The sequence below is a fragment of the Clostridium porci genome, assembly GCF_009696375.1.
In the GTDB taxonomy this organism is placed as follows: Bacteria; Bacillota; Clostridia; order Lachnospirales; family Lachnospiraceae; genus Enterocloster; species Enterocloster porci.
Window position 1 is genome coordinate 1 of the sequence record NZ_VUMD01000007.1, and the last position, 54,908, is coordinate 54,908.

General features: G+C 45.7%; 70 protein-coding genes, 2 tRNA genes and 1 rRNA gene (1 of these 73 running past the window's edge). 9 read left to right on the plus strand and 64 right to left on the minus strand.

Features of this window, described 5'->3' with window-relative positions:
* The 11 genes from FYJ39_RS09005 to FYJ39_RS09060 form a co-directional block, all read right to left on the minus strand.
* Window positions 1-128 (minus strand): 16S ribosomal RNA (locus FYJ39_RS09005); the annotation flags it as partial.
* Between the two features lie 251 nt (window positions 129-379).
* Window positions 380-468, minus strand: a tRNA-Ser gene (locus FYJ39_RS09010).
* Between the two features lie 59 nt (window positions 469-527).
* A tRNA-Ser gene (locus FYJ39_RS09015) sits at window positions 528-613 on the minus strand.
* An 844-nt stretch (window positions 614-1,457) separates the two neighbouring features.
* On the minus strand, window positions 1,458-2,237 hold the full coding sequence (gene ispD / locus FYJ39_RS09025) for a 2-C-methyl-D-erythritol 4-phosphate cytidylyltransferase (protein ID WP_154472148.1): 780 nt from the start codon (window positions 2,235-2,237) through the stop codon (window positions 1,458-1,460).
* Window positions 2,238-2,271: 34 nt separating this feature from the next.
* Complete coding sequence (gene tsaD, locus FYJ39_RS09030) at window positions 2,272-3,306, minus strand: tRNA (adenosine(37)-N6)-threonylcarbamoyltransferase complex transferase subunit TsaD (protein WP_154472149.1); 1,035 nt, start codon at window positions 3,304-3,306, stop codon at window positions 2,272-2,274.
* An 11-nt stretch (window positions 3,307-3,317) separates the two neighbouring features.
* A complete protein-coding gene (locus FYJ39_RS09035; protein ID WP_154472150.1) occupies window positions 3,318-4,229 on the minus strand; it encodes a ribonuclease Z in 912 nt (303 codons plus the stop codon).
* A gap of 416 nt (window positions 4,230-4,645) precedes the next feature.
* Window positions 4,646-4,888, minus strand: a complete 243-nt coding sequence (locus FYJ39_RS09040) for a hypothetical protein (RefSeq protein ID WP_154472151.1) — start codon at window positions 4,886-4,888, stop codon at window positions 4,646-4,648.
* 169 nt (window positions 4,889-5,057) lie between these two features.
* On the minus strand, window positions 5,058-5,507 hold the full coding sequence (gene rimI / locus FYJ39_RS09045) for a ribosomal protein S18-alanine N-acetyltransferase (protein WP_154472152.1): 450 nt from the start codon (window positions 5,505-5,507) through the stop codon (window positions 5,058-5,060).
* Window positions 5,508-5,552: 45 nt separating this feature from the next.
* Window positions 5,553-6,386 carry a tRNA (adenosine(37)-N6)-threonylcarbamoyltransferase complex dimerization subunit type 1 TsaB gene (gene tsaB, locus FYJ39_RS09050; protein WP_154472153.1) on the minus strand — a complete coding sequence of 278 codons (834 nt, stop codon included), beginning with the start codon at window positions 6,384-6,386 and terminating at the stop codon, window positions 5,553-5,555.
* Window positions 6,383-6,811: a tRNA (adenosine(37)-N6)-threonylcarbamoyltransferase complex ATPase subunit type 1 TsaE gene (gene tsaE, locus FYJ39_RS09055; protein WP_154472154.1), complete on the minus strand. Its 429-nt coding sequence runs from the start codon at window positions 6,809-6,811 to the stop codon at window positions 6,383-6,385. The genes tsaB and tsaE overlap by 4 nt, the downstream gene beginning before the upstream one ends.
* Window positions 6,812-6,945: 134 nt before the next feature.
* Window positions 6,946-9,090 carry a Tex family protein gene (locus FYJ39_RS09060; protein WP_154472155.1) on the minus strand — a complete coding sequence of 715 codons (2,145 nt, stop codon included), beginning with the start codon at window positions 9,088-9,090 and terminating at the stop codon, window positions 6,946-6,948.
* A 204-nt stretch (window positions 9,091-9,294) separates the two neighbouring features.
* Between FYJ39_RS09060 and FYJ39_RS09065 the strand changes: the two genes are divergently transcribed.
* Window positions 9,295-9,738, plus strand: a complete 444-nt coding sequence (locus FYJ39_RS09065; protein WP_154472156.1) for a DUF4190 domain-containing protein — start codon at window positions 9,295-9,297, stop codon at window positions 9,736-9,738.
* Window positions 9,739-9,749: 11 nt separating this feature from the next.
* Here FYJ39_RS09065 and FYJ39_RS09070 read toward each other — a convergent pair whose 3' ends face one another.
* The 5 genes from FYJ39_RS09070 to secA all read right to left on the minus strand — a co-directional run bounded on the left by FYJ39_RS09070 (window position 9,750) and on the right by secA (window position 15,964).
* The gene (locus FYJ39_RS09070) at window positions 9,750-10,103 is read right to left on the minus strand and encodes a DUF2752 domain-containing protein (RefSeq protein WP_154472157.1); all 354 of its coding nucleotides are present in this window, start codon (window positions 10,101-10,103) and stop codon (window positions 9,750-9,752) included.
* A 114-nt stretch (window positions 10,104-10,217) separates the two neighbouring features.
* Window positions 10,218-11,459 (minus strand): homoserine dehydrogenase, encoded by a 1,242-nt coding sequence (locus tag FYJ39_RS09075; protein WP_154472158.1) that lies wholly within the window; start codon window positions 11,457-11,459, stop codon window positions 10,218-10,220.
* A 63-nt stretch (window positions 11,460-11,522) separates the two neighbouring features.
* Window positions 11,523-11,966, minus strand: coding sequence for an ACT domain-containing protein (locus tag FYJ39_RS09080; RefSeq protein WP_154472159.1), 444 nt, complete (start codon window positions 11,964-11,966; stop codon window positions 11,523-11,525).
* 238 nt (window positions 11,967-12,204) lie between these two features.
* Window positions 12,205-13,342, minus strand: a protein-coding gene (gene prfB, locus FYJ39_RS09085) for a peptide chain release factor 2 (RefSeq protein ID WP_178258470.1) whose coding sequence is annotated in 2 segments (ribosomal slippage) — window positions 12,205-13,266 and window positions 13,268-13,342 — 1,137 coding nt in all. Because the reading frame shifts where the segments join, the coding sequence is not laid out codon by codon here.
* A 48-nt stretch (window positions 13,343-13,390) separates the two neighbouring features.
* On the minus strand, window positions 13,391-15,964 hold the full coding sequence (gene secA, locus FYJ39_RS09090) for a preprotein translocase subunit SecA (RefSeq protein ID WP_154472160.1): 2,574 nt from the start codon (window positions 15,962-15,964) through the stop codon (window positions 13,391-13,393).
* Between the two features lie 348 nt (window positions 15,965-16,312).
* On the opposite strand from secA, the gene FYJ39_RS09095 reads away from it, so the two are divergent.
* Entirely contained in the window at window positions 16,313-16,516 is a 204-nt protein-coding gene (locus tag FYJ39_RS09095) for a hypothetical protein (protein ID WP_154472161.1), read from the plus strand.
* Between the two features lie 690 nt (window positions 16,517-17,206).
* The gene (gene hpf, locus FYJ39_RS09100; protein WP_154472162.1) at window positions 17,207-17,737 is read left to right on the plus strand and encodes a ribosome hibernation-promoting factor, HPF/YfiA family; all 531 of its coding nucleotides are present in this window, start codon (window positions 17,207-17,209) and stop codon (window positions 17,735-17,737) included.
* Window positions 17,738-17,999: 262 nt separating this feature from the next.
* On the opposite strand, the gene FYJ39_RS09105 is transcribed toward hpf, so the two are convergent.
* Window positions 18,000-19,469, minus strand: coding sequence for a C40 family peptidase (locus FYJ39_RS09105; RefSeq protein WP_154472163.1), 1,470 nt, complete (start codon window positions 19,467-19,469; stop codon window positions 18,000-18,002).
* Between the two features lie 15 nt (window positions 19,470-19,484).
* Window positions 19,485-20,408 (minus strand): thioredoxin-disulfide reductase, encoded by a 924-nt coding sequence (trxB, locus tag FYJ39_RS09110; protein ID WP_154472164.1) that lies wholly within the window; start codon window positions 20,406-20,408, stop codon window positions 19,485-19,487.
* Between the two features lie 246 nt (window positions 20,409-20,654).
* Between trxB and ymfI the strand changes: the two genes are divergently transcribed.
* Together ymfI and FYJ39_RS09120 are read left to right on the plus strand one after the other, a co-directional pair.
* A complete protein-coding gene (gene ymfI, locus FYJ39_RS09115) occupies window positions 20,655-21,386 on the plus strand; it encodes an elongation factor P 5-aminopentanone reductase (protein ID WP_154472165.1) in 732 nt (243 codons plus the stop codon).
* A gap of 157 nt (window positions 21,387-21,543) precedes the next feature.
* A complete protein-coding gene (locus FYJ39_RS09120) occupies window positions 21,544-21,996 on the plus strand; it encodes a hypothetical protein (RefSeq protein ID WP_154472166.1) in 453 nt (150 codons plus the stop codon).
* 138 nt (window positions 21,997-22,134) lie between these two features.
* Here the strand turns inward: FYJ39_RS09120 and FYJ39_RS21505 are convergent, their stop codons facing one another.
* The 42 genes from FYJ39_RS21505 to FYJ39_RS09325 form a co-directional block, all read right to left on the minus strand.
* The gene (locus FYJ39_RS21505; protein WP_407923836.1) at window positions 22,135-22,260 is read right to left on the minus strand and encodes a DUF6997 domain-containing protein; all 126 of its coding nucleotides are present in this window, start codon (window positions 22,258-22,260) and stop codon (window positions 22,135-22,137) included.
* Between the two features lie 53 nt (window positions 22,261-22,313).
* Complete coding sequence (locus FYJ39_RS09125) at window positions 22,314-23,165, minus strand: DNA adenine methylase (RefSeq protein WP_154472167.1); 852 nt, start codon at window positions 23,163-23,165, stop codon at window positions 22,314-22,316.
* A 267-nt stretch (window positions 23,166-23,432) separates the two neighbouring features.
* On the minus strand, window positions 23,433-23,825 hold the full coding sequence (rpsI, locus tag FYJ39_RS09130; protein WP_154472168.1) for a 30S ribosomal protein S9: 393 nt from the start codon (window positions 23,823-23,825) through the stop codon (window positions 23,433-23,435).
* Between the two features lie 24 nt (window positions 23,826-23,849).
* The gene (rplM, locus tag FYJ39_RS09135; protein WP_154472169.1) at window positions 23,850-24,278 is read right to left on the minus strand and encodes a 50S ribosomal protein L13; all 429 of its coding nucleotides are present in this window, start codon (window positions 24,276-24,278) and stop codon (window positions 23,850-23,852) included.
* Window positions 24,279-24,600: 322 nt separating this feature from the next.
* Window positions 24,601-25,347 (minus strand): tRNA pseudouridine(38-40) synthase TruA, encoded by a 747-nt coding sequence (gene truA / locus FYJ39_RS09140; RefSeq protein WP_154472170.1) that lies wholly within the window; start codon window positions 25,345-25,347, stop codon window positions 24,601-24,603.
* A gap of 62 nt (window positions 25,348-25,409) precedes the next feature.
* The gene (locus FYJ39_RS09145; protein WP_154472171.1) at window positions 25,410-26,210 is read right to left on the minus strand and encodes an energy-coupling factor transporter transmembrane component T family protein; all 801 of its coding nucleotides are present in this window, start codon (window positions 26,208-26,210) and stop codon (window positions 25,410-25,412) included.
* 2 nt (window positions 26,211-26,212) lie between these two features.
* Complete coding sequence (locus tag FYJ39_RS09150) at window positions 26,213-27,082, minus strand: energy-coupling factor transporter ATPase (RefSeq protein ID WP_154472172.1); 870 nt, start codon at window positions 27,080-27,082, stop codon at window positions 26,213-26,215.
* Between the two features lie 12 nt (window positions 27,083-27,094).
* The gene (locus FYJ39_RS09155) at window positions 27,095-27,967 is read right to left on the minus strand and encodes an energy-coupling factor transporter ATPase (RefSeq protein ID WP_154472173.1); all 873 of its coding nucleotides are present in this window, start codon (window positions 27,965-27,967) and stop codon (window positions 27,095-27,097) included.
* 128 nt (window positions 27,968-28,095) lie between these two features.
* Window positions 28,096-29,328, minus strand: coding sequence for an N-acetylmuramoyl-L-alanine amidase family protein (locus tag FYJ39_RS09160; protein ID WP_154472174.1), 1,233 nt, complete (start codon window positions 29,326-29,328; stop codon window positions 28,096-28,098).
* 220 nt (window positions 29,329-29,548) lie between these two features.
* Window positions 29,549-30,085 carry a bL17 family ribosomal protein gene (locus tag FYJ39_RS09165; protein WP_154472175.1) on the minus strand — a complete coding sequence of 179 codons (537 nt, stop codon included), beginning with the start codon at window positions 30,083-30,085 and terminating at the stop codon, window positions 29,549-29,551.
* Window positions 30,086-30,236: 151 nt separating this feature from the next.
* Complete coding sequence (locus tag FYJ39_RS09170; protein WP_178257737.1) at window positions 30,237-31,199, minus strand: DNA-directed RNA polymerase subunit alpha; 963 nt, start codon at window positions 31,197-31,199, stop codon at window positions 30,237-30,239.
* Between the two features lie 114 nt (window positions 31,200-31,313).
* Window positions 31,314-31,907, minus strand: a complete 594-nt coding sequence (gene rpsD, locus FYJ39_RS09175; RefSeq protein ID WP_178257736.1) for a 30S ribosomal protein S4 — start codon at window positions 31,905-31,907, stop codon at window positions 31,314-31,316.
* 28 nt (window positions 31,908-31,935) lie between these two features.
* A complete protein-coding gene (gene rpsK / locus FYJ39_RS09180) occupies window positions 31,936-32,337 on the minus strand; it encodes a 30S ribosomal protein S11 (RefSeq protein WP_007869284.1) in 402 nt (133 codons plus the stop codon).
* Window positions 32,338-32,508: 171 nt separating this feature from the next.
* The gene (gene rpsM, locus FYJ39_RS09185; protein WP_154472176.1) at window positions 32,509-32,877 is read right to left on the minus strand and encodes a 30S ribosomal protein S13; all 369 of its coding nucleotides are present in this window, start codon (window positions 32,875-32,877) and stop codon (window positions 32,509-32,511) included.
* Between the two features lie 26 nt (window positions 32,878-32,903).
* Window positions 32,904-33,017 carry a 50S ribosomal protein L36 gene (gene rpmJ / locus FYJ39_RS09190; protein WP_003497809.1) on the minus strand — a complete coding sequence of 38 codons (114 nt, stop codon included), beginning with the start codon at window positions 33,015-33,017 and terminating at the stop codon, window positions 32,904-32,906.
* Between the two features lie 227 nt (window positions 33,018-33,244).
* Window positions 33,245-33,463 carry a translation initiation factor IF-1 gene (gene infA / locus FYJ39_RS09195; RefSeq protein ID WP_002604680.1) on the minus strand — a complete coding sequence of 73 codons (219 nt, stop codon included), beginning with the start codon at window positions 33,461-33,463 and terminating at the stop codon, window positions 33,245-33,247.
* Between the two features lie 13 nt (window positions 33,464-33,476).
* On the minus strand, window positions 33,477-33,740 hold the full coding sequence (locus FYJ39_RS09200) for a KOW domain-containing RNA-binding protein (protein WP_154472177.1): 264 nt from the start codon (window positions 33,738-33,740) through the stop codon (window positions 33,477-33,479).
* A 13-nt stretch (window positions 33,741-33,753) separates the two neighbouring features.
* A complete protein-coding gene (gene map / locus FYJ39_RS09205; RefSeq protein WP_154472178.1) occupies window positions 33,754-34,500 on the minus strand; it encodes a type I methionyl aminopeptidase in 747 nt (248 codons plus the stop codon).
* 3 nt (window positions 34,501-34,503) lie between these two features.
* Entirely contained in the window at window positions 34,504-35,148 is a 645-nt protein-coding gene (locus FYJ39_RS09210) for an adenylate kinase (RefSeq protein WP_154472179.1), read from the minus strand.
* 228 nt (window positions 35,149-35,376) lie between these two features.
* Window positions 35,377-36,693 carry a preprotein translocase subunit SecY gene (gene secY, locus FYJ39_RS09215; RefSeq protein WP_154472180.1) on the minus strand — a complete coding sequence of 439 codons (1,317 nt, stop codon included), beginning with the start codon at window positions 36,691-36,693 and terminating at the stop codon, window positions 35,377-35,379.
* Window positions 36,693-37,133 (minus strand): 50S ribosomal protein L15, encoded by a 441-nt coding sequence (gene rplO / locus FYJ39_RS09220; RefSeq protein ID WP_154472181.1) that lies wholly within the window; start codon window positions 37,131-37,133, stop codon window positions 36,693-36,695. Before rplO ends, secY begins: the two co-directional genes overlap by 1 nt.
* 25 nt (window positions 37,134-37,158) lie before the next feature.
* Window positions 37,159-37,341: a 50S ribosomal protein L30 gene (gene rpmD / locus FYJ39_RS09225; RefSeq protein ID WP_154472182.1), complete on the minus strand. Its 183-nt coding sequence runs from the start codon at window positions 37,339-37,341 to the stop codon at window positions 37,159-37,161.
* A gap of 15 nt (window positions 37,342-37,356) precedes the next feature.
* Entirely contained in the window at window positions 37,357-37,866 is a 510-nt protein-coding gene (gene rpsE, locus FYJ39_RS09230; RefSeq protein ID WP_154472183.1) for a 30S ribosomal protein S5, read from the minus strand.
* A gap of 16 nt (window positions 37,867-37,882) precedes the next feature.
* A complete protein-coding gene (gene rplR, locus FYJ39_RS09235) occupies window positions 37,883-38,251 on the minus strand; it encodes a 50S ribosomal protein L18 (protein WP_154472184.1) in 369 nt (122 codons plus the stop codon).
* A gap of 17 nt (window positions 38,252-38,268) precedes the next feature.
* Window positions 38,269-38,811: a 50S ribosomal protein L6 gene (rplF, locus tag FYJ39_RS09240; RefSeq protein ID WP_154472185.1), complete on the minus strand. Its 543-nt coding sequence runs from the start codon at window positions 38,809-38,811 to the stop codon at window positions 38,269-38,271.
* A gap of 234 nt (window positions 38,812-39,045) precedes the next feature.
* Window positions 39,046-39,447, minus strand: coding sequence for a 30S ribosomal protein S8 (gene rpsH, locus FYJ39_RS09245; protein WP_154472186.1), 402 nt, complete (start codon window positions 39,445-39,447; stop codon window positions 39,046-39,048).
* 188 nt (window positions 39,448-39,635) lie between these two features.
* The gene (locus FYJ39_RS09250) at window positions 39,636-39,821 is read right to left on the minus strand and encodes a type Z 30S ribosomal protein S14 (RefSeq protein ID WP_002566501.1); all 186 of its coding nucleotides are present in this window, start codon (window positions 39,819-39,821) and stop codon (window positions 39,636-39,638) included.
* A 16-nt stretch (window positions 39,822-39,837) separates the two neighbouring features.
* Entirely contained in the window at window positions 39,838-40,377 is a 540-nt protein-coding gene (rplE, locus tag FYJ39_RS09255) for a 50S ribosomal protein L5 (RefSeq protein ID WP_154472187.1), read from the minus strand.
* 23 nt (window positions 40,378-40,400) lie between these two features.
* Window positions 40,401-40,706 carry a 50S ribosomal protein L24 gene (gene rplX / locus FYJ39_RS09260; protein ID WP_178257733.1) on the minus strand — a complete coding sequence of 102 codons (306 nt, stop codon included), beginning with the start codon at window positions 40,704-40,706 and terminating at the stop codon, window positions 40,401-40,403.
* Window positions 40,707-40,718: 12 nt separating this feature from the next.
* Entirely contained in the window at window positions 40,719-41,087 is a 369-nt protein-coding gene (rplN, locus tag FYJ39_RS09265; RefSeq protein WP_054347302.1) for a 50S ribosomal protein L14, read from the minus strand.
* A 24-nt stretch (window positions 41,088-41,111) separates the two neighbouring features.
* A complete protein-coding gene (gene rpsQ, locus FYJ39_RS09270) occupies window positions 41,112-41,366 on the minus strand; it encodes a 30S ribosomal protein S17 (protein WP_178257732.1) in 255 nt (84 codons plus the stop codon).
* Between the two features lie 189 nt (window positions 41,367-41,555).
* Window positions 41,556-41,759 (minus strand): 50S ribosomal protein L29, encoded by a 204-nt coding sequence (rpmC, locus tag FYJ39_RS09275; protein WP_178257731.1) that lies wholly within the window; start codon window positions 41,757-41,759, stop codon window positions 41,556-41,558.
* Window positions 41,749-42,186 carry a 50S ribosomal protein L16 gene (gene rplP, locus FYJ39_RS09280; RefSeq protein WP_154472188.1) on the minus strand — a complete coding sequence of 146 codons (438 nt, stop codon included), beginning with the start codon at window positions 42,184-42,186 and terminating at the stop codon, window positions 41,749-41,751. Before rplP ends, rpmC begins: the two co-directional genes overlap by 11 nt.
* On the minus strand, window positions 42,186-42,842 hold the full coding sequence (gene rpsC / locus FYJ39_RS09285; protein ID WP_154472189.1) for a 30S ribosomal protein S3: 657 nt from the start codon (window positions 42,840-42,842) through the stop codon (window positions 42,186-42,188). Before rpsC ends, rplP begins: the two co-directional genes overlap by 1 nt.
* Before the next feature lie 9 nt (window positions 42,843-42,851).
* Complete coding sequence (gene rplV, locus FYJ39_RS09290; protein ID WP_154472190.1) at window positions 42,852-43,238, minus strand: 50S ribosomal protein L22; 387 nt, start codon at window positions 43,236-43,238, stop codon at window positions 42,852-42,854.
* A gap of 29 nt (window positions 43,239-43,267) precedes the next feature.
* Complete coding sequence (gene rpsS, locus FYJ39_RS09295) at window positions 43,268-43,552, minus strand: 30S ribosomal protein S19 (RefSeq protein WP_154472191.1); 285 nt, start codon at window positions 43,550-43,552, stop codon at window positions 43,268-43,270.
* A 19-nt stretch (window positions 43,553-43,571) separates the two neighbouring features.
* Window positions 43,572-44,417, minus strand: coding sequence for a 50S ribosomal protein L2 (gene rplB / locus FYJ39_RS09300; RefSeq protein WP_154472192.1), 846 nt, complete (start codon window positions 44,415-44,417; stop codon window positions 43,572-43,574).
* A gap of 120 nt (window positions 44,418-44,537) precedes the next feature.
* A complete protein-coding gene (rplW, locus tag FYJ39_RS09305; protein WP_154472193.1) occupies window positions 44,538-44,837 on the minus strand; it encodes a 50S ribosomal protein L23 in 300 nt (99 codons plus the stop codon).
* The gene (gene rplD, locus FYJ39_RS09310; RefSeq protein WP_154472194.1) at window positions 44,837-45,457 is read right to left on the minus strand and encodes a 50S ribosomal protein L4; all 621 of its coding nucleotides are present in this window, start codon (window positions 45,455-45,457) and stop codon (window positions 44,837-44,839) included. The genes rplW and rplD overlap by 1 nt, the downstream gene beginning before the upstream one ends.
* 28 nt (window positions 45,458-45,485) lie before the next feature.
* Window positions 45,486-46,121, minus strand: coding sequence for a 50S ribosomal protein L3 (rplC, locus tag FYJ39_RS09315; protein WP_154472195.1), 636 nt, complete (start codon window positions 46,119-46,121; stop codon window positions 45,486-45,488).
* 242 nt (window positions 46,122-46,363) lie between these two features.
* Window positions 46,364-46,681, minus strand: coding sequence for a 30S ribosomal protein S10 (gene rpsJ, locus FYJ39_RS09320; protein ID WP_002566515.1), 318 nt, complete (start codon window positions 46,679-46,681; stop codon window positions 46,364-46,366).
* Window positions 46,682-47,050: 369 nt separating this feature from the next.
* Window positions 47,051-48,409 (minus strand): cell wall-binding protein, encoded by a 1,359-nt coding sequence (locus tag FYJ39_RS09325; RefSeq protein ID WP_154472196.1) that lies wholly within the window; start codon window positions 48,407-48,409, stop codon window positions 47,051-47,053.
* Window positions 48,410-48,656: 247 nt separating this feature from the next.
* On the opposite strand from FYJ39_RS09325, the gene FYJ39_RS09330 reads away from it, so the two are divergent.
* Window positions 48,657-49,517 carry a class I SAM-dependent methyltransferase gene (locus FYJ39_RS09330; protein WP_154472197.1) on the plus strand — a complete coding sequence of 287 codons (861 nt, stop codon included), beginning with the start codon at window positions 48,657-48,659 and terminating at the stop codon, window positions 49,515-49,517.
* Window positions 49,518-49,599: 82 nt separating this feature from the next.
* On the opposite strand, the gene FYJ39_RS09335 is transcribed toward FYJ39_RS09330, so the two are convergent.
* The gene (locus FYJ39_RS09335) at window positions 49,600-50,493 is read right to left on the minus strand and encodes a S8 family peptidase (protein ID WP_178257727.1); all 894 of its coding nucleotides are present in this window, start codon (window positions 50,491-50,493) and stop codon (window positions 49,600-49,602) included.
* Between the two features lie 730 nt (window positions 50,494-51,223).
* On the opposite strand from FYJ39_RS09335, the gene FYJ39_RS09340 reads away from it, so the two are divergent.
* From FYJ39_RS09340 to FYJ39_RS09350, 3 genes are read left to right on the plus strand one after another with little or no spacing between them, the layout of a single operon-like run.
* The gene (locus FYJ39_RS09340) at window positions 51,224-51,988 is read left to right on the plus strand and encodes an EFR1 family ferrodoxin (protein ID WP_154472198.1); all 765 of its coding nucleotides are present in this window, start codon (window positions 51,224-51,226) and stop codon (window positions 51,986-51,988) included.
* 12 nt (window positions 51,989-52,000) lie between these two features.
* A complete protein-coding gene (locus FYJ39_RS09345; protein WP_154472199.1) occupies window positions 52,001-52,495 on the plus strand; it encodes an alpha/beta fold hydrolase in 495 nt (164 codons plus the stop codon).
* Window positions 52,492-52,695 carry a hypothetical protein gene (locus FYJ39_RS09350; protein ID WP_154472200.1) on the plus strand — a complete coding sequence of 68 codons (204 nt, stop codon included), beginning with the start codon at window positions 52,492-52,494 and terminating at the stop codon, window positions 52,693-52,695. Before FYJ39_RS09345 ends, FYJ39_RS09350 begins: the two co-directional genes overlap by 4 nt.
* Window positions 52,696-53,171: 476 nt before the next feature.
* Here the strand turns inward: FYJ39_RS09350 and FYJ39_RS09355 are convergent, their stop codons facing one another.
* The 3 genes from FYJ39_RS09355 to tgt form a co-directional block, all read right to left on the minus strand.
* Window positions 53,172-53,789, minus strand: a complete 618-nt coding sequence (locus FYJ39_RS09355) for an HAD family hydrolase (protein ID WP_154472201.1) — start codon at window positions 53,787-53,789, stop codon at window positions 53,172-53,174.
* Between the two features lie 75 nt (window positions 53,790-53,864).
* The gene (gene yajC, locus FYJ39_RS09360; protein ID WP_154472202.1) at window positions 53,865-54,146 is read right to left on the minus strand and encodes a preprotein translocase subunit YajC; all 282 of its coding nucleotides are present in this window, start codon (window positions 54,144-54,146) and stop codon (window positions 53,865-53,867) included.
* Between the two features lie 56 nt (window positions 54,147-54,202).
* A protein-coding gene (gene tgt / locus FYJ39_RS09365) for a tRNA guanosine(34) transglycosylase Tgt (protein WP_154472203.1) crosses the window boundary here: on the minus strand, window positions 54,203-54,908 show its 3' portion. The gene runs 434 nt beyond the window's last position; only the last 706 of its 1,140 coding nucleotides appear in the window; its start codon lies beyond the right edge, outside the window; the stop codon is at window positions 54,203-54,205.

The following is a 54,908-nucleotide window of genomic DNA, read 5'->3' on the forward strand; positions in this document are numbered from 1 at the left end:
CTCACCCGTCCGCCACTCAGTCATCTTAAATTCCATCCGTAAACTTCCTTTATGATGCTTCGTTCGACTTGCATGTGTTAGGCACGCCGCCAGCGTTCATCCTGAGCCAGGATCAAACTCTCATGTTAAAGTTTCCTCTTCCCAGGCTTCCTTTACGCCCTTGGCTTAAAGGCTTCCCTCAAGAGTGTTTCTTGGTTAAGACTACTTCGCTTGGCTTTTTCGTTCTTTCCCGTCTTACTGTTGGTTCTGTTCTGGATTTCTCTCAATCCAAGGCCCTAACCCAGCCTTTGTTTTCTTAGAATTTTCAGGGTTTTACATACTGTTTAATCTTCAATTTTCAAGGTGCTTTCAACATTGACGCCAAAGCGTTAATGTTCAACGCAGAAGGAGGGATTTGAACCCTCGCGCCGCTACTAACGACCTACTCCCTTTCCAGGGGAGCCCCTTCAACCTCTTGGGTACTTCTGCTGGGTTGGCATAAACATTCCTATTCTATTTCACAGGCAATCTTGCCGCACCGCCTGTAGCGGAGAGGGTGGGATTCGAACCCACGCGCCCTTGCGGACAAACGGTTTTCAAGACCGCCTCGTTATGACCACTTCGATACCTCTCCAAACGTGCTTTTCTATCTTACAGAACTTCTTTATTTTTGTCAAGTACTTTTTAACTTTTTTATAAAAAGTTAAAAAGCAGCCTGGCCGCTTAGGGCCAATTTCAGAGGTAACTCACATAGTTTATCATGTATTTCGACAGTTGTCAACATCTGATCGCTTCCTTAAAGTTTCCCCTCTAGAATACCAAAGTACATCTCACTCTCGTAACGCATAGTAAAATTTAATTTTGCACAAATAGAATTTAATCTTTCATACGAAAGAACGGGTATCCCGGACTGCATCTCCATTCGTTGGTTTTCACGTCCAGCTTTTGGGATGCGGCTCACTTTGTACGATCGATCACCAATACAATTACAATGCTCGGTTCGCAGATAGGCAGTATCGCGAAAGACTCCGGGACTCCGGAGCTGGATATGTCTGTCCATACCATGTATTCCTATCTGGATAAAAGGCTATTTACGGCGCGAAATATTGATTTAATACGGAAAATCAGCTTCAAGCCTAGAAAGCACCACAAGACACAGATCACGAACCGAACTGTTTTCAATAATGGAGCAACGGTTTATATCATTACAACATCAAGACGATTCATTTCTGATTTCAAAAAAAATATGAGCCAAAATGTCATGCACAAAGCGTTACCAGCTGCAATCGTCATGGAGTTCCGCAATGCCATAAGCAAGGATGGAGATGGTATTTTTTCTGGAAGCGGTTCTCTGTACTTTGGCATGGGAAAGATACGCTTCGTATTGTTTTACTTTACCCTTTCTGCGGTTACGCAGTCTTATAGCTTAAGTCCATTTGTTATGATTTCTTTGCTGTCAGGCCAATACTGTTTTGCCTTTATCCTGGCTTCTCTTGTTCAAGATTTTTACAGTCCCTTTTCCGGTTCTGAAGCAGCGCTTCAGCCACTGCCAAGTCCTCAGGTGTTGTAATTTTGATATTTTCATAGCTTCCCCGCACCATATGAACCTTAATTCCAGTCTGGGCCTCCACCACCATAGCATCGTCAGTTATCAAGCTGCAGTCTTCCTGTATCTGCTTTTCATAAGCATTTACAATGAGAGGAACAGAAAACGCCTGGGGAGTCTGGGCCTGCCACACCAGACTGCGCTTAGGGCAGGAAACTACGCAACCGTTCTCATCCACCAGTTTAATGGTATCCTTTACAGGCATACCTACCGCGCAGGCCCCCCATCTACACACAGCCTCGTAGGCCCGCCCAATCATTTCCGGCGTCGCAAATGGACGGGCTCCGTCATGAATAAATACATATCCGTTCTGCCTGGACTCCCATACTTTCTCCGGCTCCCAGCCCCCAAAGCCCGTCAATACACCAAGAGCCTTCCATACACTTTCATACCGTTCACTCCCTCCGACTCCCACATAACTTACCTTGGACAGCCCATAGGCCTGAACAATCTCCCGTTTGCAATATTCTAAATGCTCCTTATCTGTTATAAAAATTATTTCGTCAATCAAAGGGGAATTTTGAAAGGCTTCCAGCCCATAAACTACCATCGGTCTGCCTCCCAGTTCCAGATACTGCTTCGCAGTCTCAGTCCCCATGCGGCTTCCTTTTCCAGCAGCCAGCACGATTGCGCTGCAATATTTCTTTTTCATCTTTCATCTGCTCCCAATCCACCTTCAAACATCTTTAGCGTTCTCCCAACTTCAAATTTGGCACTGCATTCAAATCCCAGCCTGATACATTTCCTCGCATAAATTCGTAGTAGGCAGCTGCTCCAATCATAGCCGCATTATCTGTACAGTATGCAGGCGAAGGATAGTAAAACGAAATTCCCTTCTTTTGGCAAGCTGCTTTCATAGCAGAACGTAAGGCTGTGTTAGAAGCCACTCCTCCTGCAATCGCCAACGTTTTATATCCATATTCTTCACAAGCCAGAGTTGCCCGGCTCACCAAAGATTCTATCACCGAATTTTGGAAAGAGGCGGCCAGATCCGGCACACAGATTTCCTCTCCTGCCATTTTTGCATGGTTAATATGATTCAGAACCGCCGACTTCAGTCCGCTGAAGCTGAAATCATAAGGTGATCCCTCCACTCTACCCCTTGGAAATTCGATGGCATGAGGATTTCCTTCTCTGGCTGCCTTATCTATCTTCGGCCCTCCGGGATACCCCAGGCCTACAGCCCTTGCCACCTTGTCAAATGCTTCTCCCGCCGCGTCATCTCTGGTTCGGCCAATAATTTCAAACTTCCCGTAATCCTTCACAATCACCAGATGCGTGTGCCCCCCTGATACAATCAGACACACAAAGGGCGGCTCCAATTCTGGATTCTCTATAAAATTTGCCGACACATGCCCTTCTATATGATGCACTCCTATGAGAGGCTTTTTTGAAGCGTAAGCCATAGCCTTGGCCTCCGCAACTCCTACAAGCAGAGCTCCTACAAGCCCAGGCCCATAGGTAACCCCGATGGCCGTCATATCCTCCAGACTGAATCCCGACTCTGCTAAAGCCCGTTCAATTACGTAATTCACCGCCTTGATATGCTCTCTGGACGCAATCTCTGGTACTACTCCTCCGTATATGGTATGAGTCTCAATCTGGGAGGTGATCACATTGGACAGAACTTCCCTTCCGTTCTTTACCACCGAAGCTGCCGTTTCATCACAGGAGCTTTCAACTCCCAGTATTAAAACATCTCCTGACGTACCTTCACTCATTCTCTATCACCCTACTCCTCATCAAACTCCAATTCTGCTGTCCAGCCATCTTTGGCTGCCTTTGCCCTTGGGAAAATTCGCCTCACCTCATCCATAAACTCTTCCGGCCTGTTCAGGGAAGGGCTATAGTGAGTCAGCCACATCTGTTTTGGCTGAGCCTTCTTAGCCAGAACCGCGGCCTCATAGAAGGTCATATGCTTGTACTCCTTAGCCTTTGCTTCCTTCTCCTTATCTCCATACATCCCTTCACAGATAAACAGATCTGCCTCTGCCGCATACTCCGCAATCACAGGCACTGGCCTGGTATCGGTACAATACGTAACCTTCAGCCCCCGCCTATCCTCTCCCAGAACCATATCCGGTCTTAGAGTCCTCCCGTCAAACACAATCTCTTCCCCCTTTTGAAGTCGGTTCCAGTATTTTTGCGGAATGTTCTGGGTCTTGGCCCGTTCTACATCAAACTTTCCTGCGCGAGGGATTCTGATAGAATATCCATAACAGGCTATATTGTGATTCACCCGGTAAGCATCAATTACATAGGGCCCAATCCCCATAGATTCCCTGCTCTCTGCAAGTTCCACAAACTGTAACTCAAAGGGAAGCTCCGGAGCAATTATCCGCAGTGCGCCAACCACCCGCTCCAGCCCTCTCGGCCCCACCAAAATAAGAGGCTCCGTTCTCTCCGCATTGCCCATAGTAAGCAAAAGCCCTGGAAGTCCGCTTATGTGATCCGCATGATAATGAGTAAAGCATATAACATCAATGGGCTTGGGGCTCCATCCCTTTTCCTTGAGTGCGATCTGCGTTCCTTCTCCACAATCAATCAGCAGGTTGCTTCCTTTGCACCGGGCCATCATGGATGTAAGCCATCTGTAAGGCAAAGGCATCATACCGCCTGTCCCTAATAAGCATATATCTAACATTCTTTTATCCTCATTCCTTCAATCTCACAGAATCATATCACATTTCCCCCACATTAATCAAGCATACCCCGAAAAAAGCCCCAAAAGTGTGTTTTCGGGCATCACGAACCTTTATATCACCGTTCTGATTTTCTATACCGCAAGCTAAAAGGTAGTTATGTACGCATCTATTAGCAAGAAAAACGATACGCTGCTATAAATAAACGCTTTTTTATGTTAAAAGGTGGAGAAATTACACAATCAGATTACCAGATACACAAAGAACAATACTGAAAAGAACTACAGATGGCACGCAAATCAAAGCAACCATATAGCTTTAGATCATCCGGCAGTACCAGGCCCCGCTTTAAAAAAGCGGAACCGGCAAAGCATAGGTGGATATTTTTCGATTATATATGCTTTAAGCTTAACCATACCTACAGAAATTCTGCCTGTTCTTCTATATCTACAGGTATCTTAAAGCCTGATATTATCTCGTCATAACATTCTTCACATAAATCGAAATGATGGACCTGTCCGTCCTTTTCAGAAAAATAATCCCAGGCATGGTCCACGCCCATAGCACCCTCCCGGAGTATTCCATGGCTTACAGCCATTTTCTTGCCGCAGCAATTACAGATTACAGTTTCCAACTGCTTATTTTTATTATACCTTTTCATAAGAATCCTCGCCTTTCTCTCTCATCGTTTCCTCTTAATCATTCCAGGAAGGCTTCATGCCTGATATATACTGTATATTCGCTATCTAGTACATAAAAGTAATGAAGGGGAATGTCCGATTCCCCTTCATTATATACGTAAATTATTCATATTTTAAGTGGTAATTCTTTCATATTTGCCGGTTCCACATAATAATGGCATCCTCCGTAGGGTTGCGGTAATACCTCCGCCTCAGAGCCTCCTTCTTAAAACCATAGGAATCATAAAGCTTTCTGGCCCCCTCATTGCTCTCACGTACCTCCAGGGTGATAGCTCTGACCCCTCTCAATCTGGAAAACGTGACCATTGCCTCCATCAGTTTCCTTGCAATTCCCAGCCTGCGAAACCGGGGCGCCACCGCAATTCTCTGGATCTCCCCTTCATCCCCCAGTAACCGGATCACGGAATAGCCCAAAATTTGCCCGTGAGCCTCATAAACAAAGTAGGTATCCAGGCGGCTGTCCAGGCCAGAGCGTATCATACTCTCTGGCCAGCTTTCCGAAAAGCTTAGCTTCTCAAGCCGGACCACTTCCCCTATATCCCGCTCCGTCATAGGACGCACACTATGAATTAACCCCATAAAGATGCTCCTTTTGTGCAATCATCTAACAACAGCCTTCTTTCTCTAGTAATCTCCCGGAAGCTTACCAGCCACGCCGGCCAGTAGTTCGGCCTCCCTCTGCCGTTCAGCCTGAGGCTTTCTCAGATAATCCGGCACAAATTCCTCTGGCGTTACCAGCCTGGCTCCGCAATAGCCACCTGCGCCTGTACAAGACTCTCCATGTCTGCAACGGCTGCTTTCATCAAAGCAGTTCCCACTACTTTGGCAGTTCTGCGTCTCACTGCAAGAAAGAAGGGCCGTCATACCCAGAACTGCCACACTGGCGCCTCTCTGCCGGTTCATATGAGCCGGCGCAAATATATAGGGTGCCTCCATCTCGTTCTGAATGATGGCCTTATAGACTGGTACTCCGTCTCCCAGAAAAATAACCTGCTCTCCCCTTTGATTCAAACGCTCTGTTAACTCCCGCATATCCATAGGCTGCTGCTCCATCACCACTTTCAATTCCGTCTCTACATGGTACAGCCCTGTATAGACCTGGTTCCTCCTTGCATCCATGATCGGACACACCAGTCCTGCGGCTCCCCACATATTATATGCCATGGCATCCACTGTGGGAACATGGATCAACGGCTTTTTCAGGGCCAGTCCTAACCCCTTGGCTGTAGCCGCACCTATGCGAAGGCCTGTAAAGGAACCAGGACCTCCGGCTACTGCAATGGCGTCAATCGTTTCCAAATCCAGCTCCAGAAGCTTTACAATCTCATCCAACATAGGCAGCAGCGTCTGGGAATGAGTCTTTTTAAAATTCACCGTATATTCTGCTATCATGCTGTCCTCTGTCGCCAATGCCACACTGGCTACCAGAGATGAGCTCTCAATTCCTAACACCCTCATCCTCGTTCCTCCACCTGGATTCTTCTGTAATCAACGCCCTTTTCCAAATCCTTTTCGATTATTACCTCTGTGACCTGTTCCGGCAGTATTTCCTCGATAAGGCCGGGCCATTCAATCAGGCAGACGCCCTCGCCAAAGAAGCAGTCCTCATAGCCAATTTCCTCCATCTCGCTCACATCCCCGATTCGGTACACATCAAAATGATAGAGAGGAAGCCGGCCTTCCTCATACTGCTGGATGATGGTAAAAGTAGGGCTGTTTACAGGTTCTATGATCCCAAGTCCGGCTGCAAAGCCCTGAGTAAACACCGTCTTACCTACTCCCAGGTCGCCATTTAAACAGACGATCTGCCCTGGCTCTGCTCCTTCTCCCATTTTTTTGCCCAATTCGTAGGTTTCCTCTGGTCTCCATGTCTCAACTATCATTTTATATCCGTTCCTCGCCTCGCTCAATGCACTAAGTTTAAAAAATTTGCTCCTGAAGTATTCCATGCCATAGCAGAATTAATTATAAAGCAACATCCCGCAGGAAGACTATATCCACAGGCCTCTTTCCTGCGCTAGATCCCTTTCATAGTCAGCGCAATCCGCTTTTTTGCCACATCCACGCTGATTATTTTAACCTTCACAATGTCTCCGACGCTCACTGCCTCCAAAGGGTGCTTGATATACCTGTCCGTCATCTGGGAAATATGCACCAGTCCATCCTGGTGAACGCCAATGTCTACAAAGGCCCCGAAATCAATCACATTTCTCACCGTTCCTTTAAGTATCATCCCCGGCTGCAAATCCTTCATCTCCAGAATATCGCTTCTGAGAATCGGCTTGGGCATCTCATCACGGGGATCACGCCCCGGCTTTTCAAGCTCACCGGCAATATCCTTAAGCGTAAGCTCTCCTACGCCAATTTCTTCTGCCATTTTTCTGTAATCTGCTATTTTACGGCTGATTCCAGCCAGACCTCCCCGCTTTAACTCATCCTCCTGATACCCCAGCTTCTTAAGCAGCTGCCTGGCAGCTTCATAGCTTTCCGGGTGGACGCTGGTACCGTCCAGAGGGTTCTCTCCGTCCGCAATCCTCATAAAACCAGCGCACTGCTCAAAGGCCTTAGGCCCAAGCTTGGCCACCTTTAAAAGCTGTTTTCTGTTCTTAAACGCCCCGTTCTCCTCCCTGTAAGCCACAATATTTTTAGCTAACATTTTATTGATGCCGGAAACATACTCCAAAAGAGAGGCCGACGCCGTATTCAGGTCTACGCCAACTTTGTTTACACAGTTTTCCACCACACCCTCCAGGGTTTCCCCCAGATGCTTCTGGTTCATATCATGCTGATACTGTCCCACGCCAATCGATTTTGGGTCAATCTTAACCAGCTCGGACAGCGGATCCTGGAGACGTCTGGCTATAGAAACCGCGCTTCTTTGTCCCACGTCAAACTGCGGAAATTCTTCGGCAGCCAGCTTACTGGCAGAGTACACCGACGCACCTGCTTCATTTACAATCACATACTGTACCGGCTCCCGGATCTCCTTTAGCAAGTCTACGATAATCTGCTCCGATTCTCTGGAGGCGGTTCCATTTCCAACCGAAATCAGGGAAATATTGTATTTTTTTATTAGATCCTTTAGGATCTTCTTCGCCTCAGCAACCTTATTCTGAGGGGCTGTAGGATAAATCACAACCGTATCCAGCACCTTCCCTGTGCTGTCTACCACAGCCAGCTTACAGCCGGTGCGAAAGGCAGGATCCCATCCCAGAACCACACGTCCTACAATGGGAGGCTGCATAAGAAGCTGCTCCAGATTCTTTCCGAATACCCTGATTGCTCCTTCCTCTGCCTTCTCCGTCAGTAGGCTGCGGATTTCCCGCTCAATGCAGGGGCCCATCAAACGCTCATAGCTGTCGGCAGCCGCCTCCTTAAGAACAGGGGAGGTATAGGGATTGTCCCTGACAATCACCTGCCGCTCCAAATACATAAGGATCTGATCCACAGGGGCTGTAATCTTAACTGTCAGAATCTTCTCTTTCTCACCTCGGTTCAAGGCCAGAATCCTGTGGCCGGCCGCCTTTTTAAGAGGCTCCTCATAATTATAGTACATCTCATATACAGACTCTGCTTTCTCATCCCTGGCAGATGACTGGATGATCCCCCTATTCATGGTGATGTCTCGAATGTAGGAGCGGTATTCCGCCTGATCCGAAATCCGTTCAGCCAGAATATCCCTTGCTCCGTCCATAGCCTCCTGTACAGTTGCCACTCCCTTTTCTTCAGAAATGTAATTAAGAACCACTGTCTCCAAAGGCTCCATAATCATCTGCATAGAGATCAGGTCAGCCAAAGGCTCCAGTCCCTTCTCCTTTGCAATCGTTGCTCTGGTTCTGCGCTTGGGCTTATAGGGTCTGTACAAATCCTCTACTGCCACCAGAGTCTGGGCTTCCTTTATCTTCGCTTCCAGCTCCGGAGTAAGTTTTTCCTGAGCACAGATGGAAGCAATGATCTGTTCCTTGCGCTCCTCTAAATTACGCAGATATTTTAACCGTTCATCCAGATTACGCAGGATCTGGTCATCCAGAGAGCCTGTAGCTTCCTTCCGGTATCTGGCAATAAAGGGAATGGTATTTCCCTCGTCAATGAGCTTTACTGCTGCTTCTGCCTGATGGAGGCCAATATTTAGCTCCTCCGCCAGCTTTTTAATAATACCCATGCAAAAATCCTCACCCGTTATATAATGTAACTAGCTTTTATATTATAGTGCATCCAAGGCGCTTATGCAAGTTTTACGTTGCATTGGAAGTCTCTTCATCTGGACAGAGTGGCTGTTTCATGATAGAATAGGCAGAAGCGGAAGCCAGATAGCACAGATCACAGAAAACCTTTACAAGAATATGTAAGAAAGGTACTTTTTTAAATGATGAATGATACTTATAAAAATCCACAACAAACTACAGGAAACCGGCAGAAGAATAATTCCACATCCACGGATCGGTACGCTACCTGCGCTCTGATTGCAGGTATCACAGGACTTATTTGCAGCTTTTTCTATCTGCCTGTCTCATTAATCAGCGGCACCAGCTCCCCCACGGGACTTATCTGCGGTGTATTGGGTATTATCCTTGCTATCATGTCAAGGAAAGCAGGGGTAAAGCCCGGCCAGCCTATGGCTACCCGCGCTATCATAGGCATTGTACTGAGCATCCTTTCCATTGTACTGACCTTTTTCTTCTTTCAGATGCTAGTCAGCTACTATGAAACTCTCAGTGATCCGATTAAGGGGCCTCAGCTCAACGACCTGATTAACCGGGTTCAGGAACAGCTGAATCAGCAGCTTCAGCTTTACGGCAACCCATCCTGACCGGCCATGACCTATCCATGCCACAAAGGCAACGGATTCAGACCGAAAAGTACAAGAATCGCATTTTTCACCACCCAGTTAACAATCACAATTCCTACAGCAACGTGCACAAGGAACAACTCATGCCCCAGATACCATCTGGGGTTTTTCGTTACCCTGGCAACTGCCAGACTAAGAAGCTCCGCAGCCACTACCACTGCCGTATAGAGCACAAGGGGATGATACTGAAGGCTTAAAAGCAGATCTCCGTGCAGGAGAGCCTTTAGCGCTCTTGTACCTCCGCAGCCTGGACAGTAAAGCCCTGTAAAACGTTGAAAGGGGCAGGGAACACCCCGCCTTATAATCTGCAATAAATCCTGAAGCATAGTTTCCTCCCTGTCCCCCGGCTTCCTGATGCGGCTATCGTCCGCTCTCCCTCCAAAATCACTTTCAAAAACCCTAGCACCCTTCACAGAACGCTAGCAAAAAAGCAGCAGCCTTTACAGCACCCCGCGAATGATCTGCTTGATACCAAAATCGGATCTCCCCTGCTCCTTTCTGTCATAAGCAGTCGCAGCCGCTTTCAACTCTTCCTCTGACATCTCGGATGTCAATACCGCAAATTCGTCTAAGCCGTAGAGCTCTATAACTTCTGCATCTCCAAAGGCCTGCTTTATATCCTGCTCCTTATTTCTGTAGGAGCCTGCCACTCTGACAAAATAGCAAAACCGTGCCTTATCCATAGGCTCGATGGGCTGTTTTTCGCTGCTCCATCCAATCGCTACATTCCGTTTCAGATTCTGAGCTGCCTCAATGATATCAGACACAACTGCGCTGGCTGTAGGAAGCTTCCCTGCACCGCTTCCGTAGAACATGGAAACTCCCAGCATATTCCCTCTGACCATAATTCCATTAAAAACATCACTGACCGAATACAGCGGATGATTCTTCTGAATCATCACAGGAGCAACAAAAGCAGTCACCTTACCATTCTTCATACGGCTGGTTCCCAACAGTTTTATGGAAGTTCCCATTTTCTCAGCGTATTTGAAGTCTATATCTGTAATTCTGGTCATGCCCTCCGTATAAATATCCTCATAATTCACTTCCCGGCCTGTTGCCATTGCTGTAAGAATCGCAATCTTACGACAAGTATCATGTCCTTCTACATCCGCCTCAGGATTCCTCTCCGCATATCCCAGATTCTGTGCCTCTTTGAGAGCATTTTCAAAGGTTTCTCCCTCCCTGTCCATCTTAGTGAGAATAAAATTGGTCGTGCCGTTGAGAATACCGGTGATCTCTTCAATCCGTTCCCCCATCAGACATCTGTAAAAAGGCCTTATAATTGGAATGCCGCCGCCTACACTGGCCTCAAAGAAAAAGTTTACCTGCTTCTCTCTGGCAATGGCCAAAAGCTCCGTCCCGTAAGCCGCCACCAGGGCTTTATTGGAAGTCACCACATGCTTGCCTGCTAAAAGGCAGGCCTTCACAAAAGGATACGCGGGATTTAGCCCACCCATGGTTTCCACTACGATTTTGACTTCCTTGTCCTCCTCAATGATTTGAAAGTCATGAACAATTTTATCTGCCACCGGGCTATCGGGAAAATCCCTTAAATCCAGCACATACTTTAACTCTACTTCCTGTCCCGCCTGCTTCGCGATAACATCCCTGTTTTTATCCAGAATTTCCACTACACCTGAACCAATGGTCCCATATCCTAACACTGCTGTTTTAATCATACTACGTTACGCTCCCTGTTATATAATTTTTACGTTGAAGCTGCTGACACAATCTCTTTTATGCTATTCTCTTGCCAGAATCTTCACATAATGTATGCCGTCCAGCACCTCTATCTCCTCTATCATGCTTGAAACATTTCCTGTATCGTCCCTTACCTCTACGCTGAGGGTGAGGGTAGCTACTCCATTAACAGGAATGCTCTGGTGAATGGTAAGTATATTGGCCCTGTAAACCGCCACCACGTGAAGGAGGTCACTAAGCAGTCCCTGCTCGTCATCCATCTGTACCACCAAGGTAACGGTCTTGCCCTTTGTATTGTCATAGAAAGGGAAAATGTCATCCTTATACTTATAAAAGGAGCTACGGCTAATTCCCACCTTATCCGTTGCCTCCTGAACCGTGATAGCCCTCTCTGTCTCCAGCAGCTTTTTGGCTTCCACCACCTTTAAAAGCACCTCTGGTACTGCTTTTTGCTTTACCACAAAATATTTGCTTTTATCCTCCATCTTCTATCCTTTCACCGCCTCACCTTTTGTCCGCTTTACAAATACACATGTTCTCATAGGGAAGATATTAACACACTTTTATTTTAAATGCAACTCTTTTTTATAGATCATATCTTGCAAAAAGCCAACTAGATATAAAGAAAACCGCAGGAATCCTTTTACTATCCGATGGGATTCCTGCGGTACTTTTCTTCCGTTATATTTTTATGCTCTTTTGAGTCTATGTGGTATTTTCAGCTTAATCCTCCGGCAAAACATTCTTATCCGGACACCCCAAACTCATCCAGCGCAGATACGCACTGATAAAGAGATCCAGGGCTCCATCCAGCACAGCGTCCACATTGCCGCTCTCCTCCCCGGTTCGATGATCCTTGACCATAGTATAGGGCTGAAGCACATAGGAGCGGATCTGGCTGCCCCAGCCGTTATCCTTTACATCCCCACGGATTCCCGCTGCCTTGGCAGCCTGCTCCTCCTGCCTTAGCATAAAGAGCTTGGCTTTCAGCATCTGCATGGCTTTGTCCTTGTTCTGAAACTGGGAACGTTCATTCTGACAAGTAACCACAATTCCAGTAGGATAATGGGTAATACGAATAGCAGAGGACGTCTTGTTAATGTGCTGTCCGCCGGCGCCGCTGGATCGGTAGGTATCCACCCGGATATCATCTGGACTAATTTCAATGTCAATATCCTCCTCAATCTCCGGCATAATATCGCAAGACACAAAGGAGGTCTGACGTTTTCCTGCGGCATTAAAAGGGGAGATACGCACCAAACGATGAACTCCATGCTCAGAGCGCAGGTAACCGTAAGCGTTTTCCCCATTAATCTGGACAGTTACAGACTTAATACCTGCCTCGTCACCATCCAAAAAGTCCAGAACCTCTGTCTTAAAGCCCCTTTTCTCCGCCCAACGGCAATACATCCTATAAAGCATGCTGCACCAGTCGCAGGATTCCGTACCGCCCGCGCCTGCATTCAGCCGGAGAATGGCATTGTTGGCGTCGTATTCACCAGACAATAAGAGCTTCATCCGCATTTTTTCCAATGTCTCGGAAAAGTGCTCCAGCATCTCCTGAATCTCAGGAATCAGAGAAGCGTCCTCCTCCTCGTATCCCATCTGAATCATTATCTGAATATCCTCATATTCCTGCTCCAGACTTCTAAAGGTATCTACCTCGTCCTTCAGATTCTTGGCTTCCCTGACCATTTTTGTGGATCTCTCAGGGTTATCCCAGAATCCAGGCTCCTCCATAGACTTATCTAACTCATCAATCCGCCTGACCTTGCTATCCAGGTCAAAGTGAATCCCTCACTTCCACTAATGGTTTATCATACGTTGATAACATATATTTAAAATTATCTAACTCTACCACAGCTTCACCCGCTTTCCATTTCTATTTTTTATTCCTATTTTTAGACCTTTATTTAATGCGTCCGCAGCACTGCTTATATTTCTTGCCGGAGCCGCAGGGGCACGGATCATTTGGATAGATTTTTTCTTCCTGGCGGCGCTTTGGCGCACTTGCCAGAGAAGCGTCCTTATTCGTGCCTGTTACCTTTGCAGCAGGCTCACGCTCAACTCTCTGCTCCACACGGATATGGAAGAGAATACGTACCGTCTCTTCCTGAATGGAGGCCATCATAGCCTCGTACATTTCATATCCCTGCATTTTATACTCTACAACCGGATCTCTCTGGCCATAGGCCTGAAGGCCAATTCCTTCACGCAGAGCATCCATATCATCCAGATGAGCCATCCACTTGTTATCAATAACCTTTAAAAGAACTACACGCTCTATCTCACGGATTTGCTCAGGCTCCGGGAACTCAGCCTCCTTAGTCTCGTAAAGCTTGATGGCCTCTTCCTTTAAGCTGTGCTTCAGCTCATTCTTCTTCATTGACTTTTTCTGACTCTCGCTAAGCATGACCGGCTTTAGGGGAATCACAGGAAGAAGAAGGGTGTTAAGCTCCTTCAAATCCCACTGAGCCGGTACCTGATCGTCGGCAATAGACATATCAACTGCATTCTCCACGATATCCGTGATCATTTTCAGAACCAGATCCCGCATGTTATCCCCGTCTAGAACCTTGCGGCGTTCTTCGTAGATAACCTCACGCTGCTCATTGTTCACTTCATCGAATTTAAGGAGCTGCTCACGGATACCGAAGTTGTTGCTCTCAATTTTCATCTGAGCCTTTTCAATAGCATTGGACAACATCTTGTGCTCAATCTGCTCCCCATCCGGCACTCCGATAGCCTCAAACATCGCCATAAGACGGTCGGAACCAAACAGCCTCAACAGATCATCCTCCAGAGACAGGTAAAACCTGGACTCCCCCGGATCGCCCTGACGCCCAGAACGTCCGCGCAGCTGATTATCAATACGGCGTGACTCATGACGTTCTGTGCCGATAATTTTAAGACCGCCTAAAGCCTTTGCCTCATCATCCAGCTTAATATCCGTACCACGGCCCGCCATGTTTGTGGCAATGGTTACAGAACCGGTGATACCTGCATCTGCCACAATCTCGGCCTCCATCTCATGGAATTTAGCATTCAGCACCTTATGAGGGATTCCTCTTTTAGTCAGCATCTTGCTTAAGAGCTCAGAAGTCTCAATGGCGATGGTGCCAACCAGTACCGGCTGACCCTTCTCATGAGCTGCCGCAACCTCATCCACAACTGCTTTGAATTTCTCTTTTTTTGTCTTATATACTGCGTCCTCCAAATCCTTACGAATCATAGGACGGTTCGTGGGAATCGCAATTACATCCATTCCATAAATATTGCGGAACTCCTTCTCTTCAGTTAGAGCTGTACCGGTCATACCTGCCTTCTTTTTAAATTTATTAAAGAAATTCTGAAAGGTAATGGTAGCAAGGGTGCGGCTCTCACGGCGGACATTTACATGCTCCTTTGCCTCGATTGCCTGATGCAGTCCATCGGAATAACGGCGGCCCGGCATGATACGTCCCGTAAACTCGTCTACAATCAGCACTTCATCATCCTTAACGACATAGTCCTTATCACGAAACATCAGGTTATTGGCGCGCAGAGCCAAGATGATGTTATGTTGAATCTCCAGATTCTCCGGATCTGCCAGATTCTCAATGTGGAAAAATTCCTCCACCTTCTTAACACCCTGCTCTGTAAGGTTTACCACCTTATCCTTCTCATCCACAATAAAATCACCGGTCTCCTCGATCTCCTCACCCATGATGGCATCAAGCTTGGAAAACTCCTTGGATACAGTACCCCGCTCCAGCTGACGGGCCAAAACATCGCAGACCTCGTAAAGCTTGGTAGACTTACCACTCTGGCCGGAAATAATTAGGGGAGTTCTGGCCTCGTCAATCAGTACAGAGTCCACCTCGTCAATAATACAATAGTCTAGATCACGAAGCACAAGCTGCTCCTTGTAAATGGACATATTATCACGAAGGTAATCAAAGCCTAGCTCATTGTTCGTTACATAAGTGATATCGCAGGAATAAGCAGCCCTGCGCTCCTGGCTACTCATATCATTTAATACCACACCCACAGTCAAACCTAAAAATCTGTGAACCTGGCCCATCCACTCGGCATCACGCTTTGCCAGATAGTCATTAACGGTTACAATCTGCACGCCCTTTCCAGCAAGCGCATTCAGGTAAGCCGGGCAGGTTGAAACCAGTGTCTTGCCTTCACCTGTACGCATCTCAGCAATACGGCCCTGGTGAAGAACAATACCTCCTATAAGCTGTACGGGGAAATGCTCCATATTCAGGCTTCTTCTAGCAGCCTCACGTACCACAGCAAACGCCTCCGGCAGAAGATCATCCAGAGTAGCCCCATCAGACAGCCTCTCTTTAAAAATTCTGGTCTGATCTCGCAGCTCTTCATCTGATTTAGCCAGCATTTCCGGGCGCAGGCTTTCAATCTTCGCCACGATTGGCCTTATCATCTTCAGTTCTCTTTCACTGTGAGTCCCGAACACTTTTTCAATTACGTTCATGGCATACTCTCCTAACTTCTTCCTTAATTTAGAAACTAACCCTCAACCAGCGCCTGTATCTGCAGCGTCTGTCTGTTCAGATACCTCTGTACTATCTAGTATCGGTCCTCTGGTTCTTGTCTATTCCTTATAAACACTACATATACTGCACTTATGGTATAATCCTACTTATTGTAGCACTTGGGGCCGATTAATTCAACGAGTTAATAAAAAATTAACATTTTATCTGCAAAATAATTAAATAGAAAACTAGCAGAAGATCAGACGGCTCCGGCGATCCAGCTTCAAAATTTTCTCGCATATTTTCTGCCTATCCTACAAAAACTACTATAGACAGGAGGTATGATCATGGCAAAAGCAGGAATGAGAAGGCCCAGCCCTTACGATGCTCATAATCACGGAACCGAGAACCAGCATAAGATGAATCGTCCCAAAAATGAGCAGGCTCAGGTTCCCGAAATTCAGGGAGCCGCAAAAAATGGCAATGCCAAAGCCGGGCCCATCAATGCGCCCAGCTGGGCCAGGGACGCTTACAAAAACGGAGATAATTAATAACCGGATTTACAGTTTATACAAATTGATTCTTCATTTACAGCCGGCGGACCCGGTCATCTGGCGTCCGCCTATATCATGTAAGGTTCTGACACCTGTTCGATTTAAGAAGCAGTTGCCTCAATATCCACTCGAACTAACCGTTATATCTGGTATGAAGCCTTCTGATGCCATCTGACAAAGCCAGCTGAACTTTCCTATGAAAAAATAGAGCCTCATCCAACCGAAAACCAGCTTTGCCTTTTCCGGGCTTACGGTCAACCAAGCATATTGCACAAAAAATGTGTTCGATTATAGAACTGTCCACATTATCCACATTGTTTTATACACGTTACTCCCAAAGTTATCCACATTATAATTTGTCCATTTTAAGGCAAAAAGCAGTTATACACTGACTTATCCACATTATCCACAGGTATATAATTCTTATTATAAATTCTTCACCTGAGTTTAACAAAAATTTTATTTTTGTATACTTATAATAAATTTTAAAATTTCAGGATAAAATACAAGGCTATCGCTTGACACGTTGCAGCGTCTGTCAATATGAGTAATCTCCAAGGTTCAGCTAATAGAGCTACATTTTTATAAAAAATCAACACAAATTGTTTGGCAATTCACGGTTTTTAATTGTAATTTTATAATAAATATGATATAATATCAACATCTTGAAAAAAGGAGTTGATGATTATGCGTTATACCATAACAGGACGAAACATTGAGGTAACTCCAGGTTTAAAGGCTGCCGTTGAAAAGAAAATCGGCAAACTGGAACACTTCTTTACTCCAGATACTGAAGTAATTGTAGCGCTGAGCGCTCAGAAAGACAGACAGAAGATTGAGGTTACTATCCCTGTAAAGGGCAATACAATCCGTGCCGAGGAATCAAGCACTGACATGTATGTATCCATCGATTTGGTAGAGGAGGTAATTGAGCGCCAGATCCGAAAATATAGAAAGAAACTCATTGATAAGAAGCAGGCTGCCATTTCCTTCTCCCAAGCATTTATTGAGGAGGAGGATGAAATTCAGGATGACGAAATTCAGATTGTTAAGTCAAAGAAATTTGCTATCAAGCCAACTATTCCTGAGGAAGCATGCCTTCAGATGGAGATGCTTGGACACAGCTTCTATGTATTCTTAAACGCAGACACGGACCAGGTTAACGTGGTATATAAGCGTAAAAATGGCACCTACGGCCTTATTGAGCCGGAATTCTAGATAGTTATTTTAAAAATATGGACAAGAGGAATGCTGCCAAACAGAACTGCGAGAGCAAATTGAACAGCAGCCAGCCCTCTCCAAGACAAAAAACACGGTTCCAAGTGGCTGCTGGAACCGTGTTTTTTTGCAGCATGTTCGTAAAAACCTATTCTATAATATCTCCTTTTGATTGCCTTCTATGTTTCATAAAACACAAAAAGGAATGGCTTACCCAGCTCATGACCAGTATGCCATTCCTCATAGATTTTATATTTTTTTCTTAATCCAGAAAAGAAACCGCCTTACAGGGTGTCCTGTAATTAGATGGTGATATACAAATACCTGTCGTTGGATTGCTTGCATGGATAACCTGTCCGCCTCCGATATAGAGAGCCACATGGTTAATATAATCTCCGCTTGCGTAAAACAACAAATCGCCTGGCTTCACATCATTTACCGGAATGGTTCTTCCCTTTGCCGCCTGATCTCTGGAGCTTCTGCCTGTGCTGATACCGAAATGAGCGAATACGCTCATAGTAAAACCGGAACAGTCTGCTCCATTTGTAAGGCTCGTCCCGCCATATACATATGGATTACCCAGAAATTGCTTTGCATAAGCTACAACTGCATTTCGGGTAGCGGAGGTTACCTCAGATGAAGAGGTCCCTGACGAGCCCGTGGAATCCCCAGGCCCTTGGCTCTTTGTCGTTTCACTGGGCTTGTGCACAGCCGGAGCCTCTACAGTAGAATCCGTTCCATTCTCCGGATTTGCAGATATAGTTCCCACCACCGCCTCTGTGGTCTTCCTGGTCTCCTCCTTTTTAGCCTCCAAAGCCCTTGCAGTGGTCTCCGGAGCCTTTGTAGCAGCTGTTGTGGCCTTTTTGGCCTCTTCCTTCTTCTTGGCATCCTCCAAAGCTTTTAAAGCCTTATCTGCCTCCTCCTTGCGCCTGGACTCCTCTGCTTCCCGCGCCTTCTCCTCCTCCACTGATACAGCTTCCTTAAACTCAACGCTGGTTTTCATATAGTCCTTAAACACGTAGCCCTCCAGATCAGAGTCCACAGCCACCTTATAGAAGTCGCCCTCCTGCCCGGTAACTACATAATGAGCTCCCTCGGACAGAAGCGTCAGAGTTTTACCGGTCAAATCAGGGGTCTCCCTTAGCCGAAGGCTTGGGGTATCCACGATGGTTCCATAGGTAGTCCCTGTCTGCTGTATCCTGGCTTCTGCTTCCTTACCTGTAACAAAATATTCCGCTTTTATGTAGCCGGTCACAGAGCCGGACTGTATCTTGTACCACTTGCCGCCTTCCCCATCTACAGCCCCCAGTATAGTAGCCGCACAATCGTTATATATCTTTCCTGTGACGTCACTGGTGGTATTGGCCTCCGTACGGATGTTCACCGATCCATTTACCTTAGACACGGCCACACTGTCATACGCCGATGGCTTTGGCTTGGCTGCGGCGGTCTCCTTAGGCGTCTCAGGAACTTTCATCTCCTTCCCTGAACTGCCGGAACCTGCAACGCTCGTACTTTTACTGTCAGTTGAACCGGCTAGCCTCTGCATATCCGAATAGGACTTTGCCAAGGTTTTCTCTGGTTCCGTAGTCCCTGCATAGTAATTGTTCAAGGCTACGGAAATGCCCGCAAGTGATGACCCAGTCTCCAGATTTGTAGAGGCCAGTGCAGGTATAGAGCAGGTATAGATGACAACGCCGCTTACCGCCAATATCTTCTTCCATTTCTTCATCCGAATACCGTCCCCCTAATTCTCAACCAAATACCGCTCTACACTGGTCACTGCATTTGCTCCATCTGCCGCTGCTGTTATAATCTGTCGAAGAGGCTTCGTCCTTACGTCACCAGCCGCAAAAATACCAGGAGCAGAGGTTACTCCATCCTCACCGGCTTTAATATATCCGTGATCCATCTCTACAATTCCGTCAAATACGCTGCTCTCCGGGGCAATTCCTACAGCGATAAACACGCCCTGTATCTCCAGCACCTGCTTCTCTCCAGTTTTTACATTAGTAAGAGACAGGCTCTCTACCTGGCCCTCCCCATGGATGGCATCCACCACTGTGTCCCAGATAACTTCCACATTTTCCTTGGACATAAGCCCTTCCTGAAGGCTCTTTGCAGCCCTCAGCTCATCCCTTCTGTGAATCAGGTAAACCTTTTTGCACATGCGGGACAAAAAGATGGCATCCTCCACAGCCACATCTCCGCCGCCTACTACGGCCGTTACCTTATTGCGAAAAAATGCGCCGTCGCAGGTTGCGCAGTAGGACACCCCTGCTCCTGCTAACTCCTCCTCTCCAGGAACCTCCAGCTTTCTGTGGACTGCACCGGTGGCAACAATCAGAGCTCTGGCTTCATAGGTCTCATTGGCACATACTACACGCTTTAAGCCGCCTTTTCCCTCATCCTCAATTTTCTGTACATCATCCTCTGCAAATTCGGCCCCCAGCCCATCTGCGTGCTCCCTGAACTTAAGGCCCAAGTCATATCCTCCGATACCAGGAAGCCCAGGATAATTATCCACTTCATAAGTAGTCAGCACCTGGCCTCCACTGACCATCGCCTTTTCAATTACCAGTGTATTCAGCCTTGCTCTTTGAGCGTAAACAGCCGCTGCCAGCCCTGCAGGCCCGGAACCAATTATAATTAAATCATATATATTTCCCATGACATTCACCTTTTCCTTATAAACATTTTCATATTTAAACCATTTTAACCAATTCAAATTTATTATATCACAGATAATTCACTTATTACAATTCAAATTCTTACAATTCTTTTATTGGTATGGTAAACTAATATTGTATTTCTTAGTAAGAATTAAGGGACGTATATCCGTCTTAAAGGCGGGTGAGACCTTCACAGAATCATATGTAACGAAAAACCTAAACATTTTAAGAAAGGATGTGTTGTTATGCCACGAAAAACAGTGTTAGTCACCGGAGCCTCCAGAGGCATCGGAAAAGCCATCGCAGTGAAATTTGCTAAAAAGGGTTACAACGTCGCTATCAGCTGTGTCCGAAGGGAAGACCAGCTTCATCAGACCGTAAGGGAAATCCAAGCCTTTCAGGCTCCCTGCCTGGCTTACATGGGTGATATGGGTGATTTTTCCTGCTGCGAAGAACTGTTTGGCAAAATTAAAAAACACTTCGGAGGAGTAGATGTTTTGGTAAACAACGCTGGTATTTCCTATATCGGCCTCCTTCAGGATATGGCCTCCTCCGACTGGGAAAGGATGCTTCACACCAACCTGACCTCTGTTTTCAACTGCTGCAAGCTGGCTATTCCTCATATGCTCCAGCAAAAGCAAGGAAAAATTATCAATATTTCCTCTGTATGGGGCGTGGTAGGCTCCTCCTGTGAAACCGCATATTCCGCTGCCAAGGGAGGCGTTAACGCTTTGACCCGCGCCCTGGCCAAGGAGCTGGCGCCCAGCAATATTCAGGTCAATGCAGTAGCCTGCGGCGCTATCGATACGGAAATGAATCAATGGATGGAGGAGGACGAGCTGATTGCCCTGGTGGATGAAATACCATCAGGCAGGCTTGGAAGAGCCGAAGAGGTAGCCGATCTTGTTTATCATCTGGGATATAAGGAGTCCTACCTAACAGGTCAGATCATAGGACTGGACGGCGGATGGTTTTAAGCTCTCTATTTCCCCTAATAGCAGCTGCCTTACAATTTGTAATATATTCCATTTTCCTTACAAATATATTAACTGTATTGACCTTGGAGCTGCTCCATGGTGTAGACTCTAACTAGTAAACAATACATTAGTATATACCGCAAGGAGGGAACTTCTCATGAGAAAGAACTATTTTGCAATAGCAGCTCTGTCGTTGGCATTAACGGCCGGATCAGCAATCACATCATTTGCCGCAGGCTTTGTAAGCACGCCACAGGGTGTTAAATATCAGTGGGGTTCAGGCGATTACTGCACCAATAACTGGGTCAGCTATCAGAATCACTGGTTTTTCTTTGGCCCCGATCAGGTTATGCGCACCGGATGGATTGAGAAGGATGGCACCTGGTACTTTGCAGCAGATACAGGAGAGCTTCAGGCCGGCATTATGAAAATCAACGGCAATGTCTATTATATGGACAGCAAATGTAAGCTTGTAACTGGCAATATCAACTATAATGGAACAACCCATACCTTTACTGAGAACGGAACCACCGACGGAGGACCATATGTTTATACAGAATGGAACAGCAACGGCTCCCTAAAACGGGGCACAAAATTCGGGGTGCGTTAATGGAATTGTAATCTACAGCAGGGCAACAGCTCTCCTTCGGCCTGTCTTCAGTCTATGGAGAGCTGTTCGTCTTCATATACTTCTTGTTGCCCCACTGACTGGCCAAACACCTTGCAACCAATTCTGACTTCTTCTGCATCAATCGAAGAGAATAAATTCATATTCTAACAATCGGAACATGCCATTCGAATAAACCATATATACTAGTCTGATTGGTTTATTTATTTTTTTCCCTACAATCTTATTGGATAAAAAACAAACCATTTTTCTTTATTTCATTTTGAATATTGTACTTATTAAATAGAATTTCCCATTTTTCAACCATCAAGCTCATAATTACGTACCAGTACCTCCTTTATATCCCCACGTTTTTCTGGATTAGCATTAATGGCTCGTTTGGCATTAACATGCTCAATGATGTAGTCCTTATACAAATCCTCAATAAAAGGACAGGAGGAGTTTGACAACAAAAACTGAACGCCTTTTGCATTTAAAGCATCACATTGCTCTTTTAATACAATCTGCTCCTTCTCTCCAAAACCACCTGCTGTATAGCCAGTAAAAGATGCCGAAGAGCTTATTGGCATATATGGCGGGTCAAGATATACAAACGCACCTTTTCGAATTCCTTTTAATGCAGCTTTATAATCGCCACATTTGATTATGATATCTGCTTTATTAAAGTATGAGTGCAATGCGTTTATTGTTGTTTCATTTGTGATATTCGGATTTTTATATCTACCCCAAGGTGAGTTAAACTCTCCTGAGCTATTTACTCGAAACAAACCGTTGTAACAGGTTTTATTTAAATATATGCTCCTTGCCGCTCTTTCAACATTCGTCATACGTTCAAAAACCTTTTTATCACGATCCAAAGCACGTATACGATAAAAATAAGCTTCGGAATTTTTCTCTTTATGTTCATTCAATTTTTCTATCAAAGCTTCCGGTTCTTCTTTTATTGTTAAATAAACATTGATCAATTCCCGATTCGAATCATTTATAACAGCTTTATCAGGCTGTCTACTAAACAGCACTGCCCCTCCTCCTATAAATGGTTCGTAATATGTTGAACATTTCGGAATAAGTGGCTCTATGCTATCCAATAGCTGTCTTTTGCCACCTACCCATTTTAATATTGGCAAAACGAATGGATTCTTTCTTGCCATCCTCATCCCTCCTGTTAAGTCTCTTTTTTGTATATTTCATTATAAGATCTTACACAATATAAGTCGACCAATTCTCGCTATAAGAACTAGTATATGTCGCCCAGCTACCTCTATCTGAAAAAGGCCAAATTAATATCGATTCCAATTCTAATCTTTAAATTTCTTTCGGGATTTAACCCATATAAATATCGCCAAAGCAAGTTAGCTTGGTTCAAACTCTGCTAAAAAAGCCCCGAAACCACACGGTTTCGGGGCTTTTGATAACTTTTATCGCTTGCTGAACTGCGGAGCGCGACGTGCGGCTTTGAGACCGTACTTCTTTCTCTCCTTCATTCTTGGATCTCTTGTTAAAAAACCAGCTTTTTTCAGAATTGGTCTAAAATCAGTGTCTGCCTGAATCAGAGCTCTGGAGATACCGTGACGGATAGCGCCTGCCTGTCCGGTTGTGCCGCCGCCACGTACGTTAACCTGTACGTCAAACTTGTCGGTTGTTTCAGTTGCCACTAAAGGCTGACGAACGATTAGCTTCAAGGTTTCAAGGCCAAGATATTCATCAATATCCCTCTTGTTGATGGTTATTTTTCCGGTTCCCGGTACCAAATATACTCTAGCAATGGATTTTTTCCTTCTGCCTGTTCCGTAAAATTTTGCGTTAGCCATGATACTTTCTTCCTCCAATCCTCATTAAAATGATAAAGCTTCTGGTTTCTGCGCTACCTGCTCATGATCCGGACCTGCATATACATGAAGCTTATTTAACATGCTTCTTCCCAGAGGTCCCTTTGGAAGCATACCCTTAACAGCTAACTCTACTACCCTCTCAGGCTTCTTAGCCATCATTTCACGAAGAGTTGTCTCTCTCATACCGCCTACGTATTCGGAGTGATTGTAGTAGATTTTCTGGTCTAACTTCTTACCGGTCACTTTTACCTTATTTGCGTTCACTACGATTACATAATCACCGCAATCCATGTGTGGTGTGAAAATCGGCTTATTCTTTCCTCTTAAAACTTTTGCAATCTCGGAAGATAAGCGTCCTAATGTATATCCTGTAGCATCAACTACATACCATTTTCTTTCAATTGTCGCTGGACTAGCCATAAAACTCTTCATTGGTTAACCTCCTGTTAATCTCAATCCTGTTATATACCTGACATCCAACGGATGCCCGCTTTCTGCATGATAAATATGGTAAGTATTTATCTATAAATGCTCACTCCGGGGCTTTGGATGAGCATCTTCTGCTAATGTCACAGTTAAATATTATATAATAAGAATAGGTATATGTCAACCTCTTATGAGAAAATTTTTCCATGTAGATCGCTCTTTTTGAAGATGAAGGGAAACACCCTTCCCAAGCCGCACCCCTCTCTCCTCTCGTTATAAGCTTCCAGTATTGCCACGAAAAGCCCTACGCGGATGGAATCAGGCAACTTCATTCCCCATATTTTATATTTATAAGAAACAAGCCCTTGGCGGGCGCAGTCGGACCAGCTGCACTTCGGTCTTTTGCTGCCAGAATCGTCTCCATATCCTCCGGCTGAAGCCTGCCCATTCCCACAGCCAAAAGCGTTCCAGCTAAAATTCTTACCATATTGTAAAGAAATCCGTTTCCCGTAACACGGATCGTAATCATATCTGCCTCGTTCCTGGTTACGCTAAGACTGTAAATGGTTCTGACAGTGTCCTCAGCCTGGGTACGGACATTGCAGAAGCTTTTAAAATCGTGCTCCCCTTCCAGGCACCTGGCTGCAGCCTGCATCCGCTCCAGATTCAGCGCAAAATGGCAGAAGTGAGAATACAGACGGCAGGAAGGCATTTCAATTCTGCGGTTCAAAACTCTGTATTCGTAGGTTTTTTTTACACATGCGCATCTTCTCGGATGCCAGCTGAGTGCTACCTCCTCTGAGGACTGGACGCGGATGTCTTCAGGAAGGCGCTGGTTTAAAGCCAGGCATATCTTGTCTGCGGGCATCCTATTTTCCGTATCAAAGACAGCTACATTCCCCTGAGAATGTACCCCCGAGTCGGTACGGCTGGCTCCGATCACCGAAATCGCCTCCCCAAGCAGCTCTGTCAGCTTTTCATTTAACACGGATTCAATGGTAACTCCATTGGGCTGTAGCTGCCAGCCATGATAATTAGTGCCGTCATAGGCCACCACAATTCTTACACGTTTCATTCCACTCTCCCGTCTCATACACATCTGGGCATGGCTGCAGCTCTTGATTAAAAAGCTATTGGCTACAAATACACTCTAGCTGCAATCATTACCACAAAATACAGCGTCAGAACCATATAGGCATCATGATCTGCCTGACGATACTGCAGAGGTTTCATCTTGGTTCTTCCCTCTCCGCCCCGGTAGCACCGGGCCTCCATGGCCATGGCCAGCTCCGTGGCCCTCCGGAAAGCAGATATGAATAAGGGCACCAGCAGAGGCACCAGAGCCTTTGCTTTCTGAATCAGTCCTCCAGTCTCAAAATCGGCTCCTCTGGCAGTCTGAGCCTTCATAATCTTGTCTGTCTCCTCCACCAGGATAGGAATGAACCGAAGCGCAATAGACATCATCATGGCTACCTCATGAACCGGCACCTTAAACCGGTTCAGGAATCCCAGTCCCTTTTCCAGTCCATCTGTCAGCTGGTTGGGAGTGGTAGTCAAGGTCATAACAGAGGAGCCTACTACCAGGTAAACCAGGCGGACGCCCATGAATACAGCCAGCCGTACGCCCTCTACCGTTATTTTAAATATCCAAAGTCTGGCTATCACCTGACCATCTGTAAGAAACAGATTAAAGCTGACGCTGATGATCAGAAGTATCATGATAGCCTTTAGTCCCCTGACCATAAAACGAAAGGGAACCTTCGTCATTTTAATTACAGCCGCCAGAGCCAAAGTAGCAATGGCATAGCCCCAAATATTATCTGCTATAAAAAGGGACGCTATAAATACCATGGTTCCAAAAAGCTTGGTTCTTGGATCCAGCTGGTGAACCGCTGATTCGACCGGATAATATTGTCCCAATGTAATATCTCTAAACATCCCTATCCCTGCTGCCTTCCCTCAAGCTTATTCCACAATGCCAGTATAGCCCTTCCGGCTTCCTCCACTGTAGTAACCTCATCGTCTATATCGACCCCGCCCGCCTTCAGATCATGAACCAAATAGGTAATCTGAGGCGCTGCCAGACCAATGCTTTCCAGCTCCCTGTAGTGGCGGAATACCTCCTTTGGTGTATCGTCAAATACCTTCTGACCATGATCCATCACTATAAGCCGATCCGCATATCTGGCCACATCCTCCATGCTGTGAGACACCAGGATGATGGTCATATTCCTCTCCCTGTGAAGCTGATCAATCTGGGTCAGAATCTCATCTCTCCCTCTTGGATCCAAGCCTGCCGTAGGCTCGTCCAGGATAAGAACCTCCGGCTCCATAGCCAGCACACCGGCGATGGCTACCCGGCGTTTCTGTCCACCTGACAGTTCAAAGGGGGACTGCTTATAATAGGAAGAATTCAACCCTACCAATTCCAAAGCCTTTTTCGCTCTCTCCTCAGCCTCCTCCTTGGACAATCCCTGATTTCTGGGACCAAAGCAGACATCAGAAAGAACATCCACCTCAAACAGCTGATGCTCTGGATATTGGAACACCAGCCCCACTTTGCCTCTTAGCTCCTTCATATCATAGCCATCGCTGTAGATATTTTCTCCGTTATAATAAAGCTCCCCTGCATTTGCCTTGATAAGCCCGTTAAAATGCTGAATCAAGGTGGACTTTCCTGAACCTGTGTGACCGATTAAGCCGATAAATTCCCCGTCCTCTATCTCCAGGTTCACATCAAACAGCGCATGATGTTCAAAGGCAGTGCCGCCTCCATATATACAATTCAAATCGACTGCTTTAATTGACATACCCTATCTCCTTCACTGCCCCGTTTTCTCCTGCTTCAGCAACGGCAAAAGCGCCTTCACCAGCTCCTCCCTGCTTATTATTCCTTCAGGCAGAGGCATGCCGGCTTCTTTCAGTTCAAAAGCCAGCTCCGTAACCTGGGGCACGTCCAGGCCATAGTGTTTTAATTCCTTCACTCTGGAAAATATTTCTCTGGGCTTTCCGTCCATCACAACTTTTCCCTCATCCATCACCACAATCCGATCAGCCTCCACAGCCTCCTCCATGTAATGTGTAATCAACAGTACGGTAATTCCTTCAGACTGATTTAGCTCATGAATCGTCTTTATTACTTCCTTCCGTCCGTTAGGGTCCAGCATAGCCGTAGGCTCATCCAAAATAATGCACTCCGGCCTCATAGCCATAACACCCGCAATGGCAACCCTCTGTTTCTGACCTCCAGACAGCTTATTGGGAGACTGGAGCCGATAAGCATCCATACCCACTGCTTTTAGACTCTCATCCACCCGCTTCCATATCTCTTCTGTAGGCACCCCTATATTTTCAGGGCCAAAGCCAACATCCTCTTCCACAATATTGCCGATAATCTGGTTATCTGGATTCTGGAATACCATTCCAGCAGTCTTTCTCACATCCCAGATATGCTCCTCATCTCTGGTATCCATATTTCCTACCCATACGGTACCCTCAGTAGGCAACAAAAGGCCGTTGATATGCTTTGCAAGGGTGGATTTCCCAGAACCATTGTGGCCCAGCACAGCCACAAAATCCCCTTTTTCTATTTCCAAATCCAGCCCATCTATGGCCCGATTCACTTCCTCTATCGTTTCTTCCTCATCCCTCCTGATATACTCATATACCAGTCTGGCCGCTTTCACAATTCCCATAGTCTTCCTCACAATCGAACCCTTCGTTCGCTACGTTTCTACATTGTAGTTGATATTGCAGTAGAAGTCAATAGATGGAAATAAAAACGGAGCTACAGTCCACCTGCAGCTCCTTGTGCTAACTCTTTTTAATGAACCCAAATCCCGTTGGCATCCAGCTTAAATCCGTCCACCGCAGTATTCACTGCTTTGGAGCCATCCCCTGGATAGAAATAATAAAAATTATTCTCAACCTTATACCAGCCCTCAACCATAGCTCCGCTTTCGTTCATAAAGTAAGTCTTTCCATTGATGGTAAGCCAGCTATTCTTAACCATAGCACCTTCCGGACCGCCGTTATTAGGATTCAGATAGTACCATAAATTGTTGCTCTTAACCCAGCCGGTCTTCATATCTCCGCTGTCACCAAGATAATACCACTGATTACCCGTCTGTTGCCAGCCTGTAAGCATTCTTCCCTGTGAATCAAAAAGATACCACTTGTCATTCCAGCGAAGCCAACCGGCCTTTTGATAATTGCCGTCTGGATAACGGAAATACCAGTAATCTCCATCTTTGCGCCATCCTACATCCGTAGTGCCTCCGCTGGCTGTGGCACCGTTGTCCTGACCTGTTCCGTCGGATACTTCATCCTCATCAATGTATCTGCTGTCGGATTCCGTCCACTCGCTCTTTTTTCCGTAGCGTTTCTCCCCATCAGTATGAGGAACAGCTCTTACCTTAAAGGAATAGTCCCCTTCCTTCGTCATATATGGATAGAAATTATAGGAGGTGCCGTTGTAATCCTCCAGCTTCTTAACCACAGAATTTCCCCGGTAAAGATATACGTCAAAGTAATTGGTGCTGCTGCTTCCCTTTTCCCAGGTAGCCTTCCCCTTACCGCTGCCCCACTCCGCTTCCTCCGGCGCGTCATAGGTTCCCTTGATTCCGTTCGCTTTCAGGGTCACTTTCAGATCTCCACCGGTTTTGCCAGCTGACACAAAGGTACCGCCACTGACACTCACATTATTGGAGCTGTAGCTGCTTCGGAACCGATATTCCGTGCTGCCACTATTATCCGGCTCCAGCCATACAATAATCTTTGGCGTATCTCCTACCGATAGCTCCTTATCATTAGACCATTCAGCCTCCACCACCCGGTACTTGTTAGAGGTTGTATAGACTCTATTTCCACTGTCACTGGAATTCGTCCCCAAGCTGTCTCCCCTGTTTACCTCATCTCCGCTGTCCAGGTCAATGTCTACCTTCAGAGAAATACTGGTTATATACTTGTAGTCCGCCGCTATCGATTGTATGGGCAGCGACGTGACCAGCGCTCCGGCTGCCAGCACTACACATAGTATTCGCTTCACGCTTCTCATGAACATTCAACCTCCTTTAAAAAGGGTTCTCCCTCAATCCTTTCCTTTCCTATTTTTATTATAGCCCAGAAGGCAGTTGTCCGTCAACTTACGATATTCTTGCGATAATTCCATAACTTAACAATATTCTGACAAAATTATAGCAGGGTAAACTATGGGTTAAAAAAGCTGCAAACGCAATTTTTGCATCTGCAGCTTTAACAAACGGTTCTCTGTTATATTATACCAGTTCAAGCAAAACTTCCATTGCGGCGTCACCCTTACGCTGTCCGATCTTAACAATCCTGGTATAACCGCCGTTACGTCCGGTATACTTTGGAGCCACCTCGTCAAACATCTTGGCAACCAGATCAACTGACTTGGTGTTTCTTTTTCTACCAGCAGCCTGTGCCGGAACCTCAGTTACACCGTAAAGAACCTTTAACATCTGTCTTCTTGCGTGAAGTCTGGAAGGCATATCCTTCTTGATTTCCTTCTCAACCTCATCATATACGGTAACCTTCTTACCGTCAACAACTTCCTTAACCCTTTTGCCATCCTTGTCCTTGCGGGCAACCTTAGCAGTAACCTTAACAGTCTCGTAGTTGTCCTTTTCCTTAACTGCCATAGCAATCAGGCTCTCTGCAACCTTGCGGATTTCCTTCGCTCTGGCTTCAGTGGTTCTGATACGGCCATGATATAACAACGCAGTTACCTGGCTTCTTATTAAAGCCTTTCTCTGATCGGAAGTTCTTCCTAATTTTCTATACCCTGCCATTTATTATTCCTCCATTATTGCGGAACACCTCAGCCACGCTCCATCGGACTTACTGGCGCCGGCATTTTAATCCGCTTGATTTATTGGCTCTCTCAGCCATGCATCCTTGGACTTATTGGCTGAAAGCGATTGAAAGGGAACAGCTTCTCCCTTAAGCTTCATCACTTGGATTCAACTGTAATCCTAATTCCTTTAGCTTTGCAAGCACTTCCTCTAAGGACTTACGGCCAAGGTTGCGAACCTTCATCATATCCTCAGAAGTCCGGTTGCACAACTCCTCCACCGTATTGATACCGGCCCGCTTCAGACAATTATAAGAACGAACAGACAGCTCCAGCTCGTCTATGTTCATCTCAAGCACCTTTTCCTTTTCATTATCTTCCTTCTCCACCATGATTTCCGCAGTTCTGGCATTTTCGGAAAGGTCGATAAACAAATTTAAATGCTCGCTTAACACCTTGGCAGCCAGGCTGACTGCCTCATCAGGAGCCAGGGTACCGTTGGTATAAATCTCAAGTGTCAGTTTATCAAAATCTGTCTGCTGTCCCACACGGGTGTTGGTGACAGCCATGTTTACCCGCTCTACCGGAGTGTAAATAGAATCAACCGCAATAATACCGATTGGCAGATCGTCATTCTTATTCTTATCCGCACTGATATAACCGCGGCCTTTGGTAATTGTAAGCTCCATGTAGAACTTGCTGTCAGAGCCGCCGCTTAACGTAGCGATGACCTGATCAGGATTCATAATCTCAATATCGGCATCTGCCTGAATATCGGCAGCGGTAATCACACCTTCACCCTCGTGCTCAATATAAGCTATCTTAGGCTCGTCGGTATCGCTGCTGTTCTTGATCGCTAAGCTTTTGATGTTCATAATAATTTCAGTTACATCTTCCTTGACGCCAGGAATGGAACTGAACTCATGCAAAACGCCATCGATTTTTACCTGACTCACTGCGGCTCCGGGTAAAGAAGAAAGCATAATTCTTCTTAAGGAATTGCCCAGTGTAGTGCCGTAACCTCTCTCAAGTGGTTCAACTACAAACTTGCCGTATCTCTTGTCTTCTGAAATCTCTGCGATTTCAATATTGGGTTTTTCAAAATCGAACACTAATAGCCCCTCCTTTTTGGGTTTCTATTAAATCTCGAGGGATATATAAGCCAAGTGACGCAGTTCGCCTGCTCTTTATAGAGCAGGCCTGCATTATTTGTAATAGCTCATAGATTACTTGGAATACAACTCGACGATAAGCATTTCGTTTACCGGAACATCAATCTCATCTCTGGACGGCAATTCCTTAACGGTGCCGCGCAGATTCTCCTGGTCTACCTCCAGCCATGCAGGTGTAAGACGGCCTGCAGTTACCTCCAGAATATCTTTGTATCTTTGAGCTGATTTGTTCTTCTCCTTAATCTCAATCACATCTCCAGCCTTAACCTGGAAGGATGGGATATTAACCTGCTTGCCATTCACAAGAACATGCTTGTGGTCAACAATCTGACGCGCTTCCTTACGTGTGCGTCCAAATCCCATACGGAACAGAACGTTGTCCAGCCTGCACTCCAACAGAATCATCAGATTGGTACCTACCATACCATTCATCTTGGATGCCCTGGCATAGTAGTTGCGGAAAGGCTTCTCTAATACGCCGTAAATGAATTTGGCTTTCTGCTTTTCTCTCAGCTGCATGCCATACTCGCTTAACTTTTTATTTGCTCTTTTGGATTCTCTGTTTGATTTTTTATCAATTCCTAAATAGATTGGATCCAGACCAAGGGATCTGCATCTTTTAAGAACAGGAACTCTATCTACTGCCACTTTTTATTTACCTCCTAATTAAGATGAATCAGACTCTTCTACGCTTTGGCGGACGGCATCCGTTATGTGGTACTGGTGTTACGTCCTTAATGCTTGTCACTTCCAGTCCACATGCCTGAAGGGCGCGGATAGCTGCCTCACGTCCTGAGCCAGGACCCTTGACCATTACATCAACTGACTTCAAGCCATGTACAAGAGCTGCCTTCGTAGCAGTTTCTGCTGCCATCTGAGCTGCATAAGGAGTAGATTTCCTTGAACCTCTAAATCCCAGACCACCGGCACTTGCCCAAGATAAAGCATTACCCTGTGCATCCGTTAACGTAACTATTGTGTTATTAAAAGATGACTGGATATGTGCCTGTCCGCGTTCAACGTTTTTCTTCACACGCTTTTTTGTAACTTTTTTAGTCGTGGACACTTTTTTAGCCATTTTAAACTAACCTACTTTCTCATTTTCTTGAATTCGCTCTTCCTGTTTTTAAAACATACAAATCGAATTCTGTTGCCATGTTGCATAATATTGAAGTTCTTCTCCCAATGATTAAAGAACATCCTCCGTACTCAGTTCGTAAGAACCCCTACTAAGTACGCAATGCCAGACTTACTTTTTCTTATTTGCTACTGTTTTTCTCGGGCCCTTGCAGGTTCTGGCGTTAGTCTTTGTCTTCTGACCACGAACCGGCAGGCTCTTTCTGTGACGGATTCCTCTGTAGCATCCAATCTCCTGAAGTCTCTTAATGTTCATAGCAATCTCCCTGCGAAGATCACCTTCCACAATCTGAGAGTCAGCAATGATGGTAGCCAGCTTCTTTACCTCATCATCGGTTAAGTCCTTAACACGAGTATCTGGATTCACGCCAGCCTCTGCCAAGATACGGTTGGAACTTGCTCTGCCAATTCCATAGATGTAAGTAAGACCAATCTCAACACGCTTCTCTCTTGGTAAGTCAACACCTGAAATACGAGCCATGTGTGTATTACACCTCCTAAATTTAATTAACCTTGTCTCTGTTTATGCTTTGGATTTTCGCAAATTACTCTGATACTGCCTTTTCTCTTGATAATCTTGCATTTTTCGCAGATCGGTTTAACGGATGATCGAACCTTCACAGTAATTCTCCTTTCTATAGACCAACAAAGTTTCCGAAATATTATATCAAATAAATTTCATGATTGCAAGTACTTTTTTGCCGGTTTTCTAACTGTTTACTGACTGCAAGTCAGCCAGTGCATTGATCCAATGGCAATATGGGGGTTCTAGTTCTCCTGCGGCCTTTTCAATTCCACTGGTGTTCTGAAACCCAAGCTTTGCCTCTGGCTGCCTCAGATAACGCTTCTTATTTATCCCTCCAAATAATTCTTCCTTTGGACAAATCATATGGGGACAGTTCAATTGTTACTTTATCTCCTGGCAGAATGCGGATATAGTTCATACGAAGCTTTCCGCTGATATGAGCCAGCACCTGATGACCATTTTCCAGTTCTACCTGAAACATGGCGTTTGGTAACTTTTCAACTACAGTTCCTTCAATCTCAATTACATCTGCTTTGGACATTTCCTTTTACCTCCTACTGCTTGTGGGCGCGGATAAAGAACACAATCTCCTCGTCATTCACCGCCGCGCCTTCTATAAGCTTTCTCCTTAAGACTTCGTCGTACTTATCAATAAGCTGCAAGTGTTTCCTGTTCTTGCGTTTTGGTTTATGAAGGGGATGCTTCCTTCCGTCTGACAAACTAACATATTCCCCCTGGACACTGATTATGATATACAGTTCATTTTTGTCGTGGCCTGCCAGGCTTTTTACCAGACCGGCCTCCTTAACCTCTACCATAGGCACACCTCTGCTACAACGATAAAATCTCAGGCTCGCCATCCGTAATCAGGATGGTGTTCTCATAATGAGATGCCAGCGACCCGTCCTCCGTAACAACGGTCCATTCATCATCCGTCCAGGCTACATCAAAGCGCCCGGCAGTAATCATCGGTTCGATGGCAAGGGTCATACCCGCAGCCAGCTTAATGCCCTTGCGTCTCTGCGCAAAGTTAGGAATCTCCGGCGCTTCATGCATATCTGTACCGATTCCATGCCCTACCAAATCACGAACCACACCAAAGCCAAAGCTCTCCGCATAGCTCTGTATTGCTCTGGATATATCATTGAGATGATTGCCGGCTTTTGCAAACTTTATTCCCTCAAAAAAGCTCTGCTCTGTCACCTCAACTAACTTCCTGGCCTGAGGGCTTACTTCGCCAATCATATGGGTTCTGGCCGCGTCGGACTGATAGCCGTGCCAAATAACGCCTGTATCCAGGCTTACAATATCTCCTTCTTCCAAAAAGCGGTGCTTATTCGGAATCCCATGAACTACTTCATCATTAATCGAAATACAAACGGACGCTGGAAATCCCTGATAATTCAAAAAGGAAGGGGTACACCCGCGGCTCCTTATCATCTCCTCACAGATTCGGTCGATCTCTTTAGTCGATATCCCTGGCTTTACAATCTTGCCCAGCTCTCTGTGAACCTCGGCAAGAATCCTGCCGGCCTCACGCATTAATTCAATTTCCCGTTCTGATTTAATTGTCACCATTCTTTACGCTCCTAAAATCCTGACGATAGCCTGGAATACCTCTTCCATATCCATAGTTCCATCTACTTCAGCCAACACGCCTGTCTTCTTATAATAATCAATCAGAGGCTGGGTTTGTTCATGATATACATCCAGACGCTTCTTCACAGTTTCAGGCTTATCATCATCCCTGAGAACCAGCTGCTGACCGCAGACATCACATACTCCCTCTGTCTTAGGTACGTTATATACAATATGATACGTAGAGCCGCAGGCCAGGCAGGCACGGCGTCCGGACATACGGCGGATAATGCTTTCATCCGGTACATCCACATTGACTGCGTAGTCTATGGATTCGCCCATGTCCTTCAAAGCCTTTGTAAGGCTTTCTGCCTGAGGGATGGTTCTTGGAAATCCATCTAGTACACATCCCTTTGCGCAGTCTGCTTCTTGAATCCGATCCAGCAGCATGCCAATGGTAATCTCGTCCGGCACCAGCCCACCTGCATCCATAAATGCTTTGGCCTTCATACCAAGCTCCGTTCCGTTCTTAATATTGGCACGGAAGATATCGCCTGTGGAGATATGGGGAATCTGATACTTCGCTGCAATTTTCTTTGCCTGGGTGCCTTTTCCCGCACCCGGAGCGCCTAACATAATAATCTTCATAAGACAAACCCTCCTCGTTATGAGCACTTAACGCCTGTCCCTTAAGCGTTTACGTGCGGTACATGCCGCTGGCACTTAGCTCTTTACGAGCTTAGTGCAGTGGCTCAATGTTTCTTATAACGCAATCAATCCGCCCTTGTGGAATACCACAAAGGCAGATTGATTGATTCCCACAGGGGCAAGAAGCCATAGCCCAGCCAGAACCCGGCAGCTGTCCGCGGGCAGTTATTAATCGTTCAAAAATCCCTTATAATAACGCACAAGCATCTGAGATTCCACTGCTTTAATTGTCTCCAGCACTACGCCTACGATAATGATTAGGGAAGTTCCGGAAAATGAAATACGGCTTACATTAAATACTCCGGACACAATAATCGGAACAATCGCAATCACAATCAGCCCTAACACTCCAATGAGAACAATATAATCCAAAATCTTTTTTAAATAATCGCTGGTCGGCTTACCTGGACGGATACCCGGAATAAAGCCTCCCTGCTTTTTCATGTTATTTGCTACCTCCAAGGGGTTAAAGGTGATGGACGTATAGAAGTAAGCAAACATAATCAGCAATGCAATGTAGATTACCAAACCGATGGAATATACCGGCTGGTCAGGCTTACACCATGAGCCTGAGTTCAGTACCTTTACAAATTCCGCCGCCCATCCGGTCTGCATTGCCGGCACAAACTGTGCGATCACGACCGGAAATGACATAATGGAAGAAGCAAAAATAACCGGCATAACACCTGCGGTATTAATCTTTAACGGGATGTTGGAAGCCTGTCCTCCAACCATTTTACGGCCAACCATCTTTTTCGAATACTGCACAGGGATTCTTCTCTCCGCATCGTTTAATACGATAACGAACACTACCATAGCCAAGATAACCACAGCTATTATCAGAATTCTGATAGCTGCTGTAAATATGGTCTGTCCAAATACAAAGTGGTAGTACAGAGTTCTCATATCGCTGGGAACACTGGATAAAATATTGAATAACAGCACAATCGAAATACCGTTTCCTACGCCCTTTTCTGTAATCTGCTCGCCAATCCACATCAGCAGTGCACTGCCTGTTGTCATGGTAATCACAGCAACGATGATGTTCCATGCATTGTAGTCAAGGAGAAGTCCCTGACGTCCAAAACCGATGGCCATGGCACTTGATTCAATCAGTGCCAGGGCAACGGTGGTATATCGGGTGTATTCCTGAATCTTTTTTCTTCCGTCCTCACCATCCTTCTGGAGTTCTTCCAGCTTTGGTATGGCGATGGTTAACAGCTGAATGATAATGGATGATGTAATGTATGGCGTAATACTTAATGCGAAGATGGACATAGATGAAAATGAACCACCTGTCATAGCATTAAAAAAGCCAAACACATCCGTCGTCTGCTTTGCAAACCAATTCGCAAAGAATGTAGTCTTAATTCCCGGAATCGGAAGCTGGCATCCGAAGCGGATGACTACCAGCATCATAAAAGTGTAAAGAATCTTCGTTCTAAGCTCTTTTACCTTAAATGCATTTCTGATCGTTTTAAACATTAGATCACCTCGCAGGTTCCACCTAAAGCCTCGATTTTAGATTTTGCACCTTCGCTGAATGCATCAACCTTAACGGTGAGCTTTTTGGTTAATTCTCCATTTCCAAGAATCTTGACGCCATCTCTTGGGTTCTTAATGATGCCGGCTTCCATGAGCGTTTCCACCGTTATCACTGTATCCTGCTCGAATCGCTCCAGTACGCTAACATTAATACCAATAATGGTCTTAGAATTAATATTCGTGAAACCACGCTTTGGAATACGCCTGTATAAAGGCATCTGTCCACCCTCGAAGCCAGGTCTTGTAGCTCCTGAACGAGCCTTCTGCCCCTTATGGCCCTTACCGGCAGTCTTTCCGTTTCCTGAACCATGACCACGGCCTCTTCTAAAATTATCGCTATGCTTTGAACCTGCAGCAGGCTTTAAATTTGACAATTCCATGGCTGCACCTCCTAACTTTATCTGATTAGATTTCTTCAACTTTTACTAAATGTCTTACACTCATAATCATGCCTCTGACAGCGCCATTGTCTGGCATCTCCACCGTCTTGTGCATCTTGGTAAGTCCCAGAGCCTTAACAGTTGCCTTCTGCTTTGGAATAGCACCGATAGGGGACTTGACTAATGTGATCTTTAATTTCTCTGCCATGTCTGTTTCCTCCTATTAGCCCACAATTTCTTCTACAGATTTGCCGCGCAGTCTTGCGAATTCCTCAGGGGTCTTCAGTGAGGTTAAGCCGGCAAGGGTTGCCAGAACTACGTTAGTTTTGTTGTTGGAGCCTAAAGACTTTGTACGGATGTTCTTGATTCCCGCCATCTCCAATACGGAACGTGCAGGTCCGCCTGCAATAACGCCAGTACCCTCCGGAGCTCTCTTTAACAGAACAGACGCACTGCCAAATTTACCGATAAAATCATGTGGGATGCTCTTATTCTCATCTACGGGTATTGCTACCATATTTTTAATTGCGGCTTCTTTACCTTTGCGGATAGCCTCCGGAACCTCGCCGGCCTTGCCTAAGCCTGCGCCAACGTGACCGTTGCCATCGCCAACTACCACCAGAGCGGAAAATCTCATGGTACGTCCACCTTTAACAGTCTTGGAGACTCTCTTGATAGCCACTACCTTATCGTTCAGCTCCATCTGACTGGCATCAATAATTGTACGCTTCATGTTTCGTTCTCCTCTCCTAAAAATCCAGACCAGCTTCGCGAGCTGCGTCTGCTAATGCCTGAACTTTGCCCTGATATATAAAGCCGCCTCTGTCGAATACAACTTCCTTGATACCTTTTTCAAGGGCTCTCTTTGCAATTACTGTACCTATATATGCTGCAGCTGCCTTATCGCTGGTTTTCTCCAGTTCAGCCTTAACCTCTTTCTCAACTGTAGATGCAGCAACCAAGGTGTTGCCAACCGTATCGTCGATAATTTGAGCATACATATGATTATTACTTCTAAACACTGCCAGACGCGGTCTTTCTGCTGTGCCAGCAAAACGGTTACGCATTCTGTTGTGTTTCTTTACGCGAATTTCGCTTCTTGACTGTTTGTTAACCATTTTTACACTCTCCTTAATTATTTCTTACCAGTCTTACCAACTTTACGTCTGATAACCTCGTCAGCATACTTGATACCCTTACCCTTGTATGGTTCAGGTCTTCTCTTGTCTCTGATTTCAGCAGCGTATTGGCCAACTTTTTCTTTATTGATACCTTTAACAGTGATCTTGTTCTGCCCATCTAATACAGTCTCGATGCCTTCCGGGTCCTCCATCTCAACCGGATGGGAATAACCTAGATTCAGAGTAAGTTTCTTACCCTGCTTGGAGGCTCTGTAACCAACTCCATTTACCTCCAAAACCTTTTCATAGCCCTCGGTTACACCATGTATCATGTTATTAACCAGGGTTCTTGTCAGACCGTGTAAAGATTTCATTCTCTTTAAATCATTTGGTCTGCTTACGATAATCTGTCCGTCCTTTTGCTCGATCAACATCTCTGCCGGGAGCTCTCTCTCCAATGTTCCCTTAGGACCTTTTACGGTCACTTTATTTCCTTCTGCGATTGTAACAGTTACGCCTGCCGGAACCGCAACTGGCATTCTGCCAATACGTGACATGCCATTTACCTCCTACTTAAATTCTCGGAAGGAACGCTTGGGTTCCTTCTGTTTTCAGTTGCATTTAGCGCTTGGCGACCGCCTTTTGGCCGCTTGGATGCGAAAGCGCTTCACTTATTTAAGGCATCTGCTGACGCTTAACGACCGTTCAACTAAACTCATAAAACACCTCGTTAAGTCTCGGAACGGGCGTTCGCACTAAGTTCGTAAGATACCTCGCTAAACGCTCACAGCTTACCAAACAAATGCCAATACCTCTCCGCCTACACCTAACTGGCGCGCCTCCTTATCGGTAACTACGCCGTGGTTCGTGGAGATAATTGCGGTACCAAGTCCGCCCAGTACCTTGGGAAGCTCCTCCTTGTTTGCGTACACACGCAGACCTGGCTTGGAGATTCTCTTAATACCGGAGATAATTTTTTCATTCTTGTCTTTACCGTACTTTAGAGTAATTCTGATGGTCTGAAAACCGCCGTCCTCTACCATGTCGTACTTTGCAACATAGCCCTCTTTTACCAGAATATCAGCAATAGCTAATTTCATCTTGGATGAAGGTACGTCTACTGTATCATGCTTTGCAGTATTTGCGTTACGGATTCTTGTAAGCATATCTGCAATGGGATCGCTCATTGTCATTTTATATTGCCTCCTTTTCTAAATTTATCCTTTCAGGAATGTCGCACCTTTTAGATTCCCACACCGTTCTGCCCTCCCCTGCTTAATAGGAATGATACCCTAGCTTCATGGGGATGATATTCCTCTCTGCATTCGGAATATCAGCTTTCGCAGTAAACACGTGAGAGACCTCATTCAGTGCTCAATGCCTACCAGCTAGCTTTTTTAACGCCGGGAATCTGGCCCTTGTATGCTAACTCACGGAAACAGATACGGCAAATGCCATATTTTCTTAAATAAGCATGTGGACGGCCACAGATTCTGCAGCGGTTGTACTCTCTGGTGGAGAACTTAGCAGGACGCTGCTGTTTAATCTTCATTGAAGTCTTAGCCATGAAAGTTTCCTCCTAACTATTTTGCAAACGGCATATTGAATAGTGTCAAAAGTTCACGAGCTTCTTCGTCAGTCTTAGCAGTGGTAACGAAGATGATGTCCATACCTCTTACCTTATCAATTTTATCGTACTCAACCTCAGGAAAGATTAACTGCTCTTTGATACCGAGAGCATAGTTTCCTCTGCCGTCAAAAGCGTTAGGATTAACACCTCTAAAGTCACGTACACGTGGAAGAGCCAGGTTAATCAGGCGGTCTAAGAATTCATACATTCTCTCTCCCCGCAGAGTTACCTTACAGCCGATAGCCATGCCCTCACGAAGCTTGAAGTTTGCAACAGACTTCTTAGCCTTTGTGGTTACAGCCTTCTGGCCGGAGATGATTTCCAAATCTCTCACAGCAGAGTCCAGGACCTTGGCATTTTCCTTTGCTTCGCCTACGCCCATGTTAATAACAATCTTATCCAGCTTCGGCACCTGCATAACATTTTTATATCCGAATTTTTTCATCAGAGCGTCAACTATCTCGTTCTGATATTGTTCTTTTAATCTAGCCAATGTTTTTTCCTCCTCTCCTGAAATTAGTCAATCACTTTGCCGGTTTTCTTAGCCACGCGAACCTTCTTGCCGTCTTTCACCTCAAAGCCGACTCTGGTTGCCTTGCCGTCAACGACCAGCATTACATTGGAGATATCAATGGGAGCCTCCTGATTAACGATTCCGCCCTGTGGATTGCCAGGAGCCTGCTTTGTATGCTTGGTAATCATGTTGCAGCCCTGAACCAGAACCTTATTCTTCTTTGCATTAACAGATATAACCTTACCCTGCTTATCTTTATCCTTACCTGCGATTACGACTACTAGGTCGTCCTTTTTGATTTTTTGCACAGTTATACCTCCTTACAGTACTTCCGGAGCTAAGGAGACAATCTTCATAAACTGTTTGTCTCTTAATTCTCTCGCTACAGGCCCAAAGATACGTGTTCCTCTTGGAGTCTTGTCGTCCTTGATCACTACTGCTGCGTTCTCGTCAAATTTGATGTAAGAACCATCCTTACGGCGTGCGCCCTTAACAGTACGAACGACTACAGCCTTTACAACATCGCCCTTCTTTACAACACCGCCTGGTGTTGCATCTTTAACGGAAGCAACGATGATATCACCGATATTTGCATATCTTCTGGTTGAACCGCCTAACACACGGATGCAGAGAAGCTCTTTTGCACCAGTATTATCGGCAACCTTAAGTCTTGTTTCCTGCTGAACCATACCTGTTACTCCTTCCTGGTCTAATTATCTTGCCTTCTCAATCACTTCAACAAGTCTCCATCTCTTATCCTTGGACAACGGTCTTGTTTCCATTACTTTCACTATATCGCCGATACCGCATTCGTTTTTCTCATCATGAGCTTTTAACTTAACGGTCTTTTTAACAATTTTACCGATTACAGGATGTTTTACATGGTCTTCGATAGCAACTACGATCGTCTTATCCATTTTATCGCTAACCACTTTACCGGTACGGGTCTTTCTTAAATTTCTTTCCACGGTAGTTTAAATCTCCTTTCCACTCTGTATTAGCGGGTATGTTCACTCCTGCATATTCGTGGAAGCTATCTCCTTTCTTCCTTCGGAGTATCTGCTTGCACACCAGACTCGAAACGTATCATCAAGCGTTTCATGCATCATGAACGGCGTTCGCGCTAGGCTCGAAACTACCTCACTAAGCGCTCACAGTTATGCATTCGCCTTTTCAGCGATAACAGTCTGAATTCTGGCAATATTCTTGCGAACGTCCTTAATTCTAGAGGTGTTATCTAACTGGTTGGTTGCATTCTGGAATCTTAAATTGAACAGTTCCTTCTTCGCAGCTACTAACTCTTCATTCAGCTCGTTTGCTGACTTAGCCTTTAATTCTTCTACAAATTTACTAGTTTTCACTGTTATCACCGCCTTCTAAATCTGCTTTGGAAACAATCTTACACTTGCATGGCAGCTTGTGCATAGCAAGACGAAGCGCCTCTCTCGCTGTTTCCTCTGGTACGCCAGCGATCTCAAACATAACACGGCCTGGCTTTACAACCGCTACCCAGTACTCCAGAGCGCCCTTACCGGAACCCATACGGGTTTCTGCCGGCTTTGCTGTTACAGGTTTATCGGGAAAGATCTTAATCCAGACTTTACCGCCACGCTTGATATAACGGGTCATGGCAACACGGGCTGCCTCAATCTGGTTTGATTTAATCCAGCATGGTTCAGCAGCAACTAAACCAAATTCACCGTTGGTAATCTTATTGCCCCTTAACGCTTTTCCGGCCATAGAGCCACGAAACTGTTTACGACGCTTAACTCTCTTAGGCATTAACATTATTTATCGCTCCCTTCCTTGTTTCCCTTAGTAGGAAGTACCTCGCCCTTGTAGATCCAAACCTTAACGCCAATTTTGCCGTAGGTTGTATCTGCCTCAGCGAAGCCATAGTCAATATCTGCTCTTAATGTCTGAAGCGGGATTGTCCCCTCGCTGTAGAATTCGGTACGTGCCATATCAGCGCCGCCCAAACGCCCGGCCACAGCCGTTTTGATGCCCTTAACGCCAGCTTTCATGCTTCGTCCCATAGTAGACTTCATCGCACGGCGGAAAGAAATACGGTTCTCCAGCTGCTGGGCGATAGACTCAGCCACAAGCTGAGCATCTCTGTCTGGCCTCTTGATTTCTTTAATATCCACAAACAGCTTCTTGGAGGTCAGCTTCTGAACCTCTTTCTTCAGCTTCTCAATTTCAGCGCCGCCCTTACCGATTACAACGCCTGGCTTTGCCGTGTAGATAATCACCTTCACTCTGTCAGACGCGCGCTCGATTTCGATTTTGGAAATACCGGCACTGAACAATCTCTTTTTCAGGAACTTTCTGATATTGTAATCTTCAACCAGGCAGTCAGCAAAATCAGCTTCTGCGTACCACTTGGAATCCCAGTCTTTAATAACACCCACTCTTAAGCCGTGTGGATTAACTTTCTGTCCCATATTTGCCTCCTATCTCTCATTCAGAACAACAGTGATGTGGCTCATTCTCTTTTCGATCCTGTAAGCGCGTCCCTGAGCTCTCGGTCTCACTCTCTTCATTGTAGGGCCCTGATTAGCGTAACACTCCTCTACATATAGCTTTGCCGAATCCATACCGTTATTGTTCTCAGCGTTGGCCACTGCTGATTCCAGCAGCTTCTTAACTAAGCTGGAAGCATATCTGGGACTGTAAGTTACAATACCAAGTGCAGTCTGCACATCTTTGCCTCTAATGGCATCCAATACGAAACAAGCCTTCTGGACAGATACCCTAGCGTAAGACAAGGTTGCGCTTGGTCTGGTGTCCTTCTGGGCATTTCTCTCTCTCTTAATTTGGGATCTATGTCCTTTTGCCATCGGTAAAACCTCCTTTCAATCTACCTTACTTACCTTCTCACGCCGGATTTCTTTTCGTCTTTACCATGACCTCTGTAGGTTCTGGTTGCTACGAATTCGCCCAGTTTATGTCCTACCATATCCTCGGTTACATATACCGGAACGTGCTTTCTGCCGTCATGAACTGCGATTGTATGACCAACCATCTGCGGGAAGATTGTTGAACGGCGGGACCAGGTCTTGATTACCTGCTTCTGTCCTGCTGCATTCATAGCATCAACTTTCTTTAACAGATGCGCATCTGCAAATGGTCCTTTTTTCAGTGAACGAGCCATGTGTTCTTAACCTCCTTAATTATTTGATGGTTTTTCCATCACGTCTTCTTACGATCAACTTGTTTGACTGCTTGTTTTTCTTCCTGGTCTTCAGACCCAGAGCAGGCTTGCCCCATGGGGTGCATGGACCCGGACGTCCGATACCACACTTGCCCTCGCCGCCACCATGAGGATGGTCGTTAGGATTCATTACAGAACCGCGGACAGTAGGTCTGATACCCATATGACGCTTTCTGCCAGCTTTACCAATGTTGATCAGGGAGTGTTCTCCATTGCCCACAACGCCAACCGTTGCCCGGCATATAATTGGAACCATTCTCATTTCACCCGACGGCAGACGGAGGGTGGCATACTTGCCCTCTTTAGCCATCAGCTGCGCTGAATTACCGGCAGACCGAACCAACTGGCCGCCCTTGCCAGGATATAACTCGATGTTGTGCACCTGGGTACCTACAGGGATGTGGTACAGGGGCATGCAGTTTCCTACCTTAGCCTCTGCTGTATCGCCGCTCATAACCTTCATTCCGTCGGTTAAGCCCTGAGGAGCCAGGATATATGCCTTTTCACCATCTGCATAGCAGATTAAGGCGATATTGGCGCTTCTGTTCGGATCATACTCAATTCCGACAACTGTTGCCGGAATGCCATCCTTTGAGTTTCTTTTAAAATCAATCAGTCTGTATTTCCTTCTGTTGCCGCCGCCTCTGTGACGAACGGTGATTTTACCCTGATTGTTACGACCAGCATTCTTGCCCAGAGAGACTAACAGCGCCTTCTCCGGAGTCTTTTTGGTGATTTCCTTGAAATCAGAACCGGTCATATGTCTTCTGGAAGGTGTATAAGCATTATACTTCTTAATTCCCATGACATTTTACTCCTTTTCTTTTCTTTTCACGGCATTTTTTAAACTGCCGTATAAGTTCTCCGCCCTTTACGGTAGCCGGGCAGGTTGTTCGCTCAAAACCAGAAAGACCTCTTTAAGTGCTTACAGCCCCTGGAAAAGTTCTATCTCCTTGCTGTCCTCGGTCAGCTTCACAATCGCTTTCTTGGTAGCCGCGGTTCTTCCTAAGGTTGTTCCTCTTCTCTTAACCTTGCCAATGCTGTTCATGGTGTTCACCGAAAGCACCTTGGTGCCTGGAAACATTTTCTCAACAGCTTCTTTGATCATAGACTTGTTAGCGTCTACATGAACCATGAATGTATACTTCTTATCCGCCATGGCATTCATACTCTTCTCAGTAATAACCGGTTTTAAAATGACGTCATAGTACTTGATATCTGCCATTATGCGTACACCTCCTCAATGGATGCAACAGCAGCCTTGGTAGCCACTACTGTGTTGTACTTCAGAATATCGTATACATTGATGGTAGATGCCTGAGCCGTCTTAACATCCGCCAGGTTTCTTGCCGACAATACGGTATTCTGATCATTATCAGCCAGAACGACCAGGGCCTTGGATACCTTTAAGTTGTCCATAACTCCCCGGAACTTCTTAGTCTTAATCTCGTCAAACTTCAGCTCATCTACTACGATGAACTTATGCTCCTGAACACGGCTGGTCAGAGCAGACTTAAGAGCAGCTCTCTTCTCCTTCTTGTTCAGCCTGATCGTATAATCTCTCGGCGTTGGAGCAAACACTACACCGCCGCCCTTCCACTGGGGTGATCGGGTTGAGCCCTGTCTTGCATGACCGGTTCCCTTCTGTCTCCAGGGCTTTCTTCCGCCTCCGGAAACCTCAGAACGCGTCTTTGCCTTCTGTGTTCCCTGACGCTTATTAGCAAGCTGCGCAACGACTGCAAGATGTACCAGATGTTCGTTTATTTCAACACCGAACACCGCATCGTTCAGCTCTAATGTGCCAACTTCCTTACCTTCCATATTGTAAACAGATACGTTTGCCATCTGTGTGTTCCTCCTTTCCTATAAAAGCTTACCTTTCAACCTTAACGGTTTCCTTGATCGTTACCAGGCTCTTCTTAGGACCTGGGACGGCGCCCTTAACCAGAATCAGGTTATTCTCGGCATCCACCTTGACAACCTCCAGATTCTGAATGGTAATCCGCCTGCAGCCCATGTGTCCAGGCATACCCTTCCCCTTGAACACGCGCCCTGGCGTAGTAGCGGAACCATTGGAACCCTGATGGCGATGGAACTTGGAACCATGTGCCATAGGCCCTCTGTGCTGTCCATATCTCTTGATAGCGCCCTGAAAGCCTTTACCCTTGGAAATAGCAGTTGCATCAATCTTATCGCCTGCCGCGAAGATATCTGCCTTAATCTCATCCTTTACGGAATACTCTTCAGCATTCTCCAGCTTAAGCTCTCTTACATATCTCTTGTAGGAAACTCCGGCCTTATCAAAATGGCCTTTCTGCGGCTTATTGACCAGCTTCTCTCTCTTGTCAACGAAACCAACCTGCACTGCTTTGTAGCCATCGTTCTCCGCAGTCTTAACCTGAGTGACCACACATGGGCCTGCCTGAAGCACGGTTACCGGAACTAACGCGCCAGTCTCATTGAAGATCTGGGTCATTCCGACTTTTGTTGCTAAAATCGCTTTCTTCATTGTCTTACCTCCTGTTTCATGATCTACAGCGGAATGCTTTCACATTCATCCTAGAACAGCCAAATATACGTGGAACACTATAAACCGCCTGGCGGCATGTTGATTCCTCACAGGAAATGTAGTGTTGCTTCTATATCTAAACCCTTCAGGATATAAACATTTTCTTAACTGCATCTCCTTCCTGTTCAGGTAGGAAACGCAAATTCTGCCACGCTGCCTTTGCGCAGCCTTTCTGCCGTCTGTTATTTCGTTTTCATCTTGATGTCAATGTATACACCAGCCGGCATTTCCAGTCTAGACAGCGCGTCAACTGTCTTCTGACTTGGAGCAGTAATATCGATGAGCCTCTTGTGAGTCCTCTGCTCAAACTGCTCTCTGGAATCCTTATACTTATGCACAGCACGCAGAATCGTTACAACCTCTTTTTTGGTTGGCAACGGCACCGGTCCGCTCACCTGTGATCCTGTCTTTTTTACAGTCTCAATGATCTTACCGGCTGACTGATCTACTAACTGATGATCATAAGCTTTTAATGTGATTCTCATTACTTGACTTGCCATAAAAAAAGTCGCCTCCTTTTCGCACTTTCAAACCAAGTACGACAAGCGGTGACTGTACACGTTCCCGTGTGTGTCCTAATGAACACCACACTGACTCTGCCCTTAATCCTGCAGTATCTTTAATTTGGTACAGTGACTTGTCGCCAGTTTTCTAACTTGACATTCGCTCCACGGAAAACCTGCCTCAAATTGAGGTCAGCAACCTCACGCTTCAATGCTATCATGCCACAGCTTCGTTATAATAGCATAGATTCCTAAAATATTCAAGTCTTTTTTAATTTTTTATATTATCTTTTTAAAGGTGATGGATGAGCAAAAAAAGAGAGACCTTTCATTTTTGAAAGTCTCTCCCAATAATCCCTTCTATAATCACTCCGTAAAGTAGGGCTCAACCGGTTCCGTAATATAGGACCCAATGTCCGAACTGCCGTCTGCTTTTGTCAGTATGCCGCTGCTATTGGTAGTTAGCGCAACTCCGTCGCTGTTTTTAACTGTTTTCCCCTTCATTACCTTGCCGGAGGAATTCACTACATAGTTGCTGCCGTCTACCCGGTAGCATACGTATTTCTGTCCGTCTGTAGCCTTCTGAAGTTTTCCTTTATAATACAGATAGCTATCCTTTACCCCGTTATATCCCCGGCCATTATCCTGAAAATAGAAATCTGACTTGTTGCCATCATCCTCCGTGATTTTCATCTTGCCCTTCTGCACACAGCTCTTCTCTCTGCTGCCAAAATAGTAGGTCGTCCAATCCTTCTCTCCGGAACCTGTGTACACCTTCTTTAAACCATACACCGGATTGCCAAGATGATTGAACAGATAGGACTTGCCGTTCAGTTTCACAATATCGCTGGCTCTAAGCTGCTCTGAATCAGACGCCCTGGGCTTGCCGCTGTTAGTAAAGTAAAACCACTCTACAGCCTCTTCATAACCGTTGAGCTCCTCAGGCGGCTCTATGGAATACCAGCCGATTTTGGCTTTTCCATCAGCCCCAAAATACATAAAATCCTGAATCGAGTCACTGCTGTTGGAGTGGACATTCTTCCATCCGGTCTGCATTGCCCCATTTTCATCGAAGCAGTAATATACACCGTCAATTTTTCTGGCGCTGTATTCTGTATCGGAGTTCTCAGGCGAATACTTCTTGCCATTGGAAGCAAAATAGAACCAGTATTTCCCATCATTATCAGTATAGCTGTCAATGCCCGGCGTCACATAGCTGCTGCCTCTCTCATCCTCGTCAGGAAGCTCCAGCTTTTGCCACCCGGTTCTCATGACGCCGTCTGAGCCGGTATAGTACATATTGTCCAGAATCCAGCCTGTCTCCATACGGCCGTCATCATCAAAATGATACCATTTGTTATCTATCTTCTTCCAGGCATCCGTTATGACCTTGCCGCTGCTTCCAAAATAATACCATTCATATTCATCTGCCGCATTGCCAGGCAGCTTCAGCCATTTCTCTGTGAGCATAATGCCATTGCTGTCCACATAATAATCAGAATCAACCCATGCGTTAACAGCCATCACTCCGTCTCCATCCAGGTAACGCCACTGGTTGTCATTTCCTTTCTTCCAGGCATTATATACTCGATTGCCATTGGAATCGTAGTACGCCCAGCTGCTGCCTGATTGAGCCCATCCTTCTGCCGCCATGGCAGAGAGCGTAGCCGTACCTAAGGACAAAGCCGCTGCCAACGCCCACACTGCCGCTACATGTTTTTTCATATGCTCAGCTCCTCTTTCCATCTGCTCTCACACAACCATTCTCTCTGCAGAGCATGGTTATCCTGTGATATATTGTATCAAGGCTTATCTAAATTAGCAACCAAATATATCTTTCAATTTAATTACAATTTGGGGAAATGCTTCCTTTTTCAAAAATCCCTTCTGCACTTGACGGTTACGAGGAAGTTAGACTATACTCTGTATTATAGGAAAATATGAATTTGATCAGAAATGAGGTTTATATATCATGTGGCTTGCCAGCAAATGGAAGGATTATGAAGTGATTGACTGCTCCAAGGGAGAGAAACTGGAGCGCTGGGGCGCCTATCTTTTAGTCAGGCCTGATCCCCAGGTTATATGGGACACGCCCAGAACCCACAAGGGCTGGAAAAAGATGCACGGCCACTACCACCGAAGCAGCAGAGGCGGCGGAGAATGGGAGTTTTTTGACCTGCCCCGGCAGTGGTCCATTGACTATGAAGGCCTCACATTTAATCTGAAGCCCTTCAGCTTTAAGCATACTGGACTTTTTCCAGAACAGGCTGCCAACTGGGACTGGTTTGGAACAAAAATCCGGGAAGCAGGAAGGCCTGTGAAGCTCCTGAATTTGTTCGCCTACACGGGAGGAGCAACTTTGGCCGCGGCCAAGGCAGGAGCCAGCGTAACCCATGTTGACGCATCCAAGGGTATGGTAAATTGGGCCAGGGAGAACGCCCAGTCCTCTGGTCTGGGTAACGCCCCTATCCGCTGGATTGTAGAGGACTGTGTCAAGTTTGTGGAGCGAGAAATCCGCAGAGGAAACCTCTACGACGCAATTATTATGGACCCTCCATCCTACGGAAGAGGCCCCAAAGGGGAAATCTGGAAAATTGAGGATTCCATCCACCAGCTGGTTAAGCTGTGTACGCAGCTGCTGTCGGATACTCCTCTTTTCTTCCTTATTAATTCCTACACTACCGGTCTGGCTCCTGCTGTTCTTTCTTATATGATAGGCGTGGAAATCCTTCCTAAATTCGGCGGCCAGGTACAGGCTGAGGAGATAGGGCTTTTGGTAGCTCGTACCGGACTGGCACTGCCCTGCGGAGCCTCCGGACGCTGGGAAGCCTGACAAATAACAACCCATGCCCGGCTGAACCTTAGCTTCTTAGCTCTTAACTCAGCCGGGCAAGCTATCCTCCACATTTCAGGCTTCATTCAGCCAAAAGCCGTCCCACATCCAGCTTTCCCCAGCCCTGCTGGTTATGAGGAAGGCCAAGATTTACCGCCCTCTCCCGAATGTGCAGCTTTACATCTTTATTGCTCATCTTCGGATATTTTTCTAATAAAAGAGCAATCGCCCCAGATACCAGGGGCGTCGACATGCTGGTGCCTGATTTTGAAAAGTACTTTCCAGGCTCATTACAGCAGCTTATGATTCCTGAGCCGGGGGCTACAATATCCGGTTTACATATACAGGCCACTGTAGGACCTCTTCCAGAATAGTCCACCATGCGGCTTCCCATGACCTCCACTTCCTTGTGGTCATCTGAACAGCCCACTGTAATTACCTTACGGCTGATACCGGGAGTCGTGATGGTCATGCGGCCTGGTCCATGGTTGCCGGCTGCTACCACCACAACCAGCCCGTCATCCCAGGCTGCATTTACCCCCCTTACCAAAATAGAATTTTCCGTCATGTCTCTCCGTGACAGGGAGCCTACAGAAATATTCACAATTCGAATACCGTACTCCTTCCTATGCTCACGAATCCATTTTAAGCCCGACAGCACATCTGAGGCATATCCATTACCTTTGTTATCCAGCACCTTTACGGAGATCAGGCTGCACCCAGGGGCCACGCCCCGATAGAGCCCCTCCGACGAACGGCCGCTACCCCCTATTATAGCTGCTATATGGGTTCCGTGTCCATTGTCATCATAGGGAACCTGTCTGTGGTTTACAAAGTCTGCAAACCCTGCGACTCTATCCTTAAAATCCTCATGAAGATAAATACCAGTGTCAAGGACCGCGACCCCCACACCCCGGCCTGTAATCCCCATGGAATATACTTTCTCACAATTAATCTCTATCCTTGCCTGATTCACATCACCGTATTCTCCTTTTTTTATTAGCATATTCCCGGAGAACAGATTCCGTTCCACAACAGACAGCCAGGTCCGTACCAATGGCAGCCTTTAAGAGCTTTTGAATCTAAAATTTCGAAAGAATTTCTGCATTACTATTTATAAATTTTTTTGTTCATTCAGCATTTTGTAAGAAAAATTACGCTTCATTACATTTACCTGACTTTCATTGAAATTCGAGTCGATCTGTGTTATATTCATACCAGTCAGAAATGACGCAGCCCGGACTGCTTCCTAACGTCACGTTATAGCAGTCCGGGTATCCCCCAGACATATGGACAAAGCCAGCTATAGCTTTGAAGGATACTGAGCATTATTGCCAGTATTTTTTTGAAATCCTGTAAAATGCAGATAATTATAAGGATTGCTGAAGAAACACTGAAAAATCAGGCTTATAGACAGCTGCTGACAAGGTTTGCAAGATTAAATATGAAATTTATAGAAAAGCACATCAGAAATGGTGTGCTTTTCTTGTCAAGCGCCTGTTTGCAATGCTTGTACGTTTAATCAAGAGTCATTCCACTCACCCTATCAAAAAACAGTCTTAGAAGATATGCCAGTAATTAAGTTTTTAGCATTGATTCTCTGGACTAATGTTGAAATAGCCGCAGAAAGTAATATAATGGTTAATATATATTCGTTGTTTCCAATAAGCTGAGCCTATATTATAAAGGAAGGAGAAAGAAGGATTATGAGTGTGGGGATATATACAATATATTTTAGTCCAACTAGGGGAACCGAAGCTATAGTTAAACTACTTGCAAATGAATTTGGGAATTATAAGGAAATTGATTTGTGCAATCCAGAAATTGAGCTTAAGCAAAGCTTTACAAAAGAGGATATTTGTATTATTGGAGTTCCCTCTTATGGAGGAAGAGTTCCTGCAGCCGCATTACAAAGAATGCAGCATTATACAGGAAATCAGGCAAAAACGATATTAGCAGTGTCTTACGGAAACAGGGCCTATGAAGATACGCTTAAGGAATTACAAGAATACTTAACAGCCAGAGGCTTCTGCTGTATCGCAGCAATTTCCGCTATTGCCGAACATTTTATTATACGTCAGTTTGCAGCAGGCAGACCAGACCAAAACGATAAAAAACAGCTAATTGAGTTTTCAAAACAAATATTAAACAAACTCAACCAATCCGCAGAATATGAAGCTTTAAGCCTTCCGGGGAATAAGCCGTACAGAGAATATCATGGAGTTCCATTAAAACCGAACGCCAGTAAAAATTGTAAAGAATGTGGATTGTGTGCAAAGCTATGCCCAGTTGGCGCAATCTCAATAACTGAGCCCAAAAAAACCAATCATGATTTATGTATATCATGTATGAGATGTGTAGCTATTTGTCCTGCTAAGGCACGAACAGTCAGTCATTTAAAATTAAAACTTGCTTCAAAAAAAATGGAAAAGGTCTGTTCACAACGCAAAGAAAACGAGCTTTTTATCTAAATAAATCCCCTGATGTGCCAAGCACAGCAGAGTCAAGGACGGACTTTCATTAAAATTTATGGGGTGCAGACAGAAAATTTAATTGATTTTCTGGGACATGGAAAATCCGATCGCTTACATGAATTTCCTGCTGACTTATGGTTTTATGAAGCACAGCAAGTGATTGCCTTTCTGAAAGAGAAGCACTTTTCAAATGTTGATATTATCGGTAGCAGCGGAGGCGCTTTAGTAGCTATCAACGTAACCTTAGAAGCGCCTCAGCTTATATCCAAAGTAATTGCAGACAGTTTTGAGGGCGAGACGCCATTAAAACAGTTTACGGAACATGTAGTTGCGGATAGAGAGCTTTCTAAACATAACGAAGAAGCTAAATCCTTTTATCAGTATATGCAGGGACATGATTGGGAAAGTGTAGTTGATAATGATACTTCTTTGTACGTCACGACAAGGAAATCGGCCGGTTCTTTCATAAGGATTTACACAAATTCCAACCTGATATTCTTATGACCGGCAGTAAACAGGATGAGTTTATCAGCAGTATTTCCCCCTTCTATTTTGAAAGGGTTTATAAAGAAATGCTTGAAAAAATTGGACATGGAAGGATGTATTTATTTGAAACTGGAGGGCACCCCGCTATGCTTTCAAATCCCGATGAATTTTATACCATAAGTATAGAATTCTTGCATTCTGGTCATCCTCTTTCATAACCAAACGGCCATATGGCTCTCTCCCAATCTGGTGCGTATCGTTAAGTACATGCATAAAGCCCAAGCCGAGGGGATACGCCAGCCGATCTTTAAAGGACTGCGCTTCGATCCGGTAGCCAAAGACTGTGTTAAAAAAGCATGATCTGTCCTGGCCCCTCTGACAGTCAACCCATGCCCAATATTGTTAAAATGGTACTTTTCATAACGGTCATTACATCCTTTTCCGTATCTGTGAAACAGGGCCGTGGAAGTATTGGGGTTTATAATCTGAAACATAATAAGAGAAAAATTTTTAAGAAATTCTTAATAATCTATTCAAGGAACATTCAAACATTCTAGGAAATTGCATGCTATACTAAGTACATAAGAGATGCACGAATATTTACAACTATCCTTCAACCCTTTTTGAAAATCCGAAATCCTAAGAAAGCGCTCCGTACCAGAGGTACGGAGTTTTTTCTATGTAATACCTGGAGCTATCTTCCACTCAATCCCTTTAATACTTCTTTTAACCTTGACACATCTCCATCTTCAAAGCAATATCCCTCCATGCCGCAGTCCCTTCCTCCCTGGACATTGACCTCCAAGTCATCAATAAAAAAGCACTCTTCCGGCTTCAAAGCAAACCGGTTAAAGAGATGGATATAAATTTCCTTCTGGGGCTTTAAGCATTTTACATCTGCAGAGAACAAAATTCCGTCAAAACATTCAATCGCCGGAATGATGTTCTTATAGCAGGAAAGCAGGCGGACGGAAGCATTGGAGCAGAGATAAATTCCATATCCGCTGTTTTTCAGCTCTCTTACGACCTTTTCCATTCCTGGCTTGGCTGTCATATTGTACTCATGCCAGTGCCAGAAACACTGGTCTGCCAGCTGGCGCTTTTCCTCCGTATCCAGACGGGAGCGCATTTTCCTAAGCCCCTCCTCCTCTGAAATAACTCCCATATCCAGCAAAATCCATTCCGGGGATACGAATACAGCTGTGGCCACCTCCTTTGCCAGCTGCTCATCCTGTGTGAAAACTCTGCACACCTTGTCCCCTACATAATCCACCAGCACATTTCCCATATCAAAGACAATGTTTTTAATCATATTTTCCTCCTGCATGCGACTAGCCTGTATGTAAAAATTAAAAACCCGGGACTTTTTGCCCGGGTTACACGCCGCTTATGCTTCCGGTTTTTCAACCTGGACAATAGCGGCCTTCTGCATCGGAATACGGCAGTTCTTATTACTGCCGAACTCCACGATCACGGTATCATCCGTCATATCAATGATAACGCCGTAGAATCCGCTGCTAGTCAGCACAGTATCGCCTATTGCCACGCTTCGAAGCAGCTCCTGCTGCCTCTGCTTCTCCTTCTTCTGAGGACGAATTGCCATAAAGTATAGCATACCACCCAGAAGAGCAATATAGAGAATCCAGAAAATAGGACTACTTGTATTCATGCTTACTTCCTCCTTCATGCCTGCTGTCTGGTCACAGCAGTTTTTATTTCGTGGATTTAGCCTTTGGGGGGGCCTTCCATACCGGCAAGCTTGGAGGCTTTATACCCGGCATAACGGCGCTCCCTGATAGCTTCGCGAATCTCTTTCATCATTGTATTATAAAAATACAAATTATGCAAGGTGCATAATCTCATTCCCAGCATTTCTTTCGCTTTTAGCAGGTGACGGATGTAAGCTCTGCTGTAGGAGCGGCAGGCCGGACAGCCGCAGCCTTCCTCAATGGGACGGGAATCCAGCTCGTACTGCTGGTTGAACAGATTAAGCTTTCCCTGATTCGTGTAAACGTGACCGTGACGCCCGTTTCTGGAGGGGTAGACACAATCGAAAAAGTCCACGCCCCGATCCACCGCTTCCAGAATATTGGCAGGAGTCCCTACACCCATCAGGTATACAGGCTTATCCTCCGGCAGATGAGGAACTGTCACATCCAGTATATGGTACATTTCTTCATGGCTCTCTCCCACTGCCAGGCCGCCGATTGCGTAGCCGTCCAGATTCATCTCACGGATGGTTCTGGCGTGCTCTATACGGATCTCATCCACTACTCCTCCCTGATTGATGCCGAAAAGCAGCTGCTCCCGGTTCACCGTATCTGGAAGAGCGTTAAGCCGGGCCATCTCCTCCTTGCACCGGAGGAGCCAGCGGGTGGTACGGTCAACAGAATCCCGGATATACTGGTCGCTTGCACGGCTGGGAGGACAT

Coding starts and splice junctions, on each gene's coding strand:
- rpsJ (WP_002566515.1), bottom strand. CDS start 46,681: ATGGCAAGTCAAGTAATGAGAATCACATTAAAAGCTTATGATCATCAG.
- FYJ39_RS09330 (WP_154472197.1), top strand. CDS start 48,657: ATGTGGCTTGCCAGCAAATGGAAGGATTATGAAGTGATTGACTGCTCC.
- rplO (WP_154472181.1), bottom strand. CDS start 37,133: ATGGAATTGTCAAATTTAAAGCCTGCTGCAGGTTCAAAGCATAGCGAT.
- FYJ39_RS09200 (WP_154472177.1), bottom strand. CDS start 33,740: ATGGTAGAGGTTAAGGAGGCCGGTCTGGTAAAAAGCCTGGCAGGCCAC.
- rplR (WP_154472184.1), bottom strand. CDS start 38,251: ATGGTTAACAAACAGTCAAGAAGCGAAATTCGCGTAAAGAAACACAAC.
- FYJ39_RS21505 (WP_407923836.1), bottom strand. CDS start 22,260: ATGGTTTGTTTTTTATCCAATAAGATTGTAGGGAAAAAAATAAATAAA.
- FYJ39_RS09120 (WP_154472166.1), top strand. CDS start 21,544: ATGAGAAAGAACTATTTTGCAATAGCAGCTCTGTCGTTGGCATTAACG.
- FYJ39_RS09155 (WP_154472173.1), bottom strand. CDS start 27,967: ATGGGAATTGTGAAAGCGGCCAGACTGGTATATGAGTATATCAGGAGG.
- rplD (WP_154472194.1), bottom strand. CDS start 45,457: ATGGCAAACGTATCTGTTTACAATATGGAAGGTAAGGAAGTTGGCACA.
- tsaB (WP_154472153.1), bottom strand. CDS start 6,386: ATGAGGGTGTTAGGAATTGAGAGCTCATCTCTGGTAGCCAGTGTGGCA.
- FYJ39_RS09145 (WP_154472171.1), bottom strand. CDS start 26,210: ATGTTTAGAGATATTACATTGGGACAATATTATCCGGTCGAATCAGCG.
- FYJ39_RS09105 (WP_154472163.1), bottom strand. CDS start 19,469: ATGAAGAAATGGAAGAAGATATTGGCGGTAAGCGGCGTTGTCATCTAT.
- FYJ39_RS09075 (WP_154472158.1), bottom strand. CDS start 11,459: ATGATTAAAACAGCAGTGTTAGGATATGGGACCATTGGTTCAGGTGTA.
- FYJ39_RS09355 (WP_154472201.1), bottom strand. CDS start 53,789: ATGATTAAAAACATTGTCTTTGATATGGGAAATGTGCTGGTGGATTAT.
- FYJ39_RS09035 (WP_154472150.1), bottom strand. CDS start 4,229: ATGTTAGATATATGCTTATTAGGGACAGGCGGTATGATGCCTTTGCCT.
- rplB (WP_154472192.1), bottom strand. CDS start 44,417: ATGGGAATTAAGAAGTATAATGCTTATACACCTTCCAGAAGACATATG.
- FYJ39_RS09125 (WP_154472167.1), bottom strand. CDS start 23,165: ATGGCAAGAAAGAATCCATTCGTTTTGCCAATATTAAAATGGGTAGGT.
- FYJ39_RS09210 (WP_154472179.1), bottom strand. CDS start 35,148: ATGAAGATTATTATGTTAGGCGCTCCGGGTGCGGGAAAAGGCACCCAG.
- FYJ39_RS09165 (WP_154472175.1), bottom strand. CDS start 30,085: ATGGCAGGGTATAGAAAATTAGGAAGAACTTCCGATCAGAGAAAGGCT.
- FYJ39_RS09350 (WP_154472200.1), top strand. CDS start 52,492: ATGACCGGCAGTAAACAGGATGAGTTTATCAGCAGTATTTCCCCCTTC.
- FYJ39_RS09150 (WP_154472172.1), bottom strand. CDS start 27,082: ATGTCAATTAAAGCAGTCGATTTGAATTGTATATATGGAGGCGGCACT.
- FYJ39_RS09070 (WP_154472157.1), bottom strand. CDS start 10,103: ATGCTTCAGGATTTATTGCAGATTATAAGGCGGGGTGTTCCCTGCCCC.
- FYJ39_RS09080 (WP_154472159.1), bottom strand. CDS start 11,966: ATGGAGGATAAAAGCAAATATTTTGTGGTAAAGCAAAAAGCAGTACCA.
- map (WP_154472178.1), bottom strand. CDS start 34,500: ATGGTGACAATTAAATCAGAACGGGAAATTGAATTAATGCGTGAGGCC.
- FYJ39_RS09250 (WP_002566501.1), bottom strand. CDS start 39,821: ATGGCTAAGACTTCAATGAAGATTAAACAGCAGCGTCCTGCTAAGTTC.
- FYJ39_RS09040 (WP_154472151.1), bottom strand. CDS start 4,888: ATGAAAAGGTATAATAAAAATAAGCAGTTGGAAACTGTAATCTGTAAT.
- FYJ39_RS09340 (WP_154472198.1), top strand. CDS start 51,224: ATGAGTGTGGGGATATATACAATATATTTTAGTCCAACTAGGGGAACC.
- rplN (WP_054347302.1), bottom strand. CDS start 41,087: ATGGTTCAGCAGGAAACAAGACTTAAGGTTGCCGATAATACTGGTGCA.
- ymfI (WP_154472165.1), top strand. CDS start 20,655: ATGCCACGAAAAACAGTGTTAGTCACCGGAGCCTCCAGAGGCATCGGA.
- rplM (WP_154472169.1), bottom strand. CDS start 24,278: ATGAAGAGTTTTATGGCTAGTCCAGCGACAATTGAAAGAAAATGGTAT.
- rpsH (WP_154472186.1), bottom strand. CDS start 39,447: ATGACAATGAGCGATCCCATTGCAGATATGCTTACAAGAATCCGTAAC.
- FYJ39_RS09060 (WP_154472155.1), bottom strand. CDS start 9,090: ATGGGTATTATTAAAAAGCTGGCGGAGGAGCTAAATATTGGCCTCCAT.
- truA (WP_154472170.1), bottom strand. CDS start 25,347: ATGAAACGTGTAAGAATTGTGGTGGCCTATGACGGCACTAATTATCAT.
- hpf (WP_154472162.1), top strand. CDS start 17,207: ATGCGTTATACCATAACAGGACGAAACATTGAGGTAACTCCAGGTTTA.
- rpsC (WP_154472189.1), bottom strand. CDS start 42,842: ATGGGACAGAAAGTTAATCCACACGGCTTAAGAGTGGGTGTTATTAAA.
- rimI (WP_154472152.1), bottom strand. CDS start 5,507: ATGGGGTTAATTCATAGTGTGCGTCCTATGACGGAGCGGGATATAGGG.
- rpsE (WP_154472183.1), bottom strand. CDS start 37,866: ATGAAGCGTACAATTATTGATGCCAGTCAGATGGAGCTGAACGATAAG.
- tsaD (WP_154472149.1), bottom strand. CDS start 3,306: ATGAGTGAAGGTACGTCAGGAGATGTTTTAATACTGGGAGTTGAAAGC.
- rpsS (WP_154472191.1), bottom strand. CDS start 43,552: ATGGCTCGTTCACTGAAAAAAGGACCATTTGCAGATGCGCATCTGTTA.
- rplC (WP_154472195.1), bottom strand. CDS start 46,121: ATGAAGAAAGCGATTTTAGCAACAAAAGTCGGAATGACCCAGATCTTC.
- rplV (WP_154472190.1), bottom strand. CDS start 43,238: ATGGCAAAAGGACATAGATCCCAAATTAAGAGAGAGAGAAATGCCCAG.
- rplF (WP_154472185.1), bottom strand. CDS start 38,811: ATGTCACGTATTGGCAGAATGCCAGTTGCGGTTCCGGCAGGCGTAACT.
- rpsK (WP_007869284.1), bottom strand. CDS start 32,337: ATGGCTAAAAAAGTGTCCACGACTAAAAAAGTTACAAAAAAGCGTGTG.
- tsaE (WP_154472154.1), bottom strand. CDS start 6,811: ATGATAGTTGAGACATGGAGACCAGAGGAAACCTACGAATTGGGCAAA.
- rpsM (WP_154472176.1), bottom strand. CDS start 32,877: ATGGCTCGTATTTCAGGTGTTGACTTACCAAGAGAGAAGCGTGTTGAG.
- ispD (WP_154472148.1), bottom strand. CDS start 2,237: ATGAAAAAGAAATATTGCAGCGCAATCGTGCTGGCTGCTGGAAAAGGA.
- secY (WP_154472180.1), bottom strand. CDS start 36,693: ATGTTTAAAACGATCAGAAATGCATTTAAGGTAAAAGAGCTTAGAACG.
- rplW (WP_154472193.1), bottom strand. CDS start 44,837: ATGGCAGATATCAAGTACTATGACGTCATTTTAAAACCGGTTATTACT.
- trxB (WP_154472164.1), bottom strand. CDS start 20,408: ATGGGAAATATATATGATTTAATTATAATTGGTTCCGGGCCTGCAGGG.
- secA (WP_154472160.1), bottom strand. CDS start 15,964: ATGAACGTAATTGAAAAAGTGTTCGGGACTCACAGTGAAAGAGAACTG.
- FYJ39_RS09160 (WP_154472174.1), bottom strand. CDS start 29,328: ATGAGAAGCGTGAAGCGAATACTATGTGTAGTGCTGGCAGCCGGAGCG.
- rpsI (WP_154472168.1), bottom strand. CDS start 23,825: ATGGCTAACGCAAAATTTTACGGAACAGGCAGAAGGAAAAAATCCATT.
- rpmD (WP_154472182.1), bottom strand. CDS start 37,341: ATGGCAGAGAAATTAAAGATCACATTAGTCAAGTCCCCTATCGGTGCT.
- infA (WP_002604680.1), bottom strand. CDS start 33,463: ATGTCCAAAGCAGATGTAATTGAGATTGAAGGAACTGTAGTTGAAAAG.
- FYJ39_RS09325 (WP_154472196.1), bottom strand. CDS start 48,409: ATGAAAAAACATGTAGCGGCAGTGTGGGCGTTGGCAGCGGCTTTGTCC.
- rplP (WP_154472188.1), bottom strand. CDS start 42,186: ATGTTAATGCCTAAGAGAGTTAAGCGTCGTAAACAGTTTCGTGGCTCT.
- FYJ39_RS09095 (WP_154472161.1), top strand. CDS start 16,313: ATGGCAAAAGCAGGAATGAGAAGGCCCAGCCCTTACGATGCTCATAAT.
- FYJ39_RS09345 (WP_154472199.1), top strand. CDS start 52,001: ATGTGCCAAGCACAGCAGAGTCAAGGACGGACTTTCATTAAAATTTAT.
- FYJ39_RS09065 (WP_154472156.1), top strand. CDS start 9,295: ATGATGAATGATACTTATAAAAATCCACAACAAACTACAGGAAACCGG.
- yajC (WP_154472202.1), bottom strand. CDS start 54,146: ATGAATACAAGTAGTCCTATTTTCTGGATTCTCTATATTGCTCTTCTG.